Source organism: Streptococcus sp. HMSC10E12 (assembly GCF_001807855.1).
Classification (GTDB): domain Bacteria; phylum Bacillota; class Bacilli; order Lactobacillales; family Streptococcaceae; genus Streptococcus; species Streptococcus salivarius.
This window is the reverse complement of the sequence record NZ_KV791083.1, coordinates 144,880-202,550: the sequence shown is the minus strand read 5'-3', so window position 1 is coordinate 202,550 and position 57,671 is coordinate 144,880. Positions and strand designations below refer to the sequence as shown.

General features: G+C 41.3%; 54 protein-coding genes, 1 pseudogene and 1 riboswitch (1 of these 56 running past the window's edge). Of the genes and pseudogenes, 44 read left to right on the top strand and 11 right to left on the bottom strand.

Annotation, left to right across the window (positions count from 1 at the left end; genetic code table 11):
* A protein-coding gene (locus tag HMPREF3112_RS02305) for an ABC transporter ATP-binding protein (RefSeq protein WP_070437818.1) crosses the window boundary here: on the bottom strand, window positions 1–389 show its 5' portion. Its footprint begins 313 nt before the window's first position; only the first 389 of its 702 coding nucleotides appear in the window; the start codon lies at window positions 387–389; the stop codon falls past the left edge of the window.
* A 1,103-nt stretch (window positions 390–1,492) separates the two neighbouring features.
* On the opposite strand from HMPREF3112_RS02305, the gene HMPREF3112_RS02300 reads away from it, so the two are divergent.
* Window positions 1,493–2,110 carry a hypothetical protein gene (locus tag HMPREF3112_RS02300; RefSeq protein WP_049546044.1) on the top strand — a complete coding sequence of 206 codons (618 nt, stop codon included), beginning with the start codon at window positions 1,493–1,495 and terminating at the stop codon, window positions 2,108–2,110.
* 118 nt (window positions 2,111–2,228) lie between these two features.
* Here HMPREF3112_RS02300 and HMPREF3112_RS02295 read toward each other — a convergent pair whose 3' ends face one another.
* A complete protein-coding gene (locus tag HMPREF3112_RS02295; RefSeq protein ID WP_021143723.1) occupies window positions 2,229–2,528 on the bottom strand; it encodes a YbaB/EbfC family nucleoid-associated protein in 300 nt (99 codons plus the stop codon).
* Window positions 2,529–2,839: 311 nt separating this feature from the next.
* On the opposite strand from HMPREF3112_RS02295, the gene HMPREF3112_RS02290 reads away from it, so the two are divergent.
* From HMPREF3112_RS02290 to HMPREF3112_RS02190, 21 genes are all read left to right on the top strand, one after another.
* Window positions 2,840–3,346 (top strand): hypothetical protein, encoded by a 507-nt coding sequence (locus HMPREF3112_RS02290; RefSeq protein WP_037620496.1) that lies wholly within the window; start codon window positions 2,840–2,842, stop codon window positions 3,344–3,346.
* Between the two features lie 23 nt (window positions 3,347–3,369).
* Window positions 3,370–3,879 carry a hypothetical protein gene (locus HMPREF3112_RS02285; protein ID WP_070437815.1) on the top strand — a complete coding sequence of 170 codons (510 nt, stop codon included), beginning with the start codon at window positions 3,370–3,372 and terminating at the stop codon, window positions 3,877–3,879.
* 163 nt (window positions 3,880–4,042) lie between these two features.
* A complete protein-coding gene (locus HMPREF3112_RS02280; protein ID WP_070437812.1) occupies window positions 4,043–6,391 on the top strand; it encodes a cation-translocating P-type ATPase in 2,349 nt (782 codons plus the stop codon).
* 93 nt (window positions 6,392–6,484) lie between these two features.
* A complete protein-coding gene (locus HMPREF3112_RS02275; RefSeq protein ID WP_070437809.1) occupies window positions 6,485–6,835 on the top strand; it encodes a PBECR3 domain-containing polyvalent protein in 351 nt (116 codons plus the stop codon).
* Between the two features lie 591 nt (window positions 6,836–7,426).
* Window positions 7,427–7,708 carry a chorismate mutase gene (locus HMPREF3112_RS02270; protein WP_070437806.1) on the top strand — a complete coding sequence of 94 codons (282 nt, stop codon included), beginning with the start codon at window positions 7,427–7,429 and terminating at the stop codon, window positions 7,706–7,708.
* A gap of 76 nt (window positions 7,709–7,784) precedes the next feature.
* Window positions 7,785–9,140 (top strand): anthranilate synthase component I, encoded by a 1,356-nt coding sequence (trpE, locus tag HMPREF3112_RS02265; RefSeq protein ID WP_064520730.1) that lies wholly within the window; start codon window positions 7,785–7,787, stop codon window positions 9,138–9,140.
* Window positions 9,137–9,703 carry an aminodeoxychorismate/anthranilate synthase component II gene (locus HMPREF3112_RS02260; protein WP_070437803.1) on the top strand — a complete coding sequence of 189 codons (567 nt, stop codon included), beginning with the start codon at window positions 9,137–9,139 and terminating at the stop codon, window positions 9,701–9,703. The genes trpE and HMPREF3112_RS02260 overlap by 4 nt, the downstream gene beginning before the upstream one ends.
* Window positions 9,704–9,793: 90 nt before the next feature.
* Entirely contained in the window at window positions 9,794–10,798 is a 1,005-nt protein-coding gene (trpD, locus tag HMPREF3112_RS02255; protein ID WP_070437799.1) for an anthranilate phosphoribosyltransferase, read from the top strand.
* Entirely contained in the window at window positions 10,795–11,562 is a 768-nt protein-coding gene (gene trpC, locus HMPREF3112_RS02250) for an indole-3-glycerol phosphate synthase TrpC (protein WP_070437791.1), read from the top strand. Before trpD ends, trpC begins: the two co-directional genes overlap by 4 nt.
* Window positions 11,549–12,130: a phosphoribosylanthranilate isomerase gene (locus tag HMPREF3112_RS02245; RefSeq protein WP_037611884.1), complete on the top strand. Its 582-nt coding sequence runs from the start codon at window positions 11,549–11,551 to the stop codon at window positions 12,128–12,130. The genes trpC and HMPREF3112_RS02245 overlap by 14 nt, the downstream gene beginning before the upstream one ends.
* Entirely contained in the window at window positions 12,127–13,335 is a 1,209-nt protein-coding gene (trpB, locus tag HMPREF3112_RS02240; protein ID WP_022496114.1) for a tryptophan synthase subunit beta, read from the top strand. The genes HMPREF3112_RS02245 and trpB overlap by 4 nt, the downstream gene beginning before the upstream one ends.
* A gap of 3 nt (window positions 13,336–13,338) precedes the next feature.
* Complete coding sequence (gene trpA, locus HMPREF3112_RS02235; protein WP_070437788.1) at window positions 13,339–14,121, top strand: tryptophan synthase subunit alpha; 783 nt, start codon at window positions 13,339–13,341, stop codon at window positions 14,119–14,121.
* Window positions 14,122–14,878: 757 nt separating this feature from the next.
* A complete protein-coding gene (locus HMPREF3112_RS02230) occupies window positions 14,879–16,009 on the top strand; it encodes an MFS transporter (RefSeq protein ID WP_226973185.1) in 1,131 nt (376 codons plus the stop codon).
* Window positions 16,010–16,176: 167 nt separating this feature from the next.
* On the top strand, window positions 16,177–16,608 hold the full coding sequence (locus tag HMPREF3112_RS02225; RefSeq protein WP_070437785.1) for a CopY/TcrY family copper transport repressor: 432 nt from the start codon (window positions 16,177–16,179) through the stop codon (window positions 16,606–16,608).
* A 3-nt stretch (window positions 16,609–16,611) separates the two neighbouring features.
* Entirely contained in the window at window positions 16,612–18,840 is a 2,229-nt protein-coding gene (locus tag HMPREF3112_RS02220; protein WP_070437782.1) for a heavy metal translocating P-type ATPase, read from the top strand.
* Window positions 18,841–18,914: 74 nt separating this feature from the next.
* A complete protein-coding gene (gene copZ, locus HMPREF3112_RS02215) occupies window positions 18,915–19,118 on the top strand; it encodes a copper chaperone CopZ (RefSeq protein WP_002891592.1) in 204 nt (67 codons plus the stop codon).
* Window positions 19,119–19,255: 137 nt separating this feature from the next.
* The gene (locus HMPREF3112_RS02210; RefSeq protein ID WP_070437779.1) at window positions 19,256–20,302 is read left to right on the top strand and encodes a D-alanine--D-alanine ligase; all 1,047 of its coding nucleotides are present in this window, start codon (window positions 19,256–19,258) and stop codon (window positions 20,300–20,302) included.
* Window positions 20,303–20,852: 550 nt separating this feature from the next.
* A complete protein-coding gene (locus HMPREF3112_RS02205) occupies window positions 20,853–21,533 on the top strand; it encodes an amino acid ABC transporter permease (protein ID WP_002891586.1) in 681 nt (226 codons plus the stop codon).
* Complete coding sequence (locus HMPREF3112_RS02200) at window positions 21,493–22,170, top strand: amino acid ABC transporter permease (RefSeq protein ID WP_022496121.1); 678 nt, start codon at window positions 21,493–21,495, stop codon at window positions 22,168–22,170. Before HMPREF3112_RS02205 ends, HMPREF3112_RS02200 begins: the two co-directional genes overlap by 41 nt.
* A gap of 1 nt (window position 22,171) precedes the next feature.
* Window positions 22,172–22,930, top strand: coding sequence for an amino acid ABC transporter ATP-binding protein (locus HMPREF3112_RS02195; RefSeq protein WP_022496122.1), 759 nt, complete (start codon window positions 22,172–22,174; stop codon window positions 22,928–22,930).
* A 42-nt stretch (window positions 22,931–22,972) separates the two neighbouring features.
* The gene (locus tag HMPREF3112_RS02190; RefSeq protein WP_002884332.1) at window positions 22,973–23,827 is read left to right on the top strand and encodes a cysteine ABC transporter substrate-binding protein; all 855 of its coding nucleotides are present in this window, start codon (window positions 22,973–22,975) and stop codon (window positions 23,825–23,827) included.
* A gap of 92 nt (window positions 23,828–23,919) precedes the next feature.
* Here HMPREF3112_RS02190 and HMPREF3112_RS02185 read toward each other — a convergent pair whose 3' ends face one another.
* Together HMPREF3112_RS02185 and HMPREF3112_RS02180 are read right to left on the bottom strand one after the other, a co-directional pair.
* Window positions 23,920–24,609: a hypothetical protein gene (locus tag HMPREF3112_RS02185; RefSeq protein ID WP_070437776.1), complete on the bottom strand. Its 690-nt coding sequence runs from the start codon at window positions 24,607–24,609 to the stop codon at window positions 23,920–23,922.
* Entirely contained in the window at window positions 24,578–25,273 is a 696-nt protein-coding gene (locus HMPREF3112_RS02180; protein ID WP_227862309.1) for a hypothetical protein, read from the bottom strand. The genes HMPREF3112_RS02185 and HMPREF3112_RS02180 overlap by 32 nt, the downstream gene beginning before the upstream one ends.
* A 142-nt stretch (window positions 25,274–25,415) precedes the next feature.
* Here HMPREF3112_RS02180 and murF point away from each other — a divergent pair, with 142 nt between their 5' ends.
* The 3 genes from murF (at window position 25,416) to HMPREF3112_RS02165 (ending at window position 29,436) form a co-directional block, all read left to right on the top strand.
* Entirely contained in the window at window positions 25,416–26,789 is a 1,374-nt protein-coding gene (gene murF, locus HMPREF3112_RS02175; RefSeq protein WP_022496127.1) for a UDP-N-acetylmuramoyl-tripeptide--D-alanyl-D-alanine ligase, read from the top strand.
* 88 nt (window positions 26,790–26,877) lie between these two features.
* The gene (locus tag HMPREF3112_RS02170; protein WP_014634906.1) at window positions 26,878–27,543 is read left to right on the top strand and encodes a YwaF family protein; all 666 of its coding nucleotides are present in this window, start codon (window positions 26,878–26,880) and stop codon (window positions 27,541–27,543) included.
* A 348-nt stretch (window positions 27,544–27,891) separates the two neighbouring features.
* Complete coding sequence (locus HMPREF3112_RS02165) at window positions 27,892–29,436, top strand: peptide chain release factor 3 (protein WP_002884210.1); 1,545 nt, start codon at window positions 27,892–27,894, stop codon at window positions 29,434–29,436.
* Between the two features lie 374 nt (window positions 29,437–29,810).
* On the opposite strand, the gene thiT is transcribed toward HMPREF3112_RS02165, so the two are convergent.
* Window positions 29,811–30,386, bottom strand: a complete 576-nt coding sequence (gene thiT / locus HMPREF3112_RS02160; protein ID WP_002884661.1) for an energy-coupled thiamine transporter ThiT — start codon at window positions 30,384–30,386, stop codon at window positions 29,811–29,813.
* An 81-nt stretch (window positions 30,387–30,467) separates the two neighbouring features.
* Window positions 30,468–30,587: riboswitch (TPP riboswitch) on the bottom strand.
* A 103-nt stretch (window positions 30,588–30,690) separates the two neighbouring features.
* On the opposite strand from thiT, the gene HMPREF3112_RS02155 reads away from it, so the two are divergent.
* The 3 genes from HMPREF3112_RS02155 to HMPREF3112_RS02145 all read left to right on the top strand — a co-directional run bounded on the left by HMPREF3112_RS02155 (window position 30,691) and on the right by HMPREF3112_RS02145 (window position 33,770).
* Window positions 30,691–31,071 (top strand): PH domain-containing protein, encoded by a 381-nt coding sequence (locus HMPREF3112_RS02155; RefSeq protein WP_013991039.1) that lies wholly within the window; start codon window positions 30,691–30,693, stop codon window positions 31,069–31,071.
* Between the two features lie 12 nt (window positions 31,072–31,083).
* On the top strand, window positions 31,084–31,989 hold the full coding sequence (locus HMPREF3112_RS02150; protein ID WP_022496128.1) for a magnesium transporter CorA family protein: 906 nt from the start codon (window positions 31,084–31,086) through the stop codon (window positions 31,987–31,989).
* A 194-nt stretch (window positions 31,990–32,183) separates the two neighbouring features.
* On the top strand, window positions 32,184–33,770 hold the full coding sequence (locus HMPREF3112_RS02145; protein ID WP_004183188.1) for a degradosome RNA helicase CshA: 1,587 nt from the start codon (window positions 32,184–32,186) through the stop codon (window positions 33,768–33,770).
* Window positions 33,771–33,897: 127 nt separating this feature from the next.
* Here the strand turns inward: HMPREF3112_RS02145 and HMPREF3112_RS02140 are convergent, their stop codons facing one another.
* Genes HMPREF3112_RS02140 through HMPREF3112_RS02130 form a run of 3 tightly spaced genes read right to left on the bottom strand, consistent with a single transcriptional unit; the run spans window position 33,898 to window position 35,920 of the window.
* Complete coding sequence (locus HMPREF3112_RS02140; RefSeq protein ID WP_022496129.1) at window positions 33,898–34,167, bottom strand: GIY-YIG nuclease family protein; 270 nt, start codon at window positions 34,165–34,167, stop codon at window positions 33,898–33,900.
* A 3-nt stretch (window positions 34,168–34,170) separates the two neighbouring features.
* Complete coding sequence (locus HMPREF3112_RS02135) at window positions 34,171–34,935, bottom strand: tRNA1(Val) (adenine(37)-N6)-methyltransferase (protein WP_022496130.1); 765 nt, start codon at window positions 34,933–34,935, stop codon at window positions 34,171–34,173.
* Between the two features lie 49 nt (window positions 34,936–34,984).
* The gene (locus tag HMPREF3112_RS02130) at window positions 34,985–35,920 is read right to left on the bottom strand and encodes a polysaccharide deacetylase family protein (RefSeq protein ID WP_022496131.1); all 936 of its coding nucleotides are present in this window, start codon (window positions 35,918–35,920) and stop codon (window positions 34,985–34,987) included.
* Between the two features lie 129 nt (window positions 35,921–36,049).
* On the opposite strand from HMPREF3112_RS02130, the gene HMPREF3112_RS02125 reads away from it, so the two are divergent.
* From HMPREF3112_RS02125 to HMPREF3112_RS02060, 14 genes are all read left to right on the top strand, one after another.
* Entirely contained in the window at window positions 36,050–36,805 is a 756-nt protein-coding gene (locus HMPREF3112_RS02125; RefSeq protein WP_002948862.1) for a lysophospholipid acyltransferase family protein, read from the top strand.
* Window positions 36,806–36,912: 107 nt separating this feature from the next.
* Window positions 36,913–37,608 (top strand): helix-hairpin-helix domain-containing protein, encoded by a 696-nt coding sequence (locus tag HMPREF3112_RS02120; RefSeq protein WP_070437773.1) that lies wholly within the window; start codon window positions 36,913–36,915, stop codon window positions 37,606–37,608.
* Entirely contained in the window at window positions 37,598–39,838 is a 2,241-nt protein-coding gene (locus tag HMPREF3112_RS02115) for a DNA internalization-related competence protein ComEC/Rec2 (protein WP_070437770.1), read from the top strand. Before HMPREF3112_RS02120 ends, HMPREF3112_RS02115 begins: the two co-directional genes overlap by 11 nt.
* 85 nt (window positions 39,839–39,923) lie before the next feature.
* Window positions 39,924–41,186, top strand: coding sequence for a UDP-N-acetylglucosamine 1-carboxyvinyltransferase (locus HMPREF3112_RS02110; RefSeq protein ID WP_070437767.1), 1,263 nt, complete (start codon window positions 39,924–39,926; stop codon window positions 41,184–41,186).
* A gap of 65 nt (window positions 41,187–41,251) precedes the next feature.
* Complete coding sequence (locus HMPREF3112_RS02105) at window positions 41,252–41,797, top strand: GNAT family N-acetyltransferase (protein ID WP_070437764.1); 546 nt, start codon at window positions 41,252–41,254, stop codon at window positions 41,795–41,797.
* Complete coding sequence (gene spxR / locus HMPREF3112_RS02100; RefSeq protein ID WP_002884454.1) at window positions 41,790–43,070, top strand: CBS-HotDog domain-containing transcription factor SpxR; 1,281 nt, start codon at window positions 41,790–41,792, stop codon at window positions 43,068–43,070. Before HMPREF3112_RS02105 ends, spxR begins: the two co-directional genes overlap by 8 nt.
* A 44-nt stretch (window positions 43,071–43,114) precedes the next feature.
* Window positions 43,115–43,975, top strand: a complete 861-nt coding sequence (locus HMPREF3112_RS02095) for a methionyl aminopeptidase (RefSeq protein ID WP_004183173.1) — start codon at window positions 43,115–43,117, stop codon at window positions 43,973–43,975.
* Between the two features lies 1 nt (window position 43,976).
* On the top strand, window positions 43,977–44,936 hold the full coding sequence (locus tag HMPREF3112_RS02090; protein WP_037602829.1) for a YihY/virulence factor BrkB family protein: 960 nt from the start codon (window positions 43,977–43,979) through the stop codon (window positions 44,934–44,936).
* A 90-nt stretch (window positions 44,937–45,026) separates the two neighbouring features.
* The gene (locus tag HMPREF3112_RS02085; RefSeq protein WP_004183169.1) at window positions 45,027–45,536 is read left to right on the top strand and encodes a QueT transporter family protein; all 510 of its coding nucleotides are present in this window, start codon (window positions 45,027–45,029) and stop codon (window positions 45,534–45,536) included.
* 50 nt (window positions 45,537–45,586) lie between these two features.
* A complete protein-coding gene (gene ligA / locus HMPREF3112_RS02080) occupies window positions 45,587–47,545 on the top strand; it encodes an NAD-dependent DNA ligase LigA (protein ID WP_048673819.1) in 1,959 nt (652 codons plus the stop codon).
* 9 nt (window positions 47,546–47,554) lie between these two features.
* Entirely contained in the window at window positions 47,555–48,568 is a 1,014-nt protein-coding gene (locus HMPREF3112_RS02075; protein ID WP_048673817.1) for a diacylglycerol kinase, read from the top strand.
* A gap of 401 nt (window positions 48,569–48,969) precedes the next feature.
* A complete protein-coding gene (locus HMPREF3112_RS02070; protein ID WP_256262642.1) occupies window positions 48,970–49,713 on the top strand; it encodes a hypothetical protein in 744 nt (247 codons plus the stop codon).
* Between the two features lie 80 nt (window positions 49,714–49,793).
* A complete protein-coding gene (locus tag HMPREF3112_RS02065; protein ID WP_037598364.1) occupies window positions 49,794–50,780 on the top strand; it encodes a helix-turn-helix transcriptional regulator in 987 nt (328 codons plus the stop codon).
* 109 nt (window positions 50,781–50,889) lie between these two features.
* Entirely contained in the window at window positions 50,890–52,518 is a 1,629-nt protein-coding gene (locus HMPREF3112_RS02060; RefSeq protein WP_070437761.1) for a hypothetical protein, read from the top strand.
* A 39-nt stretch (window positions 52,519–52,557) separates the two neighbouring features.
* Here the strand turns inward: HMPREF3112_RS02060 and HMPREF3112_RS02055 are convergent, their stop codons facing one another.
* Both HMPREF3112_RS02055 and HMPREF3112_RS02050 read right to left on the bottom strand, forming a co-directional pair.
* Window positions 52,558–53,037, bottom strand: coding sequence for a QueT transporter family protein (locus HMPREF3112_RS02055; RefSeq protein ID WP_037611871.1), 480 nt, complete (start codon window positions 53,035–53,037; stop codon window positions 52,558–52,560).
* 72 nt (window positions 53,038–53,109) lie between these two features.
* Window positions 53,110–53,937 (bottom strand): exodeoxyribonuclease III, encoded by an 828-nt coding sequence (locus HMPREF3112_RS02050; RefSeq protein WP_070437758.1) that lies wholly within the window; start codon window positions 53,935–53,937, stop codon window positions 53,110–53,112.
* A gap of 548 nt (window positions 53,938–54,485) precedes the next feature.
* Between HMPREF3112_RS02050 and HMPREF3112_RS02040 the strand changes: the two are divergent.
* Both HMPREF3112_RS02040 and HMPREF3112_RS02035 read left to right on the top strand, forming a co-directional pair.
* A pseudogene (locus HMPREF3112_RS02040) lies at window positions 54,486–55,535 on the top strand (LLM class flavin-dependent oxidoreductase).
* 95 nt (window positions 55,536–55,630) lie between these two features.
* Window positions 55,631–56,383, top strand: a complete 753-nt coding sequence (locus HMPREF3112_RS02035) for a DUF4767 domain-containing protein (RefSeq protein ID WP_070437755.1) — start codon at window positions 55,631–55,633, stop codon at window positions 56,381–56,383.
* Between the two features lie 82 nt (window positions 56,384–56,465).
* Here HMPREF3112_RS02035 and tehB read toward each other — a convergent pair whose 3' ends face one another.
* Window positions 56,466–57,344, bottom strand: a complete 879-nt coding sequence (tehB, locus tag HMPREF3112_RS02030) for an SAM-dependent methyltransferase TehB (RefSeq protein ID WP_037598358.1) — start codon at window positions 57,342–57,344, stop codon at window positions 56,466–56,468.
* Window positions 57,345–57,671: the final 327 nt, after the last annotated feature.

Sequence of the window (57,671 nt, the reverse complement as noted above, 5' to 3'; positions counted from 1 at the left end):
TCTCCCAAACCGACTTCGACGAGTGTTTGAGTAGCATCTTTAGCGTTTGGAACGATTTCAGATGCTAGTTCGACGTTTTCTCTGGCCGTAAGGTTAGAAACTAAGTTGTAAAATTGAAACACAAAGCCAACGTCCTCACGACGATAGGTTGTAAGTTCTTTGGCTGTGTATTCAGAGATATCCTTACCATCAATAATGACGCGGCCTTCGTCATTGGTGTCCATACCACCCAAGATGTTAAGAACGGTTGATTTCCCAGCGCCAGAGGCACCAAGAATAACGACAAGCTCCCCTTTTTCGATATCAAAGCTTACGTCGTTGTTTGCGATAATTTCCAGATCACCGGTTTTATAGCGTTTATAGCTATGCTTCATTTGAATATAAGCCATGAATTTCCCTTTCATACGAAAATAATGATGCTGATAATTACCTATCTTTCCGTACTCTATTGTAACGGATTTTCCTTGGAATATCTAGGTTTTGAGGGAAAAAAAGGTTTAAAAGTGGAGAAGTTCTTCTTACATGTGACAGAAATGTGGACGAAGCGTTTACATATGAGAAAATACTATTTCAAATGAGCTTTGAGTAAGGTGAAGATTTGGTGAAATAGTTATAAAGTTAGGTTATTTTTAGTCTTTTACGGAGTGGATATACTATTTTTTTCAATTTCCATAATTATCGGAGAGTTTAGGTCGGTAAATACTTCATCATAGGGGTGCCAAAGGGGATCTAGTTTTCCGTCAAAGTTGATGATAGATAAAGAGTTTTTTCATAGTTTCTAGCAATGACGTATCCAGAATACGGACATTTTTTTGAATTTGGAGGATACATTTTCTATATGGGGAAAGTTATTTATGGGGAAATAGAGGGCTTTTCGTAATGATTTTTTGTGTGTTAGTTATTTTTAAAGAAGTTGTAAACACCTTAAAAATATATATCTAAATGAGAGATGTGCATCTTTAAGATTAGTTATTTATTATGGGGTATTCCATGAAGTTACCCTTAAATCCTTTTGTTGTGGCATTCTTTTGACTAATAGAGGAATTATAGTTCCTAATCTTATTTTAGGATGTTGAGAATTCGACTTCCTGTCTCAAGAATTCTTTTTTATAGTTACATTTAAAGTGTTTTGACAAAATTTTCTTATCCGATAAAATTTTTTTGAAGATAAGTCAGCAAAAGTGCTTTCTGAAGAATCTGTCTAAAAAACAACTATTATTTCCCTAATTACTACTTAAAGAAATTACCATTTGCATAACGTAAAAAAGCTAATCTGATAATAGATTAGCATCAATTTTAAGACATGAAGTTGTCATTTGTTTAAAATGCTTAAAAATTAAAGAAACGCTTGAAATCAAGGAGATTGCATGCTAAGATTGTTATCTGGGTGAAGGGTTGGTCAAACAGCTCAACCAACCTTTTACCTCCTACAGCAGTAAATAGGACGCCTTGTTAGCCAGTTAGAGCTAACCAAATAAATAGTGAGGGATTTATGATTAAGAACAAAGATAATGGTTTTATCGGCAAAGCAATAATCAGCTTGATTGCTACTTTGGGGATTCTGGCTCTATTCATGGGTACCAGTGGGGCCTCGGCTGACGTCAAAGAAACTCCTAAACTTGATTTAGATGCCAATATGACTAAGGTTCAAACCGTTAGTGATGAGGACTTGAAGAATCATGATGGGCAAGCTCAGAATACGAAGAAGCAAGAAACACCTGGACAAAAACAGCCAGAAACTGAAGAATCTAAGACTACAGATGAGGAAACTCCTGACTACATCGTTATCACCGAGGTAGTGGATTCGTCGGAGCATAAGCAAGACTCTAATCAAGTGGTTGATGGAGTAGCTCAAACGCTTGACCCAGACTTGTTGAATGAGATTTTAGCTCAAACTAGCGAGGTTGGAGAATACCAGATTTATGTCAAGAATGATGATGAACTATTAATCTCAGGACCTGTACCTTCCCAAACAGCGAATGAGGATGTGAATTACCCTACTTTAGAAAGTTCATTGGATTCAGCGAGTATCTACTTAGGTCAAAAGAATCGCTATAAATTGGCAAACGAAGAAGACGCACAGTCAGGTCTTGCTTTGGTTGAAGAATAAAATTTTTATATGACTAACACAAAAAGACTTGGATTTCTTGTCCAAGTCTTTTGTATGTTATGACTGAGTTGCTAGATGAGTATATAGAAAAAGGAACCGTGAGATTCCTTTTCATTTTTTAGAATGGCAATTTACCTGCAAAGGCACCCATTGATTTTTTAGTCGCTTCGTCAATTTGTTCAAGAGCATTGTTAAGTGCTTGAACAGTCATATCTTGGAGTGTTTCCACATCATCAGGATCTACGACAGCATCAGCGAAAGTGATGTTAACTACTTTTTTGTCACCAGTTAATTCAGCAACAACCAAGTCTTGTGCTGATTTTCCAGTGAAGGTTGTAGCAGCCAACTCAGCTTGGCTTTTTTCCATTTGTTTCTGAAGCTTTTGAGCTTGCTTCATCATGTTTTGCATGTTCATCATAATATTTTCTAGATTCCTTTCATACCAAGGGTTTAGCCCCTGTTTGTTAAATTTTACTGCCCACTTCTGCCCAGAAATAAGTAGTATAAAAATCTTAACTATTATACCATGTTTAGCTTGAATGAAAAAGTGGGAGCAGCATTGGAGGAATTTGTTAAGACTTGATTTTTTCTTATTCATAAAAAATGTTAGAGCAATCACAAAGTAACCAATCCTTAAATTGTAAGACTTGTTAAAAATAGTGTACAATGGTTTATTGTTCATCCGGTCAAAAATTCGATTGGAAATAGAAAAAGAAAGAGAAGATGACAATGCAAAAAAGAAATGTTTTGGTGCTCTTTGTAGGACTAATTATAGGGCTATATACAGTCTTGGGAATGAGCCTATTTACCTTTATTAATTTAAAATTTAACTCTGTTTATTATGCTCAGCATATTCCTCATAAGGAAGGGACAGAGCCAGATCTCGTTATGTTGGTAGAGAATATGGGATGGATTTATACACCGGAGATTGATGGTATTCGATACGTCGATGATGGAACAAATGCTATTTTAAATACTAATAGCAAATCTTTTTTAACAAAAAGCTCAGGAAGCTTTTTATATGATAAGGATAATATGATTATCGGTTTTGACAGTACGTTTAGATTTGAGGACGTCAGTTATTTTTCAGAAGAAGCAAAAAGAATTCAAGTTAATGAATCGAAAATTAAACGAGAGATTAGGAAAGATTTTTCCCCAATTATGAAGGTTCAAACAAAACCCTTTATCAATCTTCAGTGGTTGTTTAATTTAATTTATCAAAGTAGGTTTAATTAGAGAAAAAGAAAGAGAAGATGACAATGCAAAAAAGCAATATTTTAGGGATTTTTGTAGGACTATTTATAGGGTTGGTTACAGTCTTAGGAATGAGCCTATTTATCTTTATTAATTTAAAATTTTACTCTGTTTATTATGCTCAGCATATTCCTCATAAGGAGGGAACAGAGCCGGATATTGTTATGCTGATGGAGAATAATGGCTGGATTTATACACCGGAAATAGATGGTATTAGCTATGATGAGGACGGGACGTACGCTATAACTAGAGAAAAAGGAACAGAATCGTCTGTATTAGGTTTTTCAGATGGTACTCTAGTCTTTTACCCGGACTCAGGTGAAAGTTATATTTTTAATCGTAATTTTACTCTCCAACATGCTTTTGATGAACATTATCACAATATTAAGTATAATCAACGAAAAGTCCTAAAAGAAATTAGAGAGACCGTTCAACCTGTGATTGATGCTCAACCAAAACCATTAATCAATCTTCAGTGGTTGTTTAATTTAATTTATCAAAGTAGGTTTAATTAGAGAATAAGATAGCATAGAAGTGTTTTGTAGGGACTCCTGCCTTTGCTATTTGAAAGTAGTTTAGGTTGAGTGAAATAGTCGGGAGAGCGGTTCGATATAATAGGTCTATTTCCTGGCTATCCATGACGGCTAACCTTTGAAAACACCTCATTTTTATGCTACTATGAAAGTTATGAAAAAACAGTTACAAGGCTTGACGCAGGTGGAGGTCAAGCGGCGGATAGATGCCGGTAAAACAAATCATTTTAAAGCAAAAACTGGCTCCAGCAACTGGGAGATTTTTAGGCGTAATGTCTTTAACTCCTTTAATATGCTCAATTTTGCTATTTTTGTGGCCTTGATTGCTGTTCAGGCTTGGTCGAATCTTTTTTTCTTCGGAATCATTGTGCTTAATGCCTTTACGGGGATGATGACAGAGTTGCGTGCCCGTCGCATGATTGATAAGCTCAATCTCATGAATAAGGATCAGATCCGTGTGGTGCGTGATGGTGAGGTGACTTCTATTGATCCTCAGGATATTGTTCTGGATGATATCATGCTCTTGTCTGCGGGTGAACAGGTGCCTAGTGATGCCGTGGTTGTTGATGGGATGGCTGAGCTCAACGAGGCTATGCTGACGGGTGAGAGTGACCTTATTCTCAAGAAGGATGGGAAGGAGTTGCTCTCGGGTTCTTACCTTGTGAGTGGTCAGGTTCATGCTAAGGTTATTAACGTAGCCGAGGACAATTATGCCAATAAGCTTATGCTAGAGGCCAAGACGCATAAGCCAATCGTGTCACGTATCCTCTATAACATGGACAAGATTGCCAAGTTTACGGGCAAGATTGTGATACCGTTTGGGCTCGCTCTCTTTTTTGAGGCTTACTTGATTAAACAGCTCTCCCTTCAAGAGTCGGTAGTTACCAGTTCGACAGCCCTTCTGGGAATGTTACCTAAGGGAATTGCCCTTTTGACTATTACATCTCTTTTGACGGCTGTCATTAAACTTGGGATGAAACATATCCTGGTGCAAGAGATGTACTCTGTTGAAACCTTGGCCCGTGTAGACGTGCTTTGTTTAGATAAGACAGGGACGATTACACAAGGAAAGATGACAGTTAAAGGTCTGGAACTACTGTCAGAGCGTTTTACGAAAGAGGAGTTGGAGCGTTTGCTTGCGGCTTATATGCAACATAGCAAGGATAAAAATGCAACAGCTCAGGCTATTCGAAATGCTTATGAGGGTCTGGAACATCATTATCAGGTAGGTGATGTTATTCCATTTTCAAGCGATCGTAAATGGGGTGCTGTGAGCGTTAATGGGCTTGGAACTCTCTTTTTGGGAGCACCTGAGATGCTTCTTAAGGAAAATCCCAAAGCAGTTGATCAGGCTCAGGCACGAGGGTCTCGTGTTTTGATTTTGGCTTGGAGTCAGTCAGGTGTTGATACAGAGACCATGATTTTGCCGAATGACGTCGAGGCTTTGACTTTACTTGAAATTGCCGATCCTATTCGTGAGGATGCTGCAGAAACTCTGGAATACCTGCGTTCAGAAGATGTGACGCTTAAGATTATTTCTGGTGACAATCCAGTGACGGTTTCTCATATTGCTCATCAAGCTGGTTTTGCCGACTATCAAAGCTATATTGACTGTTCTAAGGTCAGCGATGAGGAGTTGGAGGCTTTGGCTGAGGATACTGCGATTTTTGGTCGTGTATCTCCGCACCAGAAAAAGTTGTTAATCCAAACCCTTAATGCCAATGGGCATACGACAGCTATGACTGGTGATGGTGTCAATGATATCTTGGCACTGCGTGAAGCGGATTGTTCGATTGTTATGGCAGAGGGAGATCCTGCAACACGTCAGATTGCCAACTTGGTGCTTATGGATTCTGAGTTTAAGGACATTCCTGAAATTCTATTTGAGGGACGCCGTGTGGTTAATAATATTGCCCACATTGCACCGATTTTCCTCATTAAAACTGTTTATTCCTTCCTTTTGGGGCTTATCTGTATTGCCAGTATTGTTTTTGGTAAGGCAGAGTACCTCTTGGTCTTCCCTTTTATTCAAGTTCAGATGACTTTGGCAGGTCAATTTATCGAAGGTTTTCCACCGTTTATTTTAACCTTCGAACGTAATATTCGTCCTGTTGAGAAACATTTCCTCAGACGTTCGCTCCAGTTGTCTATTCCTAATGCCTTGATGCTGGTTATCAGTGTTCTTATTTTCCATCTCTCTCAGGTCTATCTTGGCATGAGCAATACGGACATGCTGACGCTGTCTTACTATATGATGGGATCAACGGGTGTCCTTGCCGTTATTCGTGCTTGTATCCCGTTGAATAAGGGGCGTGTGGCCTTGATTATTTACTCAGTCTTTGGCTTCTTGATTAGCTCTTACTATCTTCGAGATGTGATTGAGATTTCGACACTTAATAGCTATACCTTGCCAATCTATCTGGTAGCAATGGCTATCTGTACACCGCTTTTCTTCTGGATTAGCTACAAACAAGGTGCTTTCCAAAAAGCATAAGTCAAAACTCGAGCTTGATAACAGGCTTGAGTTTTTTGATACCTAAACAGTAGGAAAAGCCTTGATATACATGAGGTGTGGTACAATAGAGGCATGAAAACAGGAGGGGACTTGACACCAAAAGTTATTAAAGCTTTTGATTTGGATTACAAGCCTGGTGAAGAAATCACGCTGTCTACACAACGTAAGAAGCATATGGAAAAACATCGCCAGGAATTCAGTGATTTTGATGCCACCTATGAACGTATTCCAGAGATTATTGCTCATCCGGACTATATCGGTCGCCATCCTAATGGCCAGTCCTTGGAATACATCAAACGTATTGATGGTAATGTTTTGGTAGCGGTCAGATTATGTGATAAACTTAATGTCCGTACCATGTTTGTGATTAAAGATTCTAAGCTGAAAAACTATCTAAATGCTGGTAGAGCTAAGAAAATGTGATATAATATAATTAAGAAGTAACAACGAGGGCGGAAGAGGCAGCCGCCGCACCTTCGGGTCTGAAAGAGATGCAGGACTGTCACCCTGCCGTTGTTTATCAAACCAAGAAGTCCCTTTGGGGGCTTTTTTATTTTGTGTAGCTTAGGGACAAGACTATCTCACTTTCTGGATTAGGTTTAGACAAATCTTATAGGAGGGGAATTGTCAAAATTAACAGAAAATTCTTGACATCTTTTTAAAAAGGAGTACAATAGTTAGTAAATCAGAAAGTAACTGGTCTTAGATTTTCAGGGAGCCTGCGGTGATTGTGAGTAGGTAATCGAGATGAGCGAACATTGGGCTGATTGGATGATAATGAGAAGGTAACACATATTCTTCTCGGTTGGCACCCCTTACCGTGCAACTCCTTGTTAGAGGAGATAGAGATGATGGTCGTTTTTTGAGACCATTAACTGAGGTGGTACCGTGTTAAACTAGATTTAATGCCCTCACAGAGTTTTTCTCTGTGAGGTTTTTTGTTTACTTTTATCTTTAAAGGTCTATTTACCTTAAAGGAGTATTATTTCATTATTCAATGAAAGGTTGGGTATTATGGATGCATTAAACGATATTCGAAGTGATATTGATAATATTGATAGTCAGTTAATTCGACTCCTGGCCCAACGTCAAATACTTGTGGAAAAGGCAGGACGGCTGAAGCCCAAAGGAGATAAGTCCGCAGTCCGGGCGAATGATCGTGTTGCTCAAGTCATAGCTAACCGTCGCAAGGAGGCACTAGAGCTTGGCTTATCGCCAGATGTGGCTGAAAGTGGTTGGAGAAGCATGATTAAAGCCTTTATTGCTTTGGAAGAGAAAGTGAATAAAGAACAATAATGGTGCCGATACATCCTATAAAGGAGTCTTGTATCAGTCTTATTACTCTCGATAAACCAGTTTGAAAGGAAATACTATGAGAAAAATTTTACCAGCCGATACCTTAACACCAATCTTGGCTTATATGCGTGTTCAGGGGGAACATAAGGTTATCCTTGAATCCATTCCTCGTGAGAAGGAAAATGCACGTTTTTCTATTGTTGCCTACAATCCGGTCTTTGAAGTAACCTTCAAGGATGGTGTTCTTTATGAAAATGGTAAGGCGATTGATCAGGATCCTTTCGAATACTTGGACCAAGTAACAGTCAAGGGCATCAAGTCTGACCTACCTTTCGCAGGTGGTGCTATCGGGTTTGCAGGTTATGACATGATTGGTCTCTATGAAAATATCGGTGAGATTCCTGAAGATACGATTGGAACACCTGATATGCATTTCTTCATCTACGAGTCTTATTTAATTTTTGACCACAAGAAGGAAAAGGTTTATGTGGTTGAGGACAATATCTACTCTGGTCGTGATAACGATGCGGTGCGTCAGGCTCTTGGTCAGGTGGTAACGGACCTCCAGACTCAGGCGCCAAACGAGTTTACACCTCAAGCCTTACAAGCCTTGCAATTTTCAAATCATATCGAAAAAGAGGTCTTCATGGATATGGTAGCTAAGGCTAAGAAATTCATTCGTGAGGGAGATATGTTCCAATGCGTGCTTAGCCAACGCTTTTCAGCGGACTTTGAGGGGGATCCTTTGGATTACTACCGTAACTTGCGCGTGACCAACCCATCAAACTACCTTTATTTCTATGATTTTGGAGATTATCAGGTGATTGGTGCTAGCCCAGAGAGCTTGGTTTCAGTGAAAAATGGAGAGGTGGTCACCAATCCGATTGCTGGAACTCGCCCTCGTGGTGCCAATGAGGCTGAAGATGCTGCCTTGGCGGATGAACTCTCACATGATGTTAAAGAAACTGCGGAACACCGTATGTTGGTTGACTTGGGACGTAATGATATTGGTAAGATTGCTAAAAATGGTACGGTCAAGGTGACTAAGTATATGGAGGTTGAGTATTTCCGCTATGTGATGCACCTTACCAGTGTGGTTAAAGGGCAACTCTTGCCTGAGTTGACAGCCCTTGATGCTCTAAAATCAACTCTACCAGCTGGAACCGTGTCAGGAGCACCTAAGATTCGTGCCATGCGTCGTATCTATGAGCTTGAACAGGAAAAACGTGGTATTTATGCGGGAGCTATTGGTTATCTGTCTGCGACAGGAGATATGGACTTTGCCATTGCTATCCGTACTATGATTCTCAAAAATCAAAAAGCCTATGTTCAGGCAGGTGCAGGTGTTGTCTATGACAGTGTTCCTGAAAATGAATTTTACGAAACGATTAACAAGGCGAAAGCTATGACAAGAATAGGAGATGCCCAATGATTTTATTAGTTGATAACTATGATTCTTTTACCTATAATTTGGCACAATACCTAGGGACATTTACAGAGGTAAAGGTCTTACGTAACGATGATGAGACTCTCTATGAAGAGGCGGAAAATGCTGATGGGCTAGTCTTTTCACCAGGTCCAGGTTGGCCAGCTGATGCGGGTAAAATGGAAGCCTTGATTAAGGATTTCGCTGGTAAAAAACCGATGATGGGAATTTGCTTGGGGCACCAGGCTATTGCGGAAACTTTTGGTGGTAAACTTGGCTTGGCTAAGAATGTCATGCATGGCAAACAAAGCAATATTACTTTTGAAACGCCATCGCCAATTTTCAAGGATATCGACAATGATGTTCCTATTATGCGTTACCATTCCATCGTTGTTGACCAAATGCCAGAGGGCTTTGATGTGACAGCTATCACAACTGATGATCAAGAAATCATGGCCATTCAACATAAGGAACTACCAATTTATGGTTTGCAATATCACCCTGAGAGCATCGGTAGTCCAGATGGGCTCAAGATGGTTGAAAATTTTGTAAAAATCGTTGCAGGCTAGTCGGACAGTCTTTTGACTAGATTGGTCTACGCTCAAAACATCTCCTCGTGCATCAGAAAACATTGAACCGTTTTTAAAAGGAAAACAGATATGAAAGAAATATTCCTACAAATCTCAAACCGACAAGACTTGTCTCAAGACCAAGTCCAAGCAGTCTTTGACCGCATTCTCAAAAATGAAGTCTCAGAAAGCCAAATCGCTGCCTTCCTTATGGGGCTCAAAACTAAAGGAGAAACAGCAGATGAAATCACAGGTATTGTGCGTGCCCTCAAATCACATGCGACGGTCTTGCCTGAGACCTTCACAGATGCTATGTGTAACTGTGGAACTGGTGGGGACCAGTCTTATAGCTTTAACATTTCAACAACGGTTTGCTTTGTCTTAGCAGCAGGTGGTATTCGTATGGCCAAGGCTGGTAACCGTTCGATTTCCTCTAAATCTGGTTCGGCAGATGTCCTTGAAGCCCTTGGAATCAACGTTGCGGCATCACCAGAAACCCTATCTAAAGCACTTGATGAGGTTGGTTTGGCCTTTATCTTTGCCCAAACCATGCACCCAGCCATGCGTTTTATCGGTCCAGCTCGCCAAGCTCTTGGGATTCCAACGATTATGAACTTGGTCGGACCACTGGCTAATCCGCTTGACCTTGAGACACAACTTATGGGCCTCTACCGTGTGGAATTGCAACAGATTGTTGCTAATGCGATCCAACAGTTGGGACGTAAACGTGCGGTTATTATCACAGGTCCTGACAATATGGACGAAGCTGCTCTTTATGGCACTAACACCTACACTCTTTTGGAAGATGGCCACATCAGCCAACACACTTTCACTTATGAAGATTTGGGTATGGAAAAGGTTGAGTTGTCTGATATCACAGGTGGCGATGCCAAGGAAAATGCAGAGATTCTCCTTAGTGTCTTGAAAAATGAAGCTAGTCCTTATCTTGAAACAACAGTGCTTAATGCTGGTCTTGGCTTCTTTGCCAATGGTAAGGTTGCGACCATTAAAGAAGGTGTTGAGCTTGCTCGCCAATTGATTGCGGACGGATCAGCCCTAGAGAAACTTCACCAACTCCAAGAGGTACAAGTATGAGTAAAGCCTTTCTCCCAACAATCTTAGAACAAAAAGAAAAAGAAGTGGCTCAGTTGGTCATGGAAGACTTGCAGCCCTTGCGCCAGACCTATCGTCTTTATGAGTTTCTCAAGTCAAATCAAAACAAGCTGCAAATTATTTCTGAAGTGAAAAAAGCTAGTCCAAGTATGGGTGATATTAACCTGGATGTGGATATTGTGGCTCAAGCCAAGACCTATGAGGAAAATGGGGCAGCCATGATTTCTGTTTTGACGGACGAGGTTTTCTTCAAGGGTGATATTTCCTATTTGAAAGAAATTTCGTCAGAGGTGGCTATTCCAACCTTGGCTAAGGACTTCATTATTGATGAGAAACAGATTGTGCGTAGCCGTAATGCGGGAGCGACAGTCATTCTCTTGATTGTAGCGGCCTTGCCAGAGGCTCGTCTCAAGGAGCTCTATGATTTTGCGACTAGCCTTGGCTTGGAAGTCTTGGTTGAAACGCATAATCTACCAGAATTGGAAGTGGCTCACCGTATTGGTGCCGAAATCATCGGCGTTAACAACCGTAATTTGGTCACTTTTGGGACAGATATCAATACCAGTCTTGAGTTATCAACGCATTTCAAGGACAAGCCTGTTTATATTTCTGAGTCGGCTATTTTTACAGGTCAGGATGCTGCCTTAATTGCCCCATATTTTAATGGGATTCTAGTAGGAACTGCCCTTATGACAGCTGAAAATGTGGCTGAAAAGGTCAAGGAGTTGCAAATTGACAAAGGTTAAAATTTGTGGACTATCGACACCAGAAGCAGTGGCAACTGCAGTTGAAGCAGGTGCTGACTACATTGGCTTTGTGTTCGCCAAGAGCAAGCGTCAAGTGAGTCTTGAACAAGCTCGCGAGCTGGCTAAAGGGGTGACTGGTCAGACAAAAATCGTTGGTGTCTTTGTTTCACCAAGTCTTGAGGAACTGGAAGAAGCAATTGGTCAGGTTCCCTTAGATATCGTTCAGATTCATGGAACTTTTGATGAAGACCTGATTCCAAAGATTTCAGTACCAGTTATTCGAGCTATTCAGATTTCAGATAGTGATTCTCAAGTCAAGAGCCAGGCGGATTATCTTCTCTTTGATGCTCCCATTGCTGGTAGCGGTCAGACTTTTGACTGGCAGCTTTTGGCTGATAAGCAGATTGAGCAGGATTATTTCATCGCTGGTGGCTTAACTGTGGACAATGTGGCAGAGGCCAAGGAGACTTTCCACCCCTATGCCTTAGATGTGTCCTCAGGTGTCGAGACAGATGGTCACAAAGATTTAGACAAGATTAAAGCATTTATAGAAAGAGTGAAAGCATGACATATCAACAACCTGATGCAAAAGGATTTTACGGAAAATTCGGTGGTCAGTTCGTTCCAGAAACGCTGATGACAGCCGTTATTGAATTGGACAAGGCCTATCGTGAAGCCAAGGAAGATCCAAGTTTCCAAGCGGAATTGGATGACCTCCTCAAAAACTATGTGGGACGTGAAACACCTCTTTACCACGCCAAACGTTTGACCGATTATATTGGTGGAGCGCAAATTTATCTTAAACGTGAGGACCTTAACCACACAGGTGCCCACAAGATTAATAATGCCCTTGGTCAAGTTTTGCTTGCCAAACGTATGGGCAAGAAGAAAATCATCGCTGAAACGGGTGCAGGTCAACACGGTGTTGCAACAGCGACAGCCGCAGCCCTTTTCGACATGGATTGTACAATCTATATGGGTGAGGAAGATGTTAAACGTCAGGCGCTTAACGTTTTCCGTATGGAATTGCTTGGTGCCAAGGTATTTAGTGTGACAGATGGTTCGCGCGTGCTTAAGGACGCTGTAAATGCTGCTCTTCGTGCTTGGGTTGCAGGTATCGAGGATACGCACTACATCATGGGATCAGCCCTTGGTCCTGCACCATTCCCAGAAATTGTTCGTGACTTCCAATCTGTCATCGGTCGTGAGGCCAAGCGCCAATATGCAGAGATTTCTGGCGGTAAATTGCCTGATGCTGTAATGGCTTGTATCGGTGGTGGTTCAAATGCTATCGGTATGTTCTACCCATTTGTTAATGATAAATCAGTAGCCATGTATGGTGCTGAGGCTTCTGGTTTGGGGCTTGATACTGAAAAACATGCCGCAACCTTTGCCAAAGGCCGTCCAGGTATTCTTCACGGAGCGCTTATGGATGTTCTCCAAGATGCTCATGGTCAAATCATGGAAGCCTTCTCTATCTCAGCTGGTCTGGACTACCCAGGGGTTGGTCCTGAGCACTCTTATTTCAACGAAATTGGACGTGCGACTTACGACTCTATCACAGATGAAGAAGCTCTCGAAGGCTTCAAACTTCTGTCACGTTTAGAAGGTATTATCCCTGCCCTTGAGTCTAGCCATGCCATTGCGCTTGCGCAAAAAGTGGCAGCTAAGATGTCGCCAGACCAAAGCCTCATTGTCTGCCTCTCAGGTCGTGGGGACAAGGACGTTATGCAGGTTAAAGAACGTTTCGAAGCTGAAGCAGAAGGGAAATAAACCATGACAAAAACACTAACAAAACACCTACAAGCTATCAAAGACAGTAAACGCGGTATTTTCGTACCTTATATCATGGCTGGTGACCACGCTAAAGGTCTAGACGGGCTCTTTGAGACTATCGCTCTCTTGGAAAATAGTGGTGTCTCAGCTATTGAGGTGGGTATTCCATGGTCAGACCCTGTGGCCGATGGTCCCGTTATTGAACTAGCAGGACAGCGTAGTTTGGCTAAAGATGTGACTTTGACCGCTATTATCAAGAAGCTTCAGGAACAAAAAACGCAGGTTCCTTTGGTTATCATGACCTACATCAACCCAGTTTATCAATATGGTATTGAAGCCTTTGTTAAGGACTTGGCAGAGACATCTGTCAAGGGGCTCATTATTCCTGATTTGCCAGATGAACACGCTGACTTTATTACCCCTTATTTGAAAGACAGTGACATTGCTCTCGTGCCTTTGGTAAGCTTGACTACAGGTATTGATCGTCAGAAACAGTTGATTGATGGTGCAGAAGGCTTTATCTACGCCGTTGCCATCAATGGCGTTACTGGTAAGACTGGTAATTACCGTGATGACCTTGATAAACACTTGGCTAACTTGACTGCCCATGCAGACATTCCAGTTCTCACAGGTTTCGGTGTGTCAACAGAGGAAGACATCAAACGTTTTAACGCTGTGTCAGACGGTGTTATCGTGGGATCAAAAATTGTCCGTGACCTCCACGACGGTAAGGAAGAAGAAGTCGCTGAATTTGTTACATTCGGTTCACACTTTGAAAAATAGCAGATGCTACTCTCCAGAAATGGGGAGTATTTTTTATCAAATCATTCTTTGGGACAATTTGATTTTCTTAGTTATCAAGCTTATAATATGGGTGGATTGTAGCGAATTAAATTTATCTCTTGTTTTTATTTTCGTCTTACTTATAGAAAGAAGGTAGACACATGAAAGTATCATTGAGGGTAATACTAGGGGTCTGTTTCTTAATAGGAGCCTTACTCTTTTTCTATCGAGGAGAGAATCACTATGCACTGATTTTTCTTTTGGTTGGTGCCTTGTATCTCTACAAAGGTCTGAGTTGAGAGTTAAATCTCGTAATCAGCTTTTGTATATCTCGTATCGAATGAATAAGCCTTTTTAGTGACATAAATGTCACTATTTTTTTCTTTTTTTAGCTATAGACTGATTTTATAGCTAAAAAAAGAAGAGAAGGTATCACTAAAGATGATTGATTATATTTTTTCATTCTTTGTATCAAATAAAAAAGCTCTAGCAATACTCTTTATGATAATTTGCTTGGCTGTTATTTATCCTGGCATGTTTACATTTTTGTATGGTGAAGGCAGGAATTTTGGACGTAGCCTCGTCCACTCAATCTTATCTTAGTAAAGTGTGACACCTCTTAGGAGGTGCTTTTTTAATGCGTTGAACTATTGAAGGCTAATATGCTCAGTGTTACAATAAGGGCAATGAAAAAGAAAAGGTTTAGAAATCGTTAATGTTTACCAACAATTCCAGAATTATTTTCCTTAATAGGTTTTTGTCGCTGATTATCGAGTACGGTTATGCGATAGCACTGAGCATTATTTTCTCTAAAATCTCAGTGGACTATGTCTTAGGGTTATGGATTGCCAAATTCTTAGGAGGGATTCTTGCCAATGTGGGACATCAATTTGTAGGAAAAATCACAAATAAAAAATATGTTTTGATTGGTATTGAATTGCTTAAGGCAGTCTGTCTGGCTTTGATTTATCTTGCCATGGGTAGTGTTTTTGTATTTGCTTTGGTGGTTTTGACTGAAGTGCTGACGACTTACTTTAACAGTTTGTTGTCCTCAGCGGTGCCTGTGCTTGTTAAAAAAGCCAACTTACAAAAATTTAACAGTACCTATACCATGATTGGGTCGGCTTCCTATTTCTTAGCACCTATGATAGTTGGTCTCTGGGGTAGCCTTGATTTAGGGAGCTTATTTTTGGTCTACAGTGTGCTAACGCTACTAGCAACCCTCTTGTTGTTTAAACTGGGACCGATTATTTTTGACCGTGAGAATGATTCAGAAGAGGAGGTTTCTTCCAGTCAAAGTAGTCCTATTTTTGGAAGGCAGAGTGTCGTCCTTAAGATGGTTATGATGACTATACTCTTACAATCAGTGGGTGTCTTATATGATGCATATGAGGTTATCTTCCTGACCAAAGATGTCGGTATTTCTAGTCAGGCATATTCTTTCTCTCTGTCCTTCTTGGCCATTGCCTTTCTAGCAACGAGTTCAATTCTATCTTTCAAAAGTCTCACTAAATACTCCCCTATGACCGTTTACTTGTTGGGGTCTCTTGTCTATTTGGGTTACGTTGTCGTCTTTCCATTTGTACCTAACCTACCGACTGTTTTGCTTAGCTATATCTTTTTAGCAGTTGGTCAAACTATTTCTGGAATCTCGCAAAATGTTTACCTGCAAGAGAAGTTGAATCCCCTACAGCTCAACAAGCTTTATTTGAAAATCGAGGTCTTGAATCAGGTTTTGACAGGGATTGTTGTATTTGTCAGTGGTATGCTTATTAAGAGAGGTCTGCAGGTCACTACGATTTATTTGGGATACAGTCTTCCAGTCATTATACTCGTCTTGGGAATAATGCTTATGACTAAACTGTATAAGAGAAATCCTGAGGCATAACTTTTATCCAAAGATAATGAAAACATTCCAAGGTCCTTGAAGTGATCTTGGAAATTTTTTTAAAAATAAATCTACAAATGTAAACAAAACTCTTGACACGTTTCTAAGATAGCGTTAAAATGAATTTACAAACGTAAACGAATAACGAAATTCAGAAAGGAAATATCATGCTGACAATTTCATCTGCGGAATGGGAAGTCATGCGAGTGCTCTGGGCTAAGGGGCAGGCGACTTCTTCAGAGATTATAGCGATTCTAGCTAAAAAGCTTGACTGGTCGGCTTCGACAGTTAAGACCTTGCTTGGACGTTTGGCGGACAAGGGTTACCTAACTAGTCACCGTCAAGGACGAGGCTTTATCTATCAAGCTAGCTTGGGTGAAGATGAAGCGAATTTTCAAGCTTTAGAGGCTGTTTTTGACAAGATTTGCTTGACCAAACACAGCGATTTGTTGGGGCAACTTATCGAGAAGACACCCATGACGCAAGCTGATGTGGATAAGTTACAGGCCTTGCTTCTAGCAAAAGAACCTGTGAATCAGGTGGTTTGTGACTGTGTGCCTGGCCAATGCGCTTGTGGGCATCATATGGAGGTGATATAGGAAATGGCAAAAGAAACCTTTGTGGTTAATGGGATGACCTGTGCATCCTGTGTAGCCAATGTTGAAAATGCTGTTAATAAGTTGGATGGTGTGGACAAGGCTGTGGTTAACCTAACCACCGAAAAAATGTCTGTGGACTATGCTGGGGATAAGGTTAGTCCAGAAGCTATTGAAAAAGCTGTGGCTGACGCTGGTTATGAGGCCGAAGTCTACAATCCAGAGACAGCTAAAAGTCAGGAAGAACGTGAAGAAGACAAGATTCACAAGGTGCGTGAGCGTCTCATTTGGTCATCAATCTTCACCATTCCTCTCTTTTATCTAGCTATGGGGCCAATGGTTGGTCTACCTGTGCCAAACTTCTTGTCTCCTCATCATGCAGCCTTGACTTATGCCTTGGTGTTGCTAGTTTTGACAGTGCCCGTCATGTGGTTGGGCCGTTCTTTCTATAGTAATGGTTTTCGTACCTTGGCCAAGGGTCATCCTAACATGGATGCCTTGGTAGCCTTGGCAACATCGGCAGCCTTTCTTTATAGTCTCTATGGTACTTATCACATTTCTTTGGGACATGTCCATCACGCCCACCAACTTTATTTTGAGTCGGTGGCTGTTATCTTGACTCTGATTACTCTAGGTAAGTACTTTGAAACCCTCTCTAAGGGTCGAACTTCAGAAGCTATCAAGAAACTCATGCACCTATCAGCCAAGGAAGCAACTGTCCTTCGTGATGGCAAGGAAGTCAAGCTTCCTGTGGATAAGGTTGTTCTTGGTGACCATATTGTGGTCAAACCTGGGGAAAAGATAGCCGTGGATGGTCGAGTGATTTCTGGTAGCTCTGCTATTGATGAGAGTATGCTTACAGGTGAGTCACTTCCTATTGAAAAATCAGCTGGTAAACCAGTATTTGCAGGTTCTATTAATGGTCAGGGTAGTCTGATTTATGAGGCGGAAAAGATTGGTAAGGACACCTTGCTTTCCCAAATCATCAAATTGGTTGAGGATGCTCAACAAACTAAGGCACCGATTGCCAAGATTGCCGATCAGGTGTCAGCGGTCTTTGTTCCCGTTGTCATGGCTATCGCCCTTGTTTCAGGCCTCTTCTGGTACTTTGTCATGGGACAAACCTTTACATTTGCCATGACCGTAGCAGTCAGCGTCTTGGTTATTGCTTGTCCATGTGCATTGGGACTTGCGACACCGACAGCAATCATGGTTGGTACAGGCCTTGGTGCCGAGCATGGTATTCTCTACAAGCGTGGAGATGTGCTCGAGTTAGCCCATAAGGCTGACGTCCTCGTTTTTGACAAGACAGGAACCATTACTCAGGGGAAACCTCAGCTCGTTTCTAGCTATACTTATGGAGATAGCGGAGTAGCCTTGCAGCTTTTGGCATCCTTGGAAGCCAAGTCTGAACACCCTTTGGGTCAAGCCATCCTTGTGGCAGCAGAAAATGCTAACTTGGACTTGTTGGAGATGGACAATTTCTCAAGTTTGACTGGACGAGGACTAACTGCCAGCTATGCAGGAAAAACTTATCTAGCTGGGAATCAAACCCTAATGACAGAGGAAAAAGTCGACTTGACTTCAGCACAAGCTGATTTCCAAAGCTTGACAGCCGATGGTCAGACTCCTATTTTTCTGGCTGAAGATGGTAAGTTAATCGGACTCTTTGGTGTAGCTGATCAGGTTAAAGCAGATAGCGCCGATATGGTGGCCGCTCTTCATCAAATGGGCAAAGAAGTCATCATGTTGACTGGTGATAATGACCAAACAGCTCAAGCCATCGCTCAAAAGGTTGGTATCAAGCGTGTTATCAGTCAAGTGCTTCCGCAAGAGAAATCTAGGGTGATTAGCGACCTTCAAGCAGAAGGAAAATCAGTCATCATGGTTGGTGATGGTATCAATGATGCCCCAGCCCTTGCGACTGCAGATATCGGTATTGCTATGGGTTCTGGGACAGATATTGCCATGGAAAGTGCTGATATGGTCCTTATGAAACCAAACCTCATGGATGTAGTTAAGGCTCTGAAAATTAGTCAAGCAACTATCACAACGATTAAAGAGAACCTCTTCTGGGCCTTTATCTACAATATCCTGTCTATCCCAGTGGCCATGGGTGTCCTCCACCTCTTTGGTGGCCCGCTTCTTGACCCAATGATAGCAGGACTGGCTATGAGCTTTAGCTCTGTCTCAGTTGTCCTCAATGCTCTGCGCCTCAAACGTCGCAAAGTCTAAGCGTCAGTTATTTACAACTCCCGCCACTTAAGCTGTGTATCAAAAAAATAATTAAAGAAAAGGAAAAAAGAAAAATGACAAAAACATATAATATTACAGGAATGAAATGCCAAGGTTGTGTCAACACCGTTACCGAAAAACTCTCTGCTGTCAAAGGCGTAGACAAGGTTCAAGTTGACCTCGAAAACAAACAAGTCACTATCGAAGGTAAACCATGGAAGTGGTCTCTCAAACGTGCCCTCAAAGGCACTAAGTTCGAACTTGGTGATGAAATTTAAGACAGGAAAAAAACAGCTATCAGGCTGTTTTTTCTGCCCATAATCTTTTTGAAAATCCCTTCCTTTTGTGATATGATTAAAGTAATTATGTTCTCAAAATTGAGACTAGAAAATCAAGAAAAGAAAACGGTATACCTATGTCTAAACAAACCCTTATCCTTCTCTACGGTGGACGTTCAGCAGAACGTGAAGTGTCTGTGCTCTCAGCTGAGAGTGTTATGCGTGCGGTGGATTACAGCGCATTTGAGGTTAAAACCTACTTTATCACTCAGTCTGGTGATTTTATCAAAACACAAGAATTTACAGAAACACCAAGTGATGATGAGAAGCTCATGACTAATGACACAGTTGTGGCTAGTCAGGCTATCAAACCAAGCGATATTTATGAGGAAGGCGCTGTGGTATTCCCTGTGCTCCATGGACCTATGGGTGAGGATGGATCTATCCAAGGTTTCCTCGAAACCCTCAAGTTGCCATACGTGGGTACTAATGTCTTGTCATCAAGTGTGGCTATGGACAAGATTATGACCAAGCATATTCTTGAAGTTGCAGGTGTCCCTCAGGTTGCCTACACAGTCTACATCGAGGGTGAAGATTTGGAAGCAGCAGTAGCAGAGACGCTTGAAAAATTGACCTTCCCAGTTTTCGTAAAACCTGCTAACATGGGGTCATCTGTTGGGATTTCGAAAGCTGAAAACGAAGCGGAACTTCGTACAGCGATTGATCTGGCTCTCAAATATGATAGCCGTATCTTGATTGAGCAAGGTGTGGTTGCCCGAGAAATCGAGGTTGGTATCCTTGGAAATACAACTGTCAAAACGACAGATCCAGGTGAAGTGGTCAAAGACGTGGCTTTCTATGATTACCAAGCTAAATACATTGATAATAAGATTACCATGGACATCCCAGCTCACGTGCCTGCAGAAGTCATGACGCAAATGCGTACCTATGCAGCCAAGGCCTTCCGTGCTCTTGGTGGTTGTGGTCTTGCTCGCTGTGATTTCTTCCTGACAGAGGATGGAGCCATCTACCTTAACGAGCTCAATACCATGCCAGGTTTCACTCAATGGTCAATGTACCCACTACTTTGGGAAAATATGGGACTTTCATACTCAGACCTTATCAAGGAATTGGTAGCCTTGGGACAAGAAATGTTCGAAAAACGTGAAAGCCATTTGATTTAAGCACTATGATTTAGATGACAGACATCTTAGTCTTGGAGAAATCTCTGAGACTGAGGTGTTTTTTTTCTTTACAGAAATCTAGATTTTATTTATATCTTTTCTTTATCACCTCGATAAAAAATACATATTATCCAAATAATCTAACAGGTGGTAGAATAAATCTAACGTTTCAAATGAAATAGAGCAATTCATTCGTGTTTGATGAAGATTTGCGTATCGCAATGATTATCAGAGGCGAGTGAAGTCAAAGGGCTAGAAGTAGATGGCAGTGAGTGCTTACGGAATTTTCTACGCCCTTTGTATCTTGTAGAATTGAACACAGGCTAAATTCCTAGAGCAAAAGACAAACTTCCTAGTGTGCCCGCACACGCCGTCAGTTTCCTATTTGCTTACGGAATTCTATACGCCTTTTGTATCTTGTAGAATTGAACACAGGCTAAATTCCTAGAGCAAAAGACAAACTTCCTAGTGTGCCCGCACACGCCGTCAGTTTCCTATTTGCTTACGGAATTCTATACGCCTTTTGTATCTTGTTTTGAGGAGGTAAGTTTTGGACTGGTCCATTGTTCAACAGTATTTGCCCTTTTATCAGAAGGCATTCTTTTTAACCTTACATATTGCTGTTCTGGGGATTCTTGGTTCCTTCCTTTTGGGCTTGGTGGTGAGTGTTATTCGTCATTATCGAGTGCCGGTTTTGAGTCAGCTTTCGACGGCTTATATTGAGCTATCTCGTAATACGCCGCTCTTGATTCAGCTCTTCTTTCTCTACTTTGGCTTGCCTCGTATAGGTTTGGTTCTATCCTCAGAGGCTTGTGCTGTGGTAGGTTTGATTTTCTTGGGTGGTTCCTATATGGCGGAGTCCTTCCGAAGTGGTCTAGAGGCCGTTAGTCAGACCCAACATGAAGTGGGCTTGTCTATTGGTTTGACGCCATTCCAAGTCTTTCGCTATGTGGTCCTTCCTCAGGCAGTGGCTGTGGCGTTGCCGTCATTTAGTGCTAACGTTATTTTCCTTATCAAGGAAACGTCAGTATTCTCAGCGGTAGCCTTGGCGGATTTGATGTATGTGGCCAAGGATTTGATTGGTCTTTACTACGAAACCGATGTGGCTCTAGGTATGTTGGTGGTGGCTTATCTCTTGATGTTGCTGCCGATTTCTCTAGTCTTTAGTTGGATTGAAAGGAGGTTACGCTATGCAGGATTCGGGCTTTCAGGTTCTTCTTCAGGGGAATAATTTCCTACGTATCTTACAAGGTTTAGGCGTAACTATTGGAATTTCCATCGTCTCGGTTCTTCTGTCCCTTTTACTAGGAACACTTTTTGGGATTGTCATGACTTCGAAGTCTAAGATTATTCGTTTCTTGTCACGTATTTATCTGGAATTTATTCGTATCATGCCCCAGTTGGTCTTGCTCTTTATTGTTTATTTTGGTCTGGCTAGGAACTTTAACATCAATATCTCAGGCGAGCTATCGGCTATTATCGTCTTTACCCTTTGGGGAACGGCTGAGATGGGTGATTTGGTGCGTGGGTCAATCACGTCGCTACCTAGACACCAGTTTGAGAGCGGAAGGGCCCTTGGCTTGACCAATGGGCAACTCTATACCTATGTGATTATTCCACAAGTCTTGCGTCGCTTGTTGCCTCAGGCTATTAACCTGGTGACACGGATGATTAAGACGACGTCCTTGGTGGTTTTGATTGGCGTGGTTGAGGTGACCAAGGTTGGTCAGCAGATTATCGACAGTAACCGCCTGACTATTCCAACAGCTTCTTTCTGGATTTATGGCACGATTTTGATTCTTTATTTTGCCATTTGTTACCCAGTATCTAAGCTGTCTACTTATCTTGAAAATCGTTGGAGGAATTAAGATGACAGAAAGCATTTTACAAATCAAGGATTTGAAAAAGTCCTTTGGGGACAATGAGATTCTCAAAGGCATCTCCTTGGATGTTAAACAAGGTGAAGTCGTTGTTATCCTGGGTTCCTCAGGTTGTGGGAAATCGACCTTGCTACGTTGCATCAATGGCTTGGAGACGATTCAAGGAGGCGACATTCTCCTTGATGGCAAGTCTATCACTGGCAGTAAGAAGGATTTCCACTTGATTCGCCAGAAAATCGGAATGGTCTTTCAAAGTTATGACCTCTTTCCACACTTGGACATCCTGCAAAATCTGATTTTGGGGCCGGTCAAAGCTCAAGGGCGTAATAAGGAAGAAGTCATTGCGGAGGCTGAGAAACTTTTGAATCGTGTGGGACTTCTGGACAAGAAGCATAGCTTCGCACGACAACTGTCAGGTGGTCAAAAGCAGCGTGTGGCCATTGTTCGTTCCCTGCTCATGCATCCTGAAGTTATCCTCTTTGACGAGGTGACGGCTTCGCTTGACCCTGAGATGGTTCGTGAGGTTCTGGAATTGATTAACGACCTCGCTCAAGAAGGACGGACCATGTTGATCGTGACCCATGAGCTTCAGTTTGCGCGTGCTATCGCTGACCGTATTATCTTTATGGATAAGGGAGTCATCGCTGAGGAAGGTACTGCTGAAGAATTCTTCAATCATCCAAAGACACAGCGAGCTCAAGAGTTCCTCAATGTCTTTGACTTCAGTAAGTTTGGTGCCTATTTGTAACCCATTGTTTTTAGTGAAAATATAATATTTTAGGAGATATTTATGAAATTAACAAAGAAAATTTTTGCCCTATTAGCCCTCGTCTTTGCCTTGGTGGCAGTGACTGCTTGCTCAAGTAACAGTAGCTCTGGTAAATCAACAGCCAAAGCACGTACCATCGAAGAAATTAAGAAGAGTGGTGAACTCCGTATCGCCGTCTTTGCGGACAAGAAACCTTTCGGTTATGTAGATAACAAGGGTGCTTACCAAGGTTACGATATTGAACTTGGGAACCGTTTGGCCAAAGATTTGGGTGTTAAACCTAAATACGTCTCAGTAGATGCGGCCAACCGTGCAGAATTCTTGATTTCAAATAAGGTAGATATTACCCTTGCCAACTTTACAGTAACTGATGAACGTAAGAAACAAGTGGACTTCGCCCTTCCTTACATGAAAGTCTCAATCGGTGTGGTGTCACCTAAAGACAAGGTCATTAAGGACGTTAAAGAGCTTGAAGGTAAGACTTTGATTGTTACTAAGGGAACAACTGCTGAAACTTACTTTGAAAAGAACTACCCAAATATCAAATTGCAAAAGTATGACCAATATAGCGATGCTTACCAAGCCCTCCTTGATGGTCGTGGCGATGCCTTCTCAACTGATAATACAGAAGTTCTTGCTTGGGCTCTAGAAAATAAAGGTTATGAAGTAGGAATCACATCACTTGGTAACCCAGATACCATTGCCCCAGCCGTTCAAAAAGGTAACAAAGAACTCCTTGACTTTATCAATAAAGACATTAAGAAACTTGGTAAAGAGAATTTCTTCCACAAAGATTATGAAAAAACACTTCGTCCAACTTACGGTGATGCAGCTAAAGCTGATGACCTCGTGGTTGAAGGTGGCGAAGTGAAATAAGACTGACAGCCTTCGTAAGAGGCAAGTCTTGCTTAATGAGAATAAAACAACCACCCCGTGGCTATCTAGCTCAGCTAGCAGCAGGGGTGGTTTTACTTGTTTTTATATTTTCTTTTGATTTTCCATTCAACGAAAAGGACATATATAAGCAAGCTTCCAAACATTCCAAATACGATATAAGGTTCCAGACGATCAAACAAGGTTATTCGTTGACCGTAAGGGGATTTTGAACCATCTTTCCAGGTAATGCTCTTGTTTTCATCATCAATCAGTTTGTAAGATTCACCATTATAGGTCAGGTAATTGTCTTTACGAACGTACATATTCAAATAGTTAAGGCCGTTTTTAGCGGGGAGGTCTGAAAGCAGGCGTTCCTCAGCGTAAACTTCAATGTAGAGGGTACCATCCTCGAAGCGTTTAATATCATCGATGCGTGCATTTTTAATGAGGACATTTCCATCTTGAACAATATCCCAATCACGCTTACTTCCTTTGCGCCCTCTTTCGTAGGATATGGCAAGCTGATGATTTTCAGAGTGCCACAGACCATAGATACTGTCTTTATAAACATTATGATCAAAGAAAATCATATAGACGATGAAAATCGGTATCATGAGTAAGAAACATATCATAAACACATTGACTAGACGGTATGTAAATTTATCCAAGCGTGCTCGCCATCCAGTTTTGCGTTTTTGTTTTTTTCGATATGCTTTTTGTGAATGATACTTTCGGTTGAGTTTCTTTCGGTCAGCGTATTTTCTGTTTGTTTGGTGTCTCATTGAGTTTTTCTCTCCTCTTTTGCCGAGCCTCTTTAATGATAAGAACTGAGCAAATCCCCATAAGTATCAAATAGAGGGCTTCAAAAACCTCATCTATAGTTGTTTTCCTTTCACCATAAGGGCTGGTGGAACCATCTTTCCAAGTGATGGACTTGTTTCCAGAATTGATACGCTTGTAGGACTCACCGTCATAGGTAAGATAATTGTTTTTGCGAAGATAGAAATCCATATAGCTGAAGCCGTCCTTGGTGGGTAGGTCTGTCAGGTAGCCTTCCACAGTGTAGAGCTCCATGTGAAGAGTTCCGTCATTAAGCCGTTTGACCGGGCGAGTTCTAGCAGCATAGATAATATACTTCCCATCCTGTACGACTTGCCAGTCGATATTTCCTCGTTTCCGAATATGCTTATAGGAAATCGCTAACTTATGATGATCAGACTGCCAGAGACCATATATGTTATCTTCATTGACTGTATAATGATCATAATAATAAAAACCACCATACAGCAGTGCCAGTAGCACTAAGATAATCAATTCAGCTGTTGGCTCTAGTAGGATGAACTTTCTCCAATTAAAACGCCATCCTTTAGGTTCTTCGATACTTTGACAGTCGCTTTTTATGGTTTCCTCTCCCTTAGAGAGGTTGACTAATTTTTTCTTTGTCATGCCTAATCCTTTCATCAACCATTGTAACAAATTCATCTCCCAAGCAAAAGCTAGCCTGATTTGTGATATAATTGGGAGTGATTGTAGACAAGGAAATCTTATTTCTTGCCAGACTTGTAAAAATAAAACAGAGGATTTTAAGATGAAACTGACACTCCATGAAATTGCCAAGGTTGTTGGCGCTAAAAATGATGTCACAGCCTATGAAGATGTTGCCATTAACCAGATTGAGTTTGATAGCCGTAAGATTACAGCGGGTGACCTCTTTTTACCACTAAAAGGTGCGCGTGATGGGCATGATTTTATCCAAACAGCCTTTGACAATGGTGCCCTAGCGACATTCACAGAAAAAGAATTACCAGCTGATCAAGTCCACATCCTAGTTGATGACGCTCTTGAAGCCTTTCAAAAACTAGCTGCCTACTATCTTGAAAAGACTGAGGTTGATGTTATTGCTGTGACTGGTTCTAATGGTAAGACAACAACCAAGGACATGATTCATGATATCTTGGCAACAACCTATCGTACTTACAAAACCCAAGGCAATTACAACAATGAGATTGGTCTTCCTTATACAGCCCTCCACATGCCTGATGATACTGAGAAAATCGTCCTTGAGATGGGGCAAGACCACATGGGAGACATTCACCTCTTGTCAACCCTGGCTAAGCCAAAAACAGCCGTTGTTACCTTAATCGGAGAGGCTCATTTGGAATTCTTCGGTAGCCGTGACAAGATTGCCCAAGGTAAAATGCAAATGCAAGACGGTATGCCTGATGGTAGCCTCTTGCTTGTGCCAAGTGATCCTATCGTAGATCCTTTCTTGCCAAGCAATCTTGAAGTGGTACGCTTTGGGGATGGTGCGGAGCTTACAGTCTCTGAGTTGACAGAATTCAAGGACCATCTCACCTTTTCAACAAACTTCCTAGACGGACAAGTTACCTTGCCAGTCACTGGAAAATACAATGCCACAAATGCCATGGTTGCTGCCTATGTGGCTAAACACTTGGGTGTAACTGAGGAAAATATCCTCTCAGCTCTTGCCAACTTGCAGCTTACAAAAAACCGTACCGAATGGAAAAAAGCAGCCAACGGTGCCGATATCCTTTCAGACGTTTACAATGCCAATCCAACAGCCATGAAGCTCATTTTGGAGACCTTCTCAGCCATTCCTAAGAATGAAGGAGGCAAGAAGATCGCTGTCCTAGCTGATATGAAAGAACTCGGTGAACAGTCTGTTCAACTTCACACACAGATGATTCTCAGCCTGACACCAGATGCTATTGATACGGTGATTTTCTACGGTGAAGACATTGCAGAATTGTCACAACTTGCTAGTCAAATGTTCCCACTTGGTCATGTTTATTATTTCAAGAAAACAGCTAACGAAGACCAATTTGACGCTATGGTCAAGCAAATCAAAGAAAGCCTGGGCGAGCACGATCAAATCTTGCTCAAAGGCTCTAACTCTATGAACCTAGCCAAGGTTGTAGAAGAACTCCAAGCTAAGAATTAAGTTCTCTAACCTGCTCTCCAAGCAGGTTTTTGCTTTACCCTGAAATTTGATATAATAGCAGGCATAGTAATTTCAGCAGGAGAAGAGAATGAAGGAATTTTTGACAACCACCCAAACTCATCCACCCCAGATACCTTTGCCCTATTATTTGCTTATGCTTTTGGCAATGGTACTTCTGAGTTACTTGAGTTGGCGTTGGTATAAGAATAAGATATGGCGTTGGACCTTTCTCATTATCCAAGCCATTCAACTCTTTGCCCTATACACTTGGTACCTCTGGCAGGGCTTCCCACTTTATATTAGTCTGCCCCTGTACCATTGTCGTATGGCCATGTTTACTGTTCTCCTCTTGAAAAATAGCAGGATAAAGAGCTATTTCGCTATTATGGGAGTTGTTGGGACCTACTGTGCATTGATTTATCCAGTATTTGATCCCTATGAGTTTCCTCATATCACAGGCTTTTCTTTCCTAATTGGCCACTATGCCCTACTGGTCAATAGCCTGAATGTAATTTTTAATAGTTATAAAACTCATCCCATCAGCCAGCGGCTGATTGTCGTGGCCACCTTATTACTGAATTTAGCTTTGGTAATCGTTAATCAGACTATCGGTGGAAACTATGGCATGCTTAAACACACGCCATTTATTATGGGAACTCCCTTATTTGTCAAATACCTTGCTGTTTCAGGAGCTCTGATTATTCTCATGATAATCATGAAAAAAGGTCTGGAGCATTTTGAAGACAAATATTAAATAAATGAAGAAACACGCTATCAGAAAGTTGATAGCGTGTTTTTTCATTTATTTGTTTTATTCTAACACAAAACGCTTTCAGAATTGCTTTCACACTGTAATTTGGATATAATAAAGGAGCTGTGCCTGCGAGAATTATCGCAAGCCTCGACAACAAATGTAGACCAAAAAAGAGAAAAATTTTCTGAAAGAAGTGCTACAACTATCTTACTTTTCGATCTGGTAAAAACCGATGACTGTCAGTTCCTATTGAGCATGGAAGTTTTACTATTCCTAAGGAAGCTGCTGAAGTCCGATACCGCTACGGAAAAGTATCAAAAAGATTATTTTTAAAGAAGAAAGAAAACTATGAGTATCCAAGACGAAATCAAAAAACGCCGTACTTTTGCCATCATCTCTCACCCCGATGCTGGTAAAACAACAATCACTGAACAATTGCTTTACTTTGGGGGTGAAATCCGTGAAGCTGGTACCGTAAAAGGTAAGAAAACCGGAAACTTTGCTAAATCAGACTGGATGGATATCGAGAAACAACGTGGTATCTCAGTAACCTCATCTGTGATGCAGTTTGACTATGCCGGCAAACGTGTCAATATCCTTGATACCCCAGGGCACGAGGACTTCTCAGAAGATACCTACCGTACCCTTATGGCGGTCGACGCTGCCGTCATGGTCGTTGACTCAGCCAAAGGTATCGAGGCCCAAACCAAAAAACTTTTCGAAGTTGTTAAACACCGTGGTATTCCTGTCTTCACCTTCATGAACAAATTGGACCGTGATGGACGTGAGCCACTCGACCTCTTGGAAGAGTTGGAAGAAGTGCTTGGTATTGCCAGCTACCCAATGAACTGGCCTATCGGTATGGGTAAAGCCTTCGAAGGACTTTACGACCTCTATAACGAACGCTTGGAGCTTTACAAGGGTGACGAGCGCTTTGCCAAGATTGAAGATGGTGATACCCTTTTTGCCAACAACCCATTCTATGAGCAAGCTAAAGAAGATATCGAACTCTTGACAGAAGCGGGTAATGAATTTTCTGAAGAAGCTATTTTAGCTGGTGAATTGACGCCGGTCTTCTTCGGTTCTGCCCTCACTAACTTTGGGGTTCAAACCTTCCTTGATACCTTCCTCAAATTTGCGCCAGAACCACATGGCCACAAGACAGTTGATGGCGACGAGATTGATCCTCTTAACAAGGATTTCTCTGGTTTTGTTTTCAAAATCCAAGCCAACATGGACCCACGTCACCGTGACCGTATTGCCTTTGTTCGTATCGTGTCTGGTGAATTCGAGCGTGGTATGAGTGTTAACCTAACCCGTACAGGTAAGGGAGCGAAGCTCTCTAACGTTACTCAGTTTATGGCCGAGTCTCGTGAAAATGTTGAAAATGCCGTGGCAGGAGACATTATCGGGGTTTACGACACAGGAACTTATCAGGTTGGTGATACCCTTACTGTAGGTAAAAACAAATTTGAATTTGAGCCACTACCAACCTTTACGCCAGAGTTGTTCATGAAAGTTTCTGCTAAAAACGTTATGAAACAGAAGTCCTTCCACAAAGGAATTGAACAATTGGTGCAAGAAGGAGCCATCCAGCTTTACACCAACTACCAAACAGGTGAATACATGCTTGGTGCCGTTGGTCAACTTCAGTTTGAAGTTTTCAAACACCGTATGGAAAATGAATACAATGCTGAAGTCGTTATGACACCAATGGGTAAAAAGACTGTGCGTTGGATCCAACCTGAGGACCTTGATGAACGCATGTCATCAAGTCGAAATATCTTGGCTAAAGACCGCTTTGACCAACCAGTCTTCCTCTTTGAAAATGACTTTGCCCTCCGTTGGTTTGCGGATAAATATCCAGATGTAACATTGGAAGAGAAGATGTAATACGGCACAAAAGATGACGATTTTAAATCGTTCATCTTTTGACGCTAGCCACTATCTTGTGGCTAGCTAGCCGTCTCACTAACTACGTCAGCCGAATAATATCGATTCGTCTGATTTCGTGTCGTAATATCTTGATGATGTTATTTATGAAGTGTTCTATGGGACCGTGGCTAAGTCCCTTACTAACTCGAAAACGGAAAATATCGTTTCCGTTTTCTCATGTCGTAATACTATGTATAGTTTAAGTAAATCGTTCATCTTTTGACGCTAGCCCCTATCTTGTGGCTAGCTAGCCGTCTGACTTCGTGTCGTAATATGTTATGAAAACAAGAAAAACCATAGGACTGTCAATTAAGACTGTCCTATGGTTTCTTTTATTTTTCCGTATTTAGTAACCTGCCTAGGAATCGTTGTAGGGCGAAGAAAACGATGAGGCTGGCCAATGTTTCTCCAAGGAAGGATGAGCTATTGACAATAAATGAATAGAGATAAGGGCTTTGTCCTTTAGGGGCATAGCTTCCCCAAAAGATGACACCGGCTATAAAGTGAATGAGGTAACGAGCGAAGCTACCAAGAAGAATCCCCTCAGTAATCACCATCAGAGACTTGACTTTATTGCCTTGTTTAATGGCTTTATCAAGGGCTGGTTTGACCACACCACTGATACCAATCAGACTAAAGGCGACAAAGTACTCCAGAAACCCTTGTGTCAAGGTCAGCCAACCACCGGCTGCCTGTCCTGTCACCACTTGAAGTAGCCCCCAGATAAGACCGCCCATAGCACCAGCTTTTAAGCCCCAGCGAAAACTGAGGAGAAAGATAGGTACCATCTTAAAGGAAAGGGAAATCCAAGGGCCTAGTGACATGGGCTGAGTAACTAAGTCCAGAATATAAGCAATGGTTGCAAAAAGGGCAACCTCAATCATTGGTCGAATATTTGTTTTCGACATAAAAAAACCTCCTATACCAATCGTCTTGATTGGCTGTTTTTTGCCACATCAAAACGACGTCATAGAAGTTCCTCTATTTCAATCTATTTTGAGACACATCCCTACGCAGGTCCTAACCTGATCAGGTGGTAAGAGTTTAGGCAGGTCTTGAAGAAAAAATCAAGCTAGCCATTCTCAGCAATTGCTCCTCTTGTGACTCTTTAATTGTACTACTAGAAACCCATTTCTGCAAGTGTCTGAAATCCTAAAATTGTGGTATAGTTAAAGCAAGGATTATCTTTACAATAAAAAAGGAGAAACAACTATGGGACTTTTTTCAGGACTGCTTGGCAACGCATCTAAAAAAGATAATGATAAGGTTGAGCGCCAATTGGAGGGCATCTTAATTCCAGGTGAACAGGTGGAGTTAGCCTATGTCCTTGTTCGTGACTTGATTGTCTTTACAGAGAAGCGCTTGATTTTAGTCGATAAGCAAGGTGTTACAGGGAAGAAGACTTCCTACAAGTCTATCCCTTATCACTCGATTTCTCGTTTTACTGTAGAAAGTTCAGGGCACTTTGACCTAGATGCTGAACTTAAGATTTGGATTTCATCAGCATTGGAGCCCGCAGAGGTCCTTCAATTTAAGAGTGATAATAACGTCTTTGAAATTCAACAAGCTTTGGCAGCAGCAGTGCTAAAGTAATGAGGAAGAAAAATGTTTATTGAAAAAGAACTGGGTTATAAGCGTCACTGGATTAATATTGACTCAGATATTATTTCTGAGCAATCCTACCTTTATACCAAGTATGATATTGACCAGGAAACCATAGAGTATGCCTTGGATAAAAATGAACGAGCTCACATGGACTACAACCGTGAGAATGGAACAATTACCTTTATTTATAATGTTCTGGCTCTTGAGAAGGACAAGGAATACTATGAAACCATTCCTCTGACCTTTATTGTACAAGATACGCGTTTGGTGACCATTAGTAACGAGGATAATGCTTATGTGATCAGCAAAATGCAAGACTATGTGGATAACCATGAGGATTTGTCCATTTATAAATTGCTCTTTGCAGGCCTTGAGATGATTTCAAATGCCTACTATCCCGTCATTGAACGTTTGGATCAGCAAAAAGATGAGGTTAGTCGACGTCTAAGGCAGACTACGACAAGTAAGAATCTTTACGACCTTTCAGATTTGGAAACAGGCATGGTCTATTTGGTGGCTGCCGCTACACAAAACCGCCTCCTTTTGGAGCACATCAAGGGGCACGCCATTTATCGTCGTCTCAACGAGGTTGAAAAAGAACAGTTTGATGATGCCATGATTGAAGCTAGACAGTTAGTAGCCATGACGGACCTCATTTCTAAGGTCTTACAGCATTTATCAGGTTCTTATAATAATATCCTAAACAACAACCTGAACAACAACTTGAGTAATTTGACCATTATTGAGGTACTCTTGGGAGTACTTGCCGTCATTACCGGTTTCTTTGGGATGAATGTTCCTTTACCGTTTATGACTGTCAGTCCGGCCTGGATTTTCATCATTATCGGTAGTGTGATTCTTTGTTTGGTCTTGGCCCGCTACCTGCGTTGGTTGGTCCATAAATAATAATTAGTGAGTGAAACCGTCTTCTCAAATTGAAGGCGGTTTTAAAACGTTATTTTCTGTCTTTTTATTTCTAAATATGATAGACTAGATGAGTTGTTAAAATAAACGACTATTAAATACAGGTAGTTAATCTACTACACAACCAAGTCTCATAAGGTGGCTTCGCACCGCCTTCAAATAGAAAGAAGAATACTTTGAAATTTACAGATTTAAACCTATCAGAAGACATCCAATCAGCTGTTGTAGCTGCCGGTTTTGAAAAACCATCACCTATCCAAGAGTTGACGATTCCACTCGCTCTTGAAGGTAAGGATGTTATCGGTCAGGCCCAAACTGGTACTGGTAAAACAGCTGCCTTTGGTTTGCCTACCCTAGATAAAATTCGTACAGAAGAAAATACAATCCAAGCTCTTGTTATTGCTCCAACACGTGAGTTGGCAGTGCAATCTCAAGAAGAGCTTTTCCGTTTTGGTCGTGACAAAGGCGTTAAAGTTCGCTCAGTCTACGGTGGTTCTAGCATTGAAAAACAAATCAAGGCCCTCCGTTCAGGTGCCCACATTGTTGTAGGGACACCAGGTCGTCTCCTTGACCTTATCAAACGTAAGGCTCTTAAACTCAATAACATTGAGACTTTGATTTTGGATGAAGCGGATGAAATGCTTAACATGGGCTTCCTTGAAGATATTGAAGCTATCATTAGCCGAGTACCAGAAGAACGTCAAACTCTCCTTTTCTCAGCAACTATGCCTGATGCTATCAAACGTATTGGTGTGCAGTTCATGAAAGATCCTGAGCATGTGAAAATCAAGGCTAAAGAATTGACCAATGTTAACGTTGACCAATACTTTATCCGAGTGAAGGAACAAGAGAAGTTTGATACCATGACTCGCCTTATGGACGTTGACCAACCAGAATTGTCAATTGTCTTTGGTCGTACCAAACGTCGTGTGGATGAGTTGACACGTGGCTTGAAACTTCGTGGTTTTCGTGCAGAAGGTATCCATGGTGACCTTGATCAAAACAAACGTCTTCGTGTTATCCGTGACTTCAAGAACGACCAAATCGATATCTTGGTTGCGACAGACGTTGCAGCGCGTGGTCTTGACATTTCAGGTGTCACTCACGTCTACAACTATGATATTCCACAAGATCCAGAAAGCTACGTTCACCGTATTGGACGTACAGGACGTGCAGGCCAATCAGGTCAATCTATTACTTTCGTAGCTCCAAACGAAATGGGTTACTTGGGAATCATCGAAAACTTGACTAAGAAACGCATGAAAGGTCTTAAGCCACCAACAGCTCAAGAAGCCTTCCAAGCTAAGAAGAAAGTTGCCCTTAAGAAGATCGAACGCGACTTTGCGGATGAAGCTATCCGTTCTAACTTTGACAAGTTCAAAGGTGATGCGGTTAAATTGGCTCAAGAATTCACTCCTGAAGAATTGGCACTTTACATCTTGAGCTTGACCGTTCAAGACCCAGAGACAATGCCAGAAGTGGAAATTGCCCGTGAAAAACCATTGCCATTCAAACCATCAGGTGGTGGCTTTGGTGGTAAAGGCGGCAAAGGTGGCCGTGGCAACCGTGGTCGCGATAACAACCGTCGTGGTGGATACCGTGGCGACCGTAACCGCGATGACCGAGACGGTGGCCGTCGTGACTTCAAACGCAAGTCTAAGAAGAATAGCCGTGACTTCGAAAACCGTGGCAACAAACGCCCACACCGTACCTCAAGCGAAAAGAAAAACGGCTTTGTTATCCGTAACAAGGGTGATAAATAGCTACTAAGACGATAATCGGTAGTGGAAAGAACTTTGTTTCATATTTTTTCTTTGAAAACTACTTATGAAAACTTTTTGAAAACGCTCTATGAAAATAGAGCGTTTTCCTATATCAAAAAGCACACGGTTATTTTTCCGTGTGTTCTTTGATATAGGCTAGTTTTTTCTCTCGGCTTTTTCTCTTAAAGAGTGCTTCGGCGCTCATGGCCTCTGGTTTACTGGCGAAGGCTTCTGAGTAGAGGAGTTTAACTGGTAGGCGGGCTCTGGTATACTTGGCGCCTTTGCCTGCGTTATGGGTTTTGAGGCGGCGTTCGACGTCTGTGGTATAGCCTGTATAGAGGGTGCCATCGGCACACTCAACCACATACATGTAGGCCTTGCTATCCTTTTCTATCATCGTCTAGGACTTACCCTCAGTCTTTTTTCCAAAGTAAATCTCAAAGATTTCGTCGGTATAGTCGCCATTTTCCTTATGCACAAAGAGAGGCGGAAGGATTTTCAAGCCATCTGTTGAGCCGTCTTTAATGGCTTCAATCAGGAGCATATTTGCCTCACGTCCCATCTTAGGATAAATAAACTGGATGCGTTTAGGCGCTAGATTATACTGGCGCATGGTGTCGATGATATCCAAAAAGCGGTCGGGACGATGCACCATGGCAATACGTCCGTTAGATTTGAGGGCATGACGAGCGACCTGGCAAATTTCCTCTAGATTAGTCGTGATTTCGTGACGGGCCAAGAGGTAGTGCTCTGACAAATTCTTCTTGGATGTTTCTGTCGCCTTAAAGTAGGGAGGGTTACAGAGAATAAGGTCCACTTGAGATCGTGGGGCATGGTCAAGCAAATTTTTTAGGTCGTCATTGACAACGGTCACCTGGTCCTCTAGCTGGTTGAGAGTGACGGAACGCTTGGCCATGTCAGCCAGACGTTCTTGTAGCTCAACCAAGGTAATTGGTGCCTCAGTGCGTGTACTAGCAAAGAGGCCAACGGCACCATTTCCCGAACAGAGGTCGACGATTAACCCCTTCTTGGGAATTTTTGGAAATCGAGAGAGGAGGACACTGTCGATAGAATAGCTGAAGACCTCCTTATTTTGTATGATTTTTACATCTGTGGAGAAGAGTTGGTCAATGCGTTCTCCATCTTTTAAAATTGGATTTGTCATAGCTTTTATTGTAACAAAAAACAGCTCCCAAAGGAACTGTTGTGAGTGATTACTCTAGGACACCAAAGGTGTAGCCTTGGTCTTTGAAGTATTCGATGATTTGTGGAAGGGTCTGAACTGTGAGCTCCTTACCAGCAGTGTCGTGCATAAGGACAACCTTAACATGACTCTCAGGGAAATATTTTTGTGAACCATCCAAGTAGGCCATCATGGTTTCAGATGTTGTTGGGCGAACAGAGGCTGGTTCTGCATCACCACAAAGCATATTCCAGTCAATCCACTGGACACCTTCCTTGGCGAGAGCTTGGTCAGTACTTTCTAGACCTTGCCATGACATATGACCACCAGGATAACGGAAGATTCTTGTCTTGAAGTCTTTACCTAGGATGGCTTGGAAATTAGCCATGGTTTGGTTAACCTCAGAAACAATCTGACTTTGATTAGGAACACGTCCTGGATAAAGGAGATTAAAGTTATGGCTGAGGCTATGGTTGGCAATCGCATGTCCTTCTGTAATTTGGCGTTTGAGGATGTCCGCATTTTCTTGTGTAATGGTGTAACCAATGTGGAAGAATGTGGCGTGAACACCGTATTCTTTCAAAATACTCATAACTTGTGGGGTCAGTGTTGGATCAATCCCATCGTCAAATGTTAAAAAGACTACCTTGTCGTCGATATCCTGAGACTGGCCTCGAATAGTGTTATTCACAGCAGTAACATCGTAAGCATAGTCAGAAGCTGCAATGCTGTGGTTACTACCTTTCTTGAGTTGTGTTTCATCATCTTCTTTAGCTTTTTCTGAAGATGAGCTTGTGCTATTAGCGACTTGTTCAGTCTTTTCAGCCTTGGCTACTTGTTCAGATTTCGTGTTATGGCGTTGGAATAGGACAAAGCCTAGGATAGCCAGAACAACCAAGTTTGCAATAATGAGGCAAAGATTAAGTGCCTTTCGATTTTTCCCTATAATCTCAATACTTTTTTTCATAGTTACATTATAGCTCAAACTATTAGAAAGTGCCACACCATTTTCAAGACTTTTACAAAGAAATTCGGTGAAAAAAGAGCTCCTTTTTTGGTATAATAGTAAAAAACTTGTAGAAAAAGAGGTAAAAACGTGTTTTACGCTTATTTACGTGGGCTTGTTGTCTTCCTTCTTTGGATTATCAATGGTAATGCCCATTACCACAATCGTGATAAATTATTGAATAAGGATGAAAATTATATCTTGGTTGCTCCGCACCGAACTTGGTGGGACCCTGTTTATATGGCTTTTTCAGCTCGTCCTAAGCAGTTTATTTTCATGGCTAAGAAAGAACTCTTCAAGAGCCGTATCTTTGGTTGGTGGATCCGCATGTGTGGCGCCTTCCCAATTGACCGTGAAAATCCTGGCCAAGAAGCTATCAAGTACCCTGTTAACATGCTTAAGAAGAGTAATCGTAGTTTGATTATGTTCCCAAGTGGTAGTCGTCATTCTTCTGATGTTAAGGGTGGGGTTGCGGTTATCGCTAAGATGGCCAAGGTTAAGATTATGCCAGTTGTCTATCAAGGACCTCGTGAGCTCAAGGGGCTCTTGACGGGTGAACGTGTGGATATGAACTATGGTAATCCCATTGATATTTCAGATTTGAAGCGTTTGAATGACGAAAATATCCAAGAGGTTGCTCGTCGTATCCAGTCTGAATTTGATCGCCTTGATGAGGAAGCTTTGAGCTATCAAACAGGCAAGAAACCCAATCCTTTGACTTATATTTACCGAGTACCTCTCGGTATTGTGGCTATCATTGCGGTACTTTTGACCATGGCTTTCTCATATGTAGCTAGCTTTGTTTGGAATCCTGAAAAACACCGTGCCAAAGAAACTCAGAAATAAGCTAAAAACTCTATCAGACATAGATCTGATGGAGTTTTTTACTTTTTGATATATTTTTAAAATTTTTTACGAATAAGAAAGAAAATATATCAATTAAGGAGAATAGCGTGAAGGAAAAGATTCTAGCCTATGTCAAAGATAATCGTCTGTTTGTGAGTGTCATCGCTGTACTGATGGTGATTTTTTGCTTCTTTCTATGGATGACTTGTGGTGCCGGCAACAGCATGGAGGCGGAGACGTCTTATACAGATGTGACAACATTGTCAACCTCCTCATCCAAACAAAGTTCACAGTCTCTTTCTGAGGCGTCTTCCCAGTCAAAGACCGAAGGAAGTGAAAAGGACAAGTCAAAAGTAACGGTAGATGTTAAGGGGGCTGTGGCCAATCCAGGTGTTTATACCTTAAAAGCAAGCGCTAGGGTGACTGACGCCATCAAAGCCGCTGGGGGAATGACCGAGGATGCGGATGCTAAGAGTGTTAATTTAGCCGCAAGCTTGTCAGATGAAGAGGTTATCTATGTGGCAACTAAGGATGAAAACCTTTCTGTCCTTGGTCAATCAGGAACTAGTCAGGTGTCTGACAAAGGAGGGCAAACTAATGCTAAGGATGGGAAAATTAACTTAAATACAGCGACTGCAGAGGAATTGCAAACCATTTCTGGAATTGGAGCTAAGCGAGCAGAGGATATCATCGCCTATCGCGAAAGTCATGGTGGCTTTCAGTCCGTAGATGACCTGAAAAATGTTTCAGGAATTGGTGATAAAACGTTAGATAAAATCAGAGAGTCCATCTATGTGGCTTAAAAAAGCGCCAATCAGTCTTTTTTCCTTGTCTCTTTTAATAGCTGCCCTTTATTTTACGATTTTTGTTACTAATGTTTATGCTATTGGGACTTTTGTCTTTCTGATGGTCTGTTTTTTGAAGCATCATTGGAAGAATAAGGCAGCCCTAAAGTTGGTGGGAATTGTAGGTAGTTTCTTTTTGGTCTACTTTTTATTCTTGCATCATAGAGCTAGCATACAAGATAAACAAGCCCCTGTTGAAATCAATCAGGTGACTCTGGTTGCTGATACGCTATCGGTTAATGGTGAGCAATTATCCGCTATCGGTAAGGCCAAGGGACAAACCTATCAGGTCTTTTACCGACTCAAATCTGAGAAGGAGCAGCATTTTTTCAAGACTACTAGTCAAACGCTAGTATTAAAAGGGAAAATTACGTTAACCACAGCAACTGGTCAACGTAATTTTCAAGGGTTTAATTATCAATCTTATCTAGCCAGTCAAGGCATTTATCGAATCGCTCAGATTGAGCGCTTGGACCAAGTAGTACCTCAAAAACCTCTATCTCCCCTAGCTTTTTTCCATCAACTGAGGAGGAGGGCTTTGGTTCATATCCAGACGCACTTTCCTAGTCCTATGAGACACTATATGACAGGCCTGCTCTTTGGGTATTTGGATAAGGAGTTCGATGAGCAGAGCCAGCTTTACACAAGTTTAGGTATTATTCATCTATTCGCACTTTCGGGGATGCAAGTGGGCTTTTTTCTGGGATGGTTTCGCTACGGACTTCTACGCTTGGGCCTTCCTAAAGATTACCTATTTATCGTCTTGCTGCCTTTTTCCTTATGTTATGGCTTAATGACAGGATGGACAGCTTCAGTCCTACGTTCCTTGGTTCAAAGTTTGTTGGCTGAGTTTGGTATTAAAAAACTGGACAATATGGGAATAACCTTGCTTCTATTGTTTCTCTTGTTACCTCATTTTCTCTTAACAGTGGGAGGTGTATTAAGTTGTTCCTATGCCTTCTTGTTGTGTTTGTTTGATTTTGAGGACTTGTCATCTTTAAAGAAATCAATCTATACGAGCTTGGTATTGAGTCTTGGGATTTTACCCTTTTTAACCTACTATTATGGGACTTTCCAACCAGTTAGTTTAATTCTAACAGCGATTTTTTCCATAGTATTTGATAGCTTTCTCTTGCCTGTATTGACGGTATTCTTTGCCCTCTCAGGACTGGTAATCTTTTCTCAAATCAACCCACTTTTTGAATGGATGGAGTCCTTTTTGACTTGGATACAATCCTGGATAGGTCAACCTTTGATTTTAGGGAAACCTAGTTTGTTTCAGTTTGGCTTGATGATAGCAGTATTGATTTTGCTCTTTGATTTTTGGAAAAAGCCTCAGTTTAGGATTTGCTTTTTGATGATTTTTGGACTTTTGATGGTCTGGGTCAAACATCCTTTAACCAATGAGGTGACTGTGGTTGACGTTGGTCAGGGAGATAGTATTTTTCTGAGGAGTATGAAAGGTGATACCATCCTAATTGATGTGGGTGGCAAGGTGACGTTTGGAACTAAGGAAAAATGGCAAGAGTCTAGCCAGACGAGCAATGCGGAGAAAACCTTGATTCCCTATCTACAGGCTAGAGGAGTGTCTCAAATTGATTATCTGGTCCTGACGCATACGGACACAGACCATATTGGTGATTTGGAAGGAGTGGCCAAGTGTTTTAAGATTAAGGAAATCTGTGTCAGTCAGGGGGCTTTGACTAAGCCTAGCTTTGTTAAAAGACTTCGGACTATAAAATGCCCAGTTCACACTCTAAAGGCTGGCGACAAATTACCCATGATGGGAAGCAATCTACAGGTTCTTTATCCAAATAAAGTTGGTGATGGCGGTAACAATGATTCGATAGTTCTTTACGGAAAGCTATTAGGAAGCAGTTTTCTGTTTACCGGTGATTTGGAAAAAGAAGGAGAGGAGGAACTAATGGCCAGTTATCCAACTTTAAGGGCAAGCGTCCTAAAAGCTGGACACCACGGTTCAAAAGGTTCTTCGTCTGAAGCTTTTTTGGACCAGCTGCACCCCTCCCTTGCACTTGTTTCAGCTGGTGAGAACAATCGTTATAAACATCCAAATGATGAAACAATAGAACGTTTTAAGCAACGCCACATTAAAATTTTACGAACAGATAAAGACGGGGCCATCCGTTTTAAGGGCTGGTTTAAATGGTCAAGTGAAACTGTCCGATAATTGTAAGAGTTCTTAATTTGTCATGCACCTCAATCTATGGTAGAATGTAAAAGCTAATATTCCAGTATAAGAAAGATTGAACAGTATGCGTAAAATTATCATCAACGGTGGTAAGAAACTTCAGGGAGAAGTTACAGTATCAGGGGCTAAAAATTCAGTTGTTGCATTGATTCCGGCCATCATTTTATCTGATGGAGTGGTTACTCTTGACGGGGTACCAGCAATCAGCGACGTCGATAACCTCATTGAAATTATAGAAGTAATGGGTGGTTCTGTTAAGCGTGATGGCGAAACACTCGAAATTGATCCACGAGGCGTTAAGGATATGCCAATGCCATTTGGTAAGATTAACAGTCTTCGTGCTTCTTATTATTTCTACGGTAGCTTGCTTGGACGTTACGGTCAAGCAACAGTAGGTTTGCCTGGTGGTTGTGATTTGGGACCACGTCCTATTGACCTTCACCTTAAGGCTTTTGAAGCGATGGGTGCTAGCATTTCCTATGAAGACGAATCTATGCGTATTGCGACTGATGCTGGTCAACGCATTAAGGGTGCTCATATCTACATGGATACGGTTAGTGTTGGAGCGACGATTAATACCATGTTGGCAGCGGCTAAGGCTGACGGTCGTACGGTCATTGAGAATGCGGCGCGTGAACCTGAGATTATTGATGTAGCAACTCTTCTTAACAATATGGGCGCACGTGTTCGTGGCGCTGGTACAGAAGTCATCACGATTGAAGGTGTAGAGAGCTTACATGGCACTCGTCATCAGGTTATTCCAGACCGTATTGAAGCGGGTTCCTACATTGCTATGGCCGCGGCTATCGGTAAGGGAATTAAGGTTAAAAATGTTCTTTATGAACACCTTGAAAGTTTTATCGCTAAACTTGAAGCAATGGGTGTTCGTATGACAGTTGAAGAAGATGCCATCTTTGTTGAAGAGCAAGGTGATTTAAAACCTATTGACATTAAGACATCGCCTTATCCAGGTTTTGCGACGGATTTACAACAACCGATGACACCTTTGTTACTGAAAGCAAGTGGTCGAGGAAAAATTATTGATACGATTTATGAGAAGCGTGTGAACCACGTTCCTGAATTGGCTCGTATGGGTGCTGATATTCAGGTACTCGGTGGACAAATTGTTTACAATGGTCCAACGCAACTCTCAGGTGCGCCAGTAAAAGCCAGTGATTTGCGTGCAGGTGCTGCACTTGTTACGGCAGGTCTTATGGCAGAAGGTCAAACTGAAATTACCAATATTGAGTTTATCCTTCGTGGGTATTCAAATATCATTGAGAAACTTTCTGACCTTGGTGCAGATATTCGTTTGATTGAAGATTAAGTCTAAGGTTCAACCCCTAGTGGTTGAGCCTTTTTCCATTTCTAAAACTGTGTTATAATACTATCATGGATATTTGGACTAGTCTGGGTGCTTTTGCCTTCTTTGAGTCGGAGCGCCTTTCTTTTAGACCACTCATCTTTTTGGATCGTTTTGATTTACACGAAATTGTATCAAATCCTAAGAATCTACAATTTTTCTTTCCTGCCACTCAAACACAGCATGAAACGGATTGCCTTTTGGTTCATTACTTCATGAAGGAGCCTCTAGGTGTATGGGCTATTGTAGATAAAGAGTTAGAAAAGATGATTGGCATCGTTCGTTTTGAAAAGATAGATGTCCAGAAACGGACTGCAGAGCTTGGCTATTTTTTGAATGCCTCATACTGGGGTAGAGGCTTAATGACAGAGGCAGTTACTTGTCTGTCAAATTTGGCTTTGACAGCTGTGGGAATGGATCGTATTATTCTTATTGCCCACTTGGAAAATAAGGCATCGATTCGTGTAGCGGAGAAGTCTGGCTTTAAACTTGTGTCCCGCTTTAAGGGAGCAGACCGATACACCCGTACCATGCGTGATTATCTCCGCTTTGAGAAGGAGGAGAACTGTGAGTAAACATCAAGAAATTCTAGATTATCTAGAGGCCTTACCTATCGGTAAGCGTGTTAGTGTGCGTAGTATTTCGAATCACTTACAGGTTTCTGATGGAACTGCCTATCGAGCCATTAAAGAAGCTGAAAATCGAGGGCTGGTTGAGACTCGTCCTCGGAGTGGGACGGTTCGAATTGAAAAGAAAGTCCAAGTTCGCCTTGACAGGCTGACCTTTGCGGAGATTGCAGAGATTACAGAGTCTGAGGTTATCTCTGGTCATGAAGGTCTGGAACGTGTCTTCAGTAAGTTCTATATTGGAGCCATGACTATTGAGAATATCACCCGTTATTTAACCAAGGGAGACCTTCTTATTGTTGGGGACCGTGAGGATATTCAATTGCTTGCCCTAGAACACAATAATGCTATTCTAGTGACGGGGGGCTTTCAGGTTTCCGATAGGGTAAAAGAGCTTTCTCGTTTGAAGCAATTTCCAGTTATGGTAACAACTTACGATACCTTTACCGTGGCAACCATGATTAACCAGGCACTTTCGAATGTCCGCATCAAAACAGACATCAAGACTGTAGCTCAAGTCTATACCAGACGAGAAGACTACAACTACATGACTCCAGAAATGACGGTCAGGGATTTTCAGAATTTGGTTAAACGGACCAACTTGGTACGTTTTCCAATTTTATCTGAGTCTGAAAAAGTGATTGGGATTGTGACCATGCGGGATGTGTCTAATCAGCAACCGACGACCATGCTTAAGGCAATCATGACAAAGCCGACGGTGACACGACTTGAGACTAGTCTGGCAACTGTTGCCCAAAAGATGATTTTTGAAGACTTTGATATCATTCCTGTTGTGGATGAAGAAAAACACTATCTAGGTGTCATCACCCGTCGTCAGGTTTTGGAAGAACTTCAGGACAATAATCGTGGCAACTTGCATACCTTTAGCGATCAAATGATAGCTAACCTGAACCAGGACAAGCATGCTTTCAGCTTTGAGGTCGAGCCTACTATGATTGACAATTCTGGAAATCTCACTCAGGGTGTTCTTGCAGAGATGGTTAAAGAGGTTGTCTATCGTATCATGGAAAAGCAGGAGCAAAATGGTCTTGTAATTGAAGAGATGATGTTTTACTTTCTTCAGGCGGCTCAGATTGATGACAAGGTGACGATTACACCAAGTATTATCGCTGAGACCAGACGTAGAGCTCATCTGGACCTTATGGTTACACACGGAAATCATACCGTCTGCAAATCAGTTGTTGTGGTTAAGAAAACTTAGTAACGAATAAAAAAATAAAAGATATAAAGAAAACGGAGAAAATAATGATTACATTAAAATCAGCACGTGAAATTGAAGCAATGGATAGGGCAGGGGATTTTCTTGCTAGCATTCACATTGGTCTACGTGACCTCTTGAAACCAGGAGTGGATATGTGGGAAGTAGAAGAGTATGTACGTCGTCGTTGTAAAGAAGAAAATGTTCTTCCCCTTCAGATTGGAGTTGAGGGAAGCATTATGGATTACCCTTATGCAACATGCTGTGGCCTTAATGACGAAGTGGCACATGCCTTTCCACGTCACTATATTTTGAAAGATGGTGACCTCTTGAAAGTTGATATGGTCTTGTCAGAACCTATCGATAAGTCAGTCCTTGATGTGTCAAAATTGGACTTTGACAATGTTGCTCAGGTTAAAAAATACACGGAATCATATTCTGGCGGTTTGGCTGACTCATGTTGGGCTTATGCGATTGGAACGCCATCTGACGAAGTGAAAAAACTTATGGAAGTAACACGTGAGGCTATGTACCTTGGTATTGAACAAGCGGTAGTCGGTAACCGTATCGGTGATATCGGTGCAGCTATCCAAGAATACGCTGAAAGTCGTGGTTACGGTGTTGTTCGTGACTTGGTTGGACACGGAGTTGGACCAACAATGCACGAAGAACCAATGGTGCCAAACTATGGGGTGGCTGGACGAGGTCTCCGTCTTAAAGAAGGAATGGTTTTGACTATTGAGCCAATGATTAACACTGGTACTTGGGAAATCGATACGGACCTTGAAACTGGCTGGGCTCACAAAACTCTTGACGGTGGACTTTCTTGTCAATATGAGCACCAATTTGTTATTACTAAGGATGGTCCAGTAATTTTGACTTCTCAAGGCGAAGAAAGAACTTACTAATATGAAACGACAAGGCTTAATGGCCCGTCTATTGGATAAACTCCAATGGCGCCCTTTGCAGGTTTATCTTAGGCATTATCGTAGTGCAGAGATAGATATTTCAACTATCGCAGTGGCTTACTATCTCATTTTGACGGTTTTTCCGCTCATTGTCATTGCGGCAAATGTCTTTCCCTATCTGAATATTGATACGACTGATCTCTTGAAGTTTATGAATGAGCACCTTCCTAAGCAGTTTTATGCACCTGCAGCCAACGTTGTTCAGGATATCTTCTCGACACCTTCTGGACAGTTGTTGGGAGTTGCCTCTTTGACGGGATTCTGGACAATGATTAAGTCCTTGTCTTCGCTTCAAAAGGCGATTAACAAGGTATATGGTGCTTCAGAACACCGTGATGTCTTTATTAGTCACATTGTTGGTGGTTTCATGAGTCTGGTCATCTTGTTCCTGCTCACCTTTGCACTAATGCTGTCTACGATTATTCAGTCGGTCCTTAGAGTTATTACACAGACCTATCCTATTGGTTCCAAGATGACTCAGTTTATTTTAAATAGTATCCAGCCTCTGAGTATTGCAGTTGTCTTTCTGGGAATGATGGTGCTTTATTTTGTGCTTCCGAATGTGAAGATTCGAAAAATCCGCTATGTTATGCCAGGGACTATCTTTACGACTTTAGTGATTGGCTATTTAAGCAACTTGTTTGGAACTTATGTGATTCGTACCTTGAGTCGATTAGTTGATATCAAGTTATTTGGATCCATTATGATTTTCGTCTTCATGCTTTGGTTCATCTTCTTGGCCAGAATTTTGATTTTGGGGGCCGTCTTTAATGCGACCTATCAAGAGCTTAGACAAGGTGAACTGAAAAGTAGAAGAGGAGATGTGATTACTATTATTCAGAGCTTTTCTGGAGATGGTAGTGACAGCAAAAAACACAAAAAAGATGAGGATGATTCCTAGATGATAAAGAGAGCTTGGTGAGATCCAGGCTCTTTTGACGGGAATATTATCCTTTGTAGATAATAAAAAGATAATGATTATGGAGGAAAAATGAAAAAACAAACTGTTCGTGATTTAACACATATTGCTATTGTGGCAGCTCTTTATGTAGTCTTGACTGTTGTGCCACCTTTTAACTTAATTTCGTATGGTCCCTACCAGTTCCGAATTGCAGAAATGTTCAATCTGTTAGGATTTTATAATCGCAAGTATATCATTGCCGTGACTTTGGGCTGTGTGATTGCTAATTTCTTTAGCTTTAACATGATTGATGTGGTTGTCGGAAGTCTCTCGACACTGGTCTTTGTCGGTTCAGGTGTTTATTTCTTCGACCGATTTAAGAACCAAGATATTTTAGGTGGACTTTTTGACAAGGCTCATGTTTACTTTGCCTTTTACTTCTCATTCTTCATGGTGACAATTGCGGCTGAGTTGACCTTGGTTACTCAGGCACCATTTTGGGCAACTTGGTTCACTGTTGCTATGGGAGAATTGGCTTCTCTCTTAGTTGGTGCAATTCTTATTAAGAAATTGGCCAAAGTTATTGATTTTGTTTCCTAAATTAACGTCTGTAAAGGCGTTTTTTTCTGCTTTTATGTTAAAATGTTCCTATGGAAAAACGAATGAAAGAGCTGGTTGTTAAACTTAACCAGTATGCAAAAGAGTATTATACGGAAGATAATCCATCAGTGTCAGATGCCGAGTATGATAAGCTTTATCGTGAGCTTGTAGCTTTGGAGGCTGAACATCCAGAACTTGTCCAAGCAGATAGTCCAACACATCGTGTGGGAGGGCTGGTACTTGATGGTTTTGAAAAATATCAACATGAGTATCCGCTTTATAGTTTGCAGGATGCTTTTTCACGAGAAGAGCTAGATGCCTTTGATAAGAGGGTTAAGGACGAATTTCCTAATGCTGATTATATGGCTGAACTCAAAATCGATGGGCTTTCTATCTCGTTGACCTATGTGGATGGTATTCTTCAGGTAGGTGCGACACGTGGTGATGGTTCTGTAGGTGAGAATATCACTGAAAATGTCAAGCGGATCTCAGATATTCCTCTGAAGTTGGACCAACCTCTTAATATTACGGTGCGTGGGGAGTGTTACCTGCCACGGGCTGAGTTTGAACGCATCAACATCCAACGCCAGGAAAATGGTGAGGCCGAATTTGCCAATCCACGTAATGCTGCAGCAGGAACTCTTCGTCAATTAGATACCAAAGTGGTTGCAGAGCGTCGTTTGGCGACTTTCCTTTATCAGGAAGCTAGTCCAACGGAGCGTCTAACACAAAATGATGTCTTAAATGAAGTGGCAGAACTCGGTTTCTCTGTTAATCCACGACGCATTGTCACATCATCGATGGATGAGATTTGGGACTTTATTCAAGCTGTTGGAGAAAATCGCGATGACTTGGCTTATGATATTGATGGTGTTGTTATCAAAGTCAATAGTTTGGCTATGCAAGAAGAGCTAGGTTTTACAGTTAAGGCACCACGTTGGGCCATTGCTTATAAATTCCCTGCTGAGGAAAAGGAAGCAGAACTTCTCTCAGTGGACTGGCAGGTAGGTCGTACGGGTGTAGTAACGCCGACTGCTAATTTAACTCCGGTGCAATTAGCAGGGACAACGGTTAGTCGTGCTACCCTTCATAATGTGGATTATATTGCTGAAAAAGACATTCGTATCGGTGACACTGTTATTGTCTACAAAGCTGGTGATATTATTCCTGCTGTACTTCGAGTGGTAGAAAGTAAACGTACGACACAGGAGCCGATGGAAGTACCGACGCAATGTCCATCTTGTGGCAGTGGTCTCTTGCATTTTGAAGATGAAGTTGCCCTACGTTGTATCAATCCTTCTTGTCCTGCTCAGATTAAGGAAGGCCTCATCCATTTTGCCTCTCGAGATGCCATGAATATCGCAGGGATGGGACCTTCAGTGGTAGAAAAGCTCTTTAAAGCTGAATTGGTTAAAGATGTGGCTGATATCTATGGCTTGAACAGTCAGGATTTCCTCCAATTAGAAGGTTTTAAGGAAAAATCAGCAGAGAAACTTTATACAGCCATTCAAACATCAAAAGAAAACTCTGCTGAGAAATTGCTCTATGGCTTGGGTATTCGTCATGTCGGTGCCAAGGTTAGCAAGCAGTTGCTAGAAGCTTTTGGAACTATTAAGGAGTTGGCAAGTGCCGATGTTGAGGCCATTGCTGCAGTAGATGGTTTAGGAGAAGTTATTGCCAAATCCATCCAGCGCTATTTTGCCAAGGAAGAAGCTCAGGTTCTTCTTAAAGAACTGGAGACTTATGGAGTTAATTTGTCCTACCTTGGGCAAAAGGTAGCAGATGATGCCATCCTATCTGGAAAGACAGTTGTTTTGACAGGGAAATTGGAGCATCTTAAACGTAGTGAAGCAAAGGCAAAACTAGAAGCTCTGGGTGCTAAGGTGACAGGTTCTGTCTCTAAGAAAACAGATTTAGTAGTTGCTGGTAGTGATGCCGGAAGTAAGTTGGAAAAAGCACAAAGCCTAGGAATTGACGTAAAAGATGAGGCTTGGTTGCTGGATTTATAGGAGTTCAATATGAAACAAAAACGTGCCCGCTTAATTTATAATCCAACATCTGGACAAGAAATTATGAAAAAAAAAGTTGCCGAGGTCTTGGATATTCTGGAAGGTGCTGGCTTTGAAGCGTCAGCCTTTCAAACAACACCAGATGAGAACTCAGCAAAAAATGAGGCCACTCGTGCAGCCAAAGCAGGCTTTGACTTAGTTATTGCTGCAGGTGGCGATGGAACAATCAATGAGGTTGTTTCTGGGATTGCCCCACTCAAAAAGCGCCCACAAATGGCGGTTATTCCAACGGGGACAACAAATGACTTTGCACGCGCTTTAAAGATTCCAAGAGGAAATCCTGTTGAAGCAGCCAAGGTTATTGCTAAAAATCAAACTCTTCAAATGGATATTGGTCGTGCCTATGCTGACAAATACTTCATCAATATTGCAGCTGCGGGTTCCTTTACGGAACTAACTTATAGTGTGCCTAGCCGCTTAAAGACAGTGCTTGGTTATTTGGCTTACCTTGTTAAGGGGGCAGAGTTGCTGCCACAAGTTAAGAAGGTTCCTGTCCGCATTACGCATGATGAGGGTGTCTTTGAAGGTGGTCTTTCTATGATTTTCGTTGCCTTGACCAATTCAGTTGGTGGCTTTGAAACGATTGCCCCAGATGCTAAACTGGATGATGGTAAATTTACACTAATCATGGTTAAGACAGCAAACCTCTTTGAATTGGTAGACCTTATTCGTCAGGTTCTCCAAGGTGGTAAACACATCTACGACAAGAGAATTTCCTATATCAAAACGAGTTCGCTGTTTATTGAGCCTTTAAGTGATGATCGTATGATGATTAACCTCGATGGCGAATACGGTGGTGATGCACCTATCCAGCTTCAAAACCTTAAAAATCATATTGAATTCTATGCAAATATTGATGAGATTTCTGATGATGCCATCACTCTTCCAGATACAGACGAATTAGCTCTCGAAGCTATTGCACAAAAATTCAGTACAGAAGCTGAAAAAATTGAGAATGACTAGTGTTAATCCTTTAAGCAACCTAAGACAGGTTGCTTTTTAAGTATATCTGTAGAAAATGACGCTTTCATTTGTTACAATAGAAAAAACTGGGAAATTGTTATATAGAATATTTAGAGGAGTAGAGGTTTAATAAAGAGAATGAACATTATTTAAGTGATGATCATCTAAAGAATGGTGATCAGGCTTTCGAGTCGGCTTTTAGTAATAAAGGGCCAGAGTTTGAATCTGCTTTTCAGGAGGAAAAAGCTGAGAAGCGATATTTCTTTTTGACTCTTGCTCTACCACTGATACTCTTAAGTGTGAGCTGGGGCTCGGTCTTCTTATCTTGGAAGTATAAGCCGATAATTGTGTATCTGGCTGTAATTGTGGCATGTTTTGTCCTTGCTACCATTCTCTTTAGAATGGGACAGAAGCTAGGTAGATTTCTCTTCACCGCAATCGTGGTTGGCTTGATTGGGCTATCCTTCTTTGCCACTTTAGGTGGTTCTGTCTATCGAGGGGCTATGAAAAAATACAGGTTGATTCAGCAGGTGTCTCAGTCAGATCTTGATGAGGATAAACCCGATAGTGATGATCCCAAAGACTACGAAGATGAGTCTGCGATTTATAACTGGACGGAAGAAGATTTTGAAAATCTGAAACCCAAGGCGGATACCTTACGTTCGATTATTAAAAGTCATGGTAAGGGCAATTATGTCGAGATGGAGTCTAGTGGTCTCAAGGTGAGATATAATCGTGGAGATGGCAATGAGTATAGTGATCTCTCTTTTGTGAAGGACGAAAAGGGACGCTTTGTCTATGATGGTGGAATAGCGACTTATCCCCTTGAGGGCGTCACTGAGGTTGATAATTATAGCAGTAATTGGACGGAAGAGCAGATAAATAGCTTACGTACTAAAGACCAAGACTATCCGGGTCCAGTAACATCCTTGTCTGAGGTAGTGAGGGAACATTCTCAGGCAAAAAGGTCCTGGAGAAGTATCAACGTCCATTCATCAGGAATCATACATAAGTCAGTTGATCTTGATTACACTGATCAGAATAGTCCTTTTGAGAAAGCACAATTGTTAAGACTATCTTTTGAGTATAACGAAAAGAAAAAGGACTATTATTTGAGCTATAATTCTGTGGCTCGTCGTTACTAGGGATAACTATCTATGATAATGAATAACTAAACAGCAATTTTTTAGTAATAAGAGGTTTGATTATAAAGGGGGATTTTATAATGACAGCATCAAAAACCAAACGTCTCTTGTATTTTATGTCCGAATTGGAAAAGGGAAATGACATTTCAAAAACGGACTACCTAGCTCGCTTTGGCATAAGTGAGCGTACACTTAAAGAGGACGTGAGTGAACTCAAGGAAAATTTGACTGAGTTACGTCCAAATATGAAGGTTAAGTATTCCAGAAAATACGGTTCCTATCATGCCCAGTATGAACAGGGCTATGGTAACCTTAAATACAATCAGGCAGTTATCCTATCTAAGATTCTTTTAGAGAGTCGTGCCCTTCGAAAGGATGAAGTAGCAGAAATTATCAACATCTTTGTTGAGAGGGCTGTAGACGACAAGGAGCGCAGACGTATCAAGCGATTGACTGAGCTAGAACTAGATAGTTATCAAGAACTTAAGATTTATCAGGATCAAGATAAGTCACTCTTACCAGCTATTTCTGCCATTTTCGATGCCATTGTGGACCAACGTCCTTTGTCTTTTAGTTACCGTAAGCCAGGAGAAAAAGTGGAGGAATATAAGGTTTTTCCAATTTCAGTCATTTTTGATAACCATTATTTCTACTGTATTTCTTACAAACTGGATGATAACTTTACTTGTGATTATCAGTTCTCTGAAATCCGTTATTTCCGTGTTGATCGTTTCCAAACCATTCACAAATCTGAAAATGATTTGGCTTTCACGTTAAGTCCAGAACAAGAAGCTCGTCTTATTACAGATGAGCAGGTGCGTTATCAGGCTTTCTCAATGCTTTCTGGTAATGAGTGGGCTCGAATTACCTTTGAGTATAAAGGACTTTACCGTGATGTCTTGGAATCCGATATTCCAAAACTTAAACTGCTTGAGGAGAGCACTAGTGATGGTGTTGATCAGGTCCGTTATGAGATTGAAACCTTTAGTTTATTAGGCTTTCAAAAGTATATTCAACGCTTTGATGGAGATTTTGTTTTCCTTAAGATTGAAGCAATGGATAATTAATAAAAAAGGCATTCGATTATCCGAATGTCTTTTCAAATCTGACAAAAATAGTATAATTGTGTTAAAATAGGAATACGGAAGCGTTATCATTTTCATAAGGAGGGAAAATATGAAAGAAAAGAAAAAAGAAATGCAAAAACAAGTCTTAACTCTTCTAGGAATCTTGATTTTTGCCTTTGTCAATGTGTTTATCTTTGATAATAAGATGGGCGCTGGTTTTTCTGCCTTCTCAACTATCACCCTGATGAGTATTGGACTCTTGTCTAAGCGCACCAGTCTGCGAGTTTTGGCTATTATTTCCTATCTCATCAATGTGGTAGCAGCCGTTTTTGGCTTCAACTATGTTGGTTTTCTAACAGCAGTTCAGGCCATTGAACTTATCTTCGTTATCTGGTATCTTTACCCACGTGACACGTTTTTGAGACGAGATACAACTGATAAATACACTTATCGCTATCGTTGGATTCATTTGCTTTTGACGGTTTTAATCTCAATTGGAGGTTATATCGTTTTTGCAGTTGTTTCTAGTATTTGGAATGGTTCTTTCCTAGAATACGGTGGGAACACAGCTCTTATCTTTGCTATGCAATATTTGCTCTTTTTGAGCATTACCAAGTCGAGACAAGATGAACCGACCAAGGTTGCCCATTTGTTCCAAAAGGAACGCCGTACTAAGGAAATGAAAGCGGCAATAGAGGCCGAACGACAAGCCAAAGAAAGAGCACTTGCACAAGCCTTCGAAGTACCTTTGAAGGCACCTAGTCAAACAGCTGAAAAATTTGGTAACAACATGATCAAATTTGCATCTGTCTGGCTATTGGTAATGGACATGTCCATCTTAGCTTATTTCTTCCGTCCAAATGATGTTGGTTTCGGTTTTGGCGCCTTCTTTGTGCTCTTGACTATTGTCTTGTCCTTGATTTTCAAATCTGAGGAAGACAAGGAGGACGTTTTCTCTATCATCTATCATAAGGTTCGTCCTATCCAACCTATTTTCTTCATTTTACTTTTGATTGCCCATGCGCATAAGTTTAGCTATGGTGCTGCTTACGCTCTCTTGTTCTCAGCTGCCTATTTCTTCTGGGCTGTCAATAAGATTAATATGAAGACTCTCTTGACCTTTACAGTCATCATTTACTTCTTCCCAGTCTTTGGTTACCTTTCTAACCCTTACCGTCTAGGTGCTGAAAACCTTAAGATGGTAGGTGAACTGGTGACAGATCGTGATAAGTCTAATACCTTCTATCTTGGTCATTATTGGTCACTTTTAGGCTTGCAAAGCGATGGTGAGTATGAAGGAGTCCCTGCTTCTTGGCAGGCTGCTAAGTTCGCTGATATTCAGACATTCTCTGATGACAGTGATATCACTTCAGGTGTCTTCCAAGTGAATAGTCACAATGACTATGATTATGATTTACATTTAACAAATAACAAGGGCACTATTGCAGTCACAATTGGTTCTGGAAAAGATAAGAAAGAATACCAGTTCACTGACTTTGCCAGAACCTATTATCGATATGAAAAATTGAAAAAATCGGATAACCAAAAGCGTTATAAAGATTTTTACAAGATAGGTACTGTTTCGACTGAGTTGGGAACCTATAATCTTTATCTCGAAATGAATCAAGATTGGGTTGATGACTATCAGAAAGATCCTACTAATGTTGACTACCGTTTGCTTATCTCTGGTGATAAACTGACACCAAGAGAAGCTTACAAGAAAGCATATCATTACTAAAAAAAATATCTCTGCACATTGTAGAGATATTTTTGTCTGTCAGTCTTTGTATCCTCGCTTAGTTAACTCTCGTACCAGTACAGCCCCCAAGATTGAAGGCACTAATTGTCCTAAGAGGAGATTAATAACGAGAGCAAAATAAGGAAGTTTGAGTAAGGCGCTAAGCCAGATTGGTACCACTAAGGCAGGAATGAGTAGGATTGGAAGAATGATAAACCAGCTAGATAACTTAGCTTTACGGATGAGGTAGATACTACCGGTTGTTAAAAAGCTAGCAAAGAAGCCACCGACCACGTCAATTAATCCCAATCCGCCAAAAGAGTTAGCGATGGCATTAGCCAGACTAATTGGGAATACCAAAAATGGGAAGATGTAGGTTAATCCATATAAAGCAGTGGCCAGACGCATCTGAACCGCACCAAAGGAAATGGCTTGAGATACAAAGAGGATAGCGATGTAAAGAGCCATCATAATAGCTGACAGAACAAGTTTTTGAGTGGTATTAAGTTTGGTTTTCATAATTTCTCCTTAATTGGACATAGTAAAAGAGTAGTAGGTCTACTCTTTTTGTGATTTATGTCTAGAGATACTTTATAAATCAATCTCTAAGACAATAGGTGTGTGGTCTTGGCGATCACCAGAGTCAATCATGTCTGATGTTGTGACCTTATCGGCAATACGATTTGAAGTCAACCAGTAGTCGATTCTCCAGCCTGTATTGTTGATTTTAGATGTTTTGCTACGTTGAGCCCACCAAGTGTAGGCTCCTGTAACGTCGCCATTGAGGTGACGGTAAGTATCTGTGAATCCTTTGGCAAGGAGGTTAGTGAAGCCAGCACGTTCTTCATCTGTAAAACCAGGTGAACGACGATTACTTGAAGGGTTAGCCAAGTCGATTTCCTTGTGGGCAACATTATAGTCACCAGTCGCAAGAACGGGTTTCTGAGCGTCCAATTCAGCTAGGTAATCCGCATATTTTTCATCCCAGATTTGACGTTCAAGCAGACGTTTGAGGCCATCACCAGCATTTGGTGTGTAGACCTGTGTCACAAAGAAATTGCCAAATTCGAGAGTGATGATACGCCCTTCACAGTCCATGGTTGAAGGTGCCCCAATTTCAGGATAAGTAATGACTGGTGTCAATTCTTTTTTATACAAGAACATGGTTCCAGCATAACCTTTACGGGCAGGTTCAACAGATGAACGCCAAGTATTGTCATAGTCAGGGAAGTAGTCTTCCAAGATTTGCAGATGTTTTTTAGTCGGCCCTTTAGCAGACAGTTTTGTCTCTTGAATAGCAATGATATCTGCATTTTCGGCGACTAAAGTGTCGATAACAGCACGTGATAATTGAGCGCGTGCAGAATCACTAGTAAGAGCGGCGTTTAGGGAATCAATATTCCAAGAAATTAATTTCATGTGTACAGTTTCCTTTTTTGAATCTTTCCTTTCTATTGTAGCAGAAAATAAGGTGTCAGGCGAGTTATGGGTTTGATATGAGAAGCTAGGAGGAGTCTACTTATCTTAGATTGAGAGGTACATATTAATGAAAAAGCAATCGTACATTTATTACTTGTTTTGGGCTCTCTTGTTGATACAAGTCTTTCTTACAATCATGACTAGTCTGTCACAGAGAATTATTCTTCCATTTGTCATTTTTCCAGGGGTGAGTGTCTTCTTTTTATTTTACTTAAGGTCTCTCTTAGGCTACAACCTTAAGCAATCTCCCTCAGAACCCTTATTTGTCCTCCGTAGGTATGGCCTTGGAACTAGTTTAAATCCCAAAAATCCCCTAGGATATAAGATTAGTCTCCTAGTGGTCATGGGTATTTTAGTTCTCCTTTTTTGCCTAACCCTATTAGCCTTTCTTGGAAAATAGGGCCTTAGGCTTTTTTATTTGTAATTACTACTAATTAGTTATAGTGTTGTTCTCATAAAAGATAAAAGAATCACTGGAGGAAAGATTTATGACGATTGAACTTGGCATTTCAACTTTTGGAGAAACAACCCTCCTAGAATCGACTGGAAAATCTATCTCTCATGACCAACGTATTAGAGAGCTCGTTGAAGAAATTGAACTGGCGGATCAGGTTGGACTAGATATTTATGCGATTGGAGAGCATCACCGTGAAGATTTTGCGGTGTCGGCACTGGAAATTGTTCTTGCAGCAGGTGCTGTAAATACCAAGAAGATTCGTTTATCTAGTGCAGTAACCATTTTGTCATCTATTGACCCTGTTCGTGTCTATCAGCAGTATGCAACTATTGATGCTCTGTCAAATGGTCGTTCAGAAATCATGGCGGGTAGAGGCTCTTTTATTGAGAGTTTTCCACTTTTTGGCTATAATCTTTCAGATTATGATGAACTTTTCAATGAAAAACTAGACATGCTTTTGGAAGTCAAAAAGCACACGAATGTAACTTGGTAAGGTAATCATACTCAGTCTGTTGACAATCGCCCTATGTATCCACGAGCAGTCCAAGATGATTTGCCGATATGGGTAGCGACAGGTGGTCACATTGAGTCCACCATTCAAATTGCGGAAAAAGGTCTGCCAATTGCCTATGCTACAATTGGGGGAAATCCGAAGGCCTTTACTAAATTAGTAGAAGTTTATAAGGAAATCGGTGTTCGAAATGGTTATTCGGATGAACAACTTAAGGTGGCTGCTCATTCTTGGGAATGGATTGAAGAAAATAATTTCCAAGCGATAGAAAATTATTTTTATCCAACGAAACAAACGGTGGATAACATTGCTAAGGATCGCCCACATTGGTCTGAAATGACTAAAAAGCAGTACTATGCTAGTGTTGGACCAAACGGAGCCATGTTCGTTGGGGACCCCGCTCACGTCGCTCAAAAAATCATTTGTATTATTGAGGATTTACAGCTAAATCGCTTCGTGCTTCATCTCCCAATTGGTTCTATGCCGCATGAAGACGTACTAAAGGCAATTAAACTTTATGGTGAAGAAGTGGCGCCGATTGTTCGTCGTTATTTTGAAAATAAAGGATAATTGGTTGAAGGTAAGCCTCAAGTTCTCTCTACTATTGTCAGCATCCCTGTTCTATGATAGGATGGAAGATAATTGATAAAGAGAAGAGGAAAATTATGCGAAAGCTATCAGAAGCAGAATGGATAAGTCGTTTTGAGCAAGTTCAAGGGCGTAAACCGAAACCTGATGAACTACAATTAGCCTATCAGTCTGGCCTTATTGGAATCTCGAAAAATTATAATTATATCTATATTCTTCTGGGGGCTCTAGTAGCGATCGTCGTTGGCATTGGCTTGACTCTAGTCTCTAGTTCAATGAAGAACGTCAAACAGACTAAGTCGTCTGCCACAGTGGCTAGCTCGATATTCTCATCGACAGATAAGGCTAGTGCCAAGCCAAGTACGTCATCGACCGAAAATACGAAGACAAGTGAATCTAGCAGTGCAAGCATTGATACACCTGACGCTAACCATGCCAAGGAAGCCTATACTGAAAATCCACGTTGGACCAATGACAAAGCTAGTCGCCTTGCTAGTTTGATGGTTTCTTGGGGCAATCAGATGAATCAGCCTGGATACAAAGAAATTACCAATGAAGCTTCTTCCTTGCCTATCCGTTGGATGTCGGACCATAACCAGACTGTGGATGCTACTTATGCTGCAAATGGTAATAGTAATTCGGAGTATACCATTGTTTCGGTTTACGAGAGATGGGAAAATGTCTCTGTTCACCGTTATTTCTTTACCATTAAAAAAGATGGGACTCCCTTTGTTCTTTATTCACCAACTACCAATGGTGGTGTCTATTATGTCAAAGAAACGGAAAATGCTGACCTTAAATCAGGATATGCAGATATTGTAAACAATTAAAAACTAGGATTCCAACTGGAATCCTAGTTTTTAATTTGAAGACAAGTCAAACTGTAATCAGCTCTTCTACAGTCATTCGCTCTTATTTAACCTTCTTAGCTAACATGGTTGCAAATTGAAGGGCGATGGGATTGCCATATTCATCCAAACGGTGAAGGTGACCAAGATTTTCGTTATACTTGACTAACTCCCAGTCTCTATAGTAGTTCTTCAACTCACCCTCTTCAAAAGTAAATGGGAAAGGCATGGTACAAGGGTGCTCCTCAGTGTCCATGGCACAAACAATTAGGTTGTAGCCACCGACAACAGTACGCTCTTGCATATTCTTGATAATAGCCGGAATTTGATCGGGATCAAGGAACATAAAGACGACTGTTGAGAGGATGAAATCAAAGGTCTCAGACTCAGGAAGAGCAGCAGCATTGATATCGTAGTAGCCAGCTCTAACATTGTAATTTTCCTCATCTGCAATCATTTGGATGCGTTGTGTAGCTTCGTTATTAACATCAACGGCTGTAACATCATGCCCAAGAGATGCCAAATAAAGAGCGTTACGGCCGTGACCACAGCCTAGGTCGAGGGTGCGACCAGGTTTGATATAGCCAGATTGGACTGCTTCAAGAACCTCGGAGTGAGCCTTAGTGTCATACTTTTTAGCCATGTAGTCCTCAGGTTTACAGTAAAAAGAAAGATAGCATTCCAAATCATCTGATGCAGCAGCGATGCGATGCCAAGCTTGTGGTTCAACAAAAGGAATCTCTGTCTCGGGGGTAAAAAGGTGCTCTGCAGTAACCTGTCCTTGTTCATCTAATTCGTAGAAGCGGAGAGATCCTGATAGAATGGTCAATTTAGCCCAAGTTCCTACCTTAGTATTGTGTTTTTGCGTCACCATTTCTGGAAGTGTTGTAGCTGTCCAGTTTGGTAAACGTTTGTAGCAAAGAAGTTGCTGATTTATAGTCATTTTATGAGTTCCTTTCAAACGGTATGACTCTATTATAGCAAAAGTATGGAAAAAGAAAAAAGGCCTAGCCGGGTGAGCTAGACGCTTTTCTTATGAGAGATCTGATAATCTAGGAATGGGGAAAAGTGTTTGGGGAAGATAGGTATAAATGTTAAGAAGGGTTCCTAGACTATTTAAAAAATATTTGTGAGAACAATAAGTTTTAAATGATAAAACACTTATCTATAACTCATTAGGTCTCTCTTTACATTATCTATTGTACCAAAAATATTGAGAGTTAACTTACAAAAAAATAAAATATGTAAGAAAAAATCATGAACAGTCATT

Coding starts and splice junctions, on each gene's coding strand:
- HMPREF3112_RS02300 (WP_049546044.1), top strand. CDS start 1,493: ATGATTAAGAACAAAGATAATGGTTTTATCGGCAAAGCAATAATCAGC.
- HMPREF3112_RS02295 (WP_021143723.1), bottom strand. CDS start 2,528: ATGATGAACATGCAAAACATGATGAAGCAAGCTCAAAAGCTTCAGAAA.
- HMPREF3112_RS02290 (WP_037620496.1), top strand. CDS start 2,840: ATGCAAAAAAGAAATGTTTTGGTGCTCTTTGTAGGACTAATTATAGGG.
- HMPREF3112_RS02285 (WP_070437815.1), top strand. CDS start 3,370: ATGCAAAAAAGCAATATTTTAGGGATTTTTGTAGGACTATTTATAGGG.
- HMPREF3112_RS02280 (WP_070437812.1), top strand. CDS start 4,043: ATGAAAGTTATGAAAAAACAGTTACAAGGCTTGACGCAGGTGGAGGTC.
- HMPREF3112_RS02275 (WP_070437809.1), top strand. CDS start 6,485: ATGAAAACAGGAGGGGACTTGACACCAAAAGTTATTAAAGCTTTTGAT.
- HMPREF3112_RS02270 (WP_070437806.1), top strand. CDS start 7,427: ATGGATGCATTAAACGATATTCGAAGTGATATTGATAATATTGATAGT.
- trpE (WP_064520730.1), top strand. CDS start 7,785: ATGAGAAAAATTTTACCAGCCGATACCTTAACACCAATCTTGGCTTAT.
- HMPREF3112_RS02260 (WP_070437803.1), top strand. CDS start 9,137: ATGATTTTATTAGTTGATAACTATGATTCTTTTACCTATAATTTGGCA.
- trpD (WP_070437799.1), top strand. CDS start 9,794: ATGAAAGAAATATTCCTACAAATCTCAAACCGACAAGACTTGTCTCAA.
- trpC (WP_070437791.1), top strand. CDS start 10,795: ATGAGTAAAGCCTTTCTCCCAACAATCTTAGAACAAAAAGAAAAAGAA.
- trpB (WP_022496114.1), top strand. CDS start 12,127: ATGACATATCAACAACCTGATGCAAAAGGATTTTACGGAAAATTCGGT.
- trpA (WP_070437788.1), top strand. CDS start 13,339: ATGACAAAAACACTAACAAAACACCTACAAGCTATCAAAGACAGTAAA.
- HMPREF3112_RS02225 (WP_070437785.1), top strand. CDS start 16,177: ATGCTGACAATTTCATCTGCGGAATGGGAAGTCATGCGAGTGCTCTGG.
- HMPREF3112_RS02220 (WP_070437782.1), top strand. CDS start 16,612: ATGGCAAAAGAAACCTTTGTGGTTAATGGGATGACCTGTGCATCCTGT.
- copZ (WP_002891592.1), top strand. CDS start 18,915: ATGACAAAAACATATAATATTACAGGAATGAAATGCCAAGGTTGTGTC.
- HMPREF3112_RS02210 (WP_070437779.1), top strand. CDS start 19,256: ATGTCTAAACAAACCCTTATCCTTCTCTACGGTGGACGTTCAGCAGAA.
- HMPREF3112_RS02200 (WP_022496121.1), top strand. CDS start 21,493: ATGCAGGATTCGGGCTTTCAGGTTCTTCTTCAGGGGAATAATTTCCTA.
- HMPREF3112_RS02195 (WP_022496122.1), top strand. CDS start 22,172: ATGACAGAAAGCATTTTACAAATCAAGGATTTGAAAAAGTCCTTTGGG.
- HMPREF3112_RS02190 (WP_002884332.1), top strand. CDS start 22,973: ATGAAATTAACAAAGAAAATTTTTGCCCTATTAGCCCTCGTCTTTGCC.
- HMPREF3112_RS02185 (WP_070437776.1), bottom strand. CDS start 24,609: ATGAGACACCAAACAAACAGAAAATACGCTGACCGAAAGAAACTCAAC.
- HMPREF3112_RS02180 (WP_227862309.1), bottom strand. CDS start 25,273: ATGACAAAGAAAAAATTAGTCAACCTCTCTAAGGGAGAGGAAACCATA.
- murF (WP_022496127.1), top strand. CDS start 25,416: ATGAAACTGACACTCCATGAAATTGCCAAGGTTGTTGGCGCTAAAAAT.
- HMPREF3112_RS02170 (WP_014634906.1), top strand. CDS start 26,878: ATGAAGGAATTTTTGACAACCACCCAAACTCATCCACCCCAGATACCT.
- HMPREF3112_RS02165 (WP_002884210.1), top strand. CDS start 27,892: ATGAGTATCCAAGACGAAATCAAAAAACGCCGTACTTTTGCCATCATC.
- thiT (WP_002884661.1), bottom strand. CDS start 30,386: ATGTCGAAAACAAATATTCGACCAATGATTGAGGTTGCCCTTTTTGCA.
- HMPREF3112_RS02155 (WP_013991039.1), top strand. CDS start 30,691: ATGGGACTTTTTTCAGGACTGCTTGGCAACGCATCTAAAAAAGATAAT.
- HMPREF3112_RS02150 (WP_022496128.1), top strand. CDS start 31,084: ATGTTTATTGAAAAAGAACTGGGTTATAAGCGTCACTGGATTAATATT.
- HMPREF3112_RS02140 (WP_022496129.1), bottom strand. CDS start 34,167: ATGATAGAAAAGGATAGCAAGGCCTACATGTATGTGGTTGAGTGTGCC.
- HMPREF3112_RS02135 (WP_022496130.1), bottom strand. CDS start 34,935: ATGACAAATCCAATTTTAAAAGATGGAGAACGCATTGACCAACTCTTC.
- HMPREF3112_RS02130 (WP_022496131.1), bottom strand. CDS start 35,920: ATGAAAAAAAGTATTGAGATTATAGGGAAAAATCGAAAGGCACTTAAT.
- HMPREF3112_RS02115 (WP_070437770.1), top strand. CDS start 37,598: ATGTGGCTTAAAAAAGCGCCAATCAGTCTTTTTTCCTTGTCTCTTTTA.
- HMPREF3112_RS02110 (WP_070437767.1), top strand. CDS start 39,924: ATGCGTAAAATTATCATCAACGGTGGTAAGAAACTTCAGGGAGAAGTT.
- HMPREF3112_RS02105 (WP_070437764.1), top strand. CDS start 41,252: ATGGATATTTGGACTAGTCTGGGTGCTTTTGCCTTCTTTGAGTCGGAG.
- HMPREF3112_RS02095 (WP_004183173.1), top strand. CDS start 43,115: ATGATTACATTAAAATCAGCACGTGAAATTGAAGCAATGGATAGGGCA.
- HMPREF3112_RS02090 (WP_037602829.1), top strand. CDS start 43,977: ATGAAACGACAAGGCTTAATGGCCCGTCTATTGGATAAACTCCAATGG.
- HMPREF3112_RS02085 (WP_004183169.1), top strand. CDS start 45,027: ATGAAAAAACAAACTGTTCGTGATTTAACACATATTGCTATTGTGGCA.
- ligA (WP_048673819.1), top strand. CDS start 45,587: ATGGAAAAACGAATGAAAGAGCTGGTTGTTAAACTTAACCAGTATGCA.
- HMPREF3112_RS02075 (WP_048673817.1), top strand. CDS start 47,555: ATGAAACAAAAACGTGCCCGCTTAATTTATAATCCAACATCTGGACAA.
- HMPREF3112_RS02070 (WP_256262642.1), top strand. CDS start 48,970: ATGGGACAGAAGCTAGGTAGATTTCTCTTCACCGCAATCGTGGTTGGC.
- HMPREF3112_RS02065 (WP_037598364.1), top strand. CDS start 49,794: ATGACAGCATCAAAAACCAAACGTCTCTTGTATTTTATGTCCGAATTG.
- HMPREF3112_RS02060 (WP_070437761.1), top strand. CDS start 50,890: ATGAAAGAAAAGAAAAAAGAAATGCAAAAACAAGTCTTAACTCTTCTA.
- HMPREF3112_RS02055 (WP_037611871.1), bottom strand. CDS start 53,037: ATGAAAACCAAACTTAATACCACTCAAAAACTTGTTCTGTCAGCTATT.
- HMPREF3112_RS02050 (WP_070437758.1), bottom strand. CDS start 53,937: ATGAAATTAATTTCTTGGAATATTGATTCCCTAAACGCCGCTCTTACT.
- HMPREF3112_RS02035 (WP_070437755.1), top strand. CDS start 55,631: ATGCGAAAGCTATCAGAAGCAGAATGGATAAGTCGTTTTGAGCAAGTT.
- tehB (WP_037598358.1), bottom strand. CDS start 57,344: ATGACTATAAATCAGCAACTTCTTTGCTACAAACGTTTACCAAACTGG.